The 56582-nt window shown below is 64.0% G+C and carries 57 protein-coding genes and 3 tRNA genes (2 of these 60 running past the window's edge); 42 read left to right on the forward strand and 18 right to left on the reverse strand.

All coding sequences use genetic code 11. The annotated features are described in order from the left end of the window. Positions 1 to 259, reverse strand: the 5' portion of a protein-coding gene (locus BM357_RS01805; RefSeq protein ID WP_245783794.1) for a deoxyribonuclease IV. The gene continues 593 nt to the left of window position 1, outside the view; only the first 259 of its 852 coding nucleotides appear in the window; its start codon is at positions 257 to 259; its stop codon lies beyond the left edge, outside the window. 167 nt (positions 260 to 426) lie between these two features. Here BM357_RS01805 and BM357_RS01810 point away from each other — a divergent pair, with 167 nt between their 5' ends. The 3 genes from BM357_RS01810 to BM357_RS01820 all read left to right on the forward strand — a co-directional run bounded on the left by BM357_RS01810 (position 427) and on the right by BM357_RS01820 (position 4543). Next, positions 427 to 1365 carry a M23 family metallopeptidase gene (locus BM357_RS01810; protein ID WP_139234509.1) on the forward strand — a complete coding sequence of 313 codons (939 nt, stop codon included), beginning with the start codon at positions 427 to 429 and terminating at the stop codon, positions 1363 to 1365. A gap of 84 nt (positions 1366 to 1449) precedes the next feature. Continuing rightward, entirely contained in the window at positions 1450 to 3984 is a 2535-nt protein-coding gene (locus BM357_RS01815) for a penicillin acylase family protein (RefSeq protein WP_175511404.1), read from the forward strand. 127 nt (positions 3985 to 4111) lie between these two features. Beyond that, positions 4112 to 4543, forward strand: a complete 432-nt coding sequence (locus BM357_RS01820; protein ID WP_074948966.1) for a hypothetical protein — start codon at positions 4112 to 4114, stop codon at positions 4541 to 4543. 295 nt (positions 4544 to 4838) lie between these two features. Here the strand turns inward: BM357_RS01820 and BM357_RS01825 are convergent, their stop codons facing one another. After that, a complete protein-coding gene (locus BM357_RS01825; RefSeq protein WP_139234510.1) occupies positions 4839 to 5780 on the reverse strand; it encodes a hypothetical protein in 942 nt (313 codons plus the stop codon). 237 nt (positions 5781 to 6017) lie between these two features. Between BM357_RS01825 and BM357_RS01830 the strand changes: the two genes are divergently transcribed. Both BM357_RS01830 and icmF read left to right on the forward strand, forming a co-directional pair. After that, entirely contained in the window at positions 6018 to 6644 is a 627-nt protein-coding gene (locus tag BM357_RS01830; RefSeq protein ID WP_074948970.1) for a TetR/AcrR family transcriptional regulator, read from the forward strand. Between the two features lie 51 nt (positions 6645 to 6695). Further along, positions 6696 to 10112, forward strand: a complete 3417-nt coding sequence (gene icmF, locus BM357_RS01835; RefSeq protein ID WP_083430077.1) for a fused isobutyryl-CoA mutase/GTPase IcmF — start codon at positions 6696 to 6698, stop codon at positions 10110 to 10112. A gap of 301 nt (positions 10113 to 10413) precedes the next feature. Here the strand turns inward: icmF and BM357_RS19150 are convergent, their stop codons facing one another. Further along, a complete protein-coding gene (locus BM357_RS19150; protein ID WP_139234511.1) occupies positions 10414 to 10920 on the reverse strand; it encodes a hypothetical protein in 507 nt (168 codons plus the stop codon). 245 nt (positions 10921 to 11165) lie between these two features. On the opposite strand from BM357_RS19150, the gene BM357_RS01840 reads away from it, so the two are divergent. Beyond that, the gene (locus BM357_RS01840; RefSeq protein WP_074948972.1) at positions 11166 to 11636 is read left to right on the forward strand and encodes a hypothetical protein; all 471 of its coding nucleotides are present in this window, start codon (positions 11166 to 11168) and stop codon (positions 11634 to 11636) included. A 24-nt stretch (positions 11637 to 11660) separates the two neighbouring features. After that, positions 11661 to 12956 carry an MFS transporter gene (locus BM357_RS01845; RefSeq protein WP_074948974.1) on the forward strand — a complete coding sequence of 432 codons (1296 nt, stop codon included), beginning with the start codon at positions 11661 to 11663 and terminating at the stop codon, positions 12954 to 12956. An 81-nt stretch (positions 12957 to 13037) separates the two neighbouring features. On the opposite strand, the gene BM357_RS01850 is transcribed toward BM357_RS01845, so the two are convergent. Continuing rightward, complete coding sequence (locus tag BM357_RS01850; protein WP_029423239.1) at positions 13038 to 13274, reverse strand: ferredoxin family protein; 237 nt, start codon at positions 13272 to 13274, stop codon at positions 13038 to 13040. A gap of 294 nt (positions 13275 to 13568) precedes the next feature. On the opposite strand from BM357_RS01850, the gene BM357_RS01855 reads away from it, so the two are divergent. The 4 genes from BM357_RS01855 (at position 13569) to yfmH (ending at position 17938) form a co-directional block, all read left to right on the forward strand. Then, a complete protein-coding gene (locus tag BM357_RS01855; protein WP_074948976.1) occupies positions 13569 to 14747 on the forward strand; it encodes an NAD(P)/FAD-dependent oxidoreductase in 1179 nt (392 codons plus the stop codon). Between the two features lie 259 nt (positions 14748 to 15006). Next, the gene (locus BM357_RS01860) at positions 15007 to 15270 is read left to right on the forward strand and encodes a hypothetical protein (RefSeq protein ID WP_074948978.1); all 264 of its coding nucleotides are present in this window, start codon (positions 15007 to 15009) and stop codon (positions 15268 to 15270) included. An 81-nt stretch (positions 15271 to 15351) separates the two neighbouring features. Then, positions 15352 to 16659 carry an EF-P 5-aminopentanol modification-associated protein YfmF gene (gene yfmF, locus BM357_RS01865; RefSeq protein ID WP_074949286.1) on the forward strand — a complete coding sequence of 436 codons (1308 nt, stop codon included), beginning with the start codon at positions 15352 to 15354 and terminating at the stop codon, positions 16657 to 16659. Beyond that, positions 16652 to 17938 carry an EF-P 5-aminopentanol modification-associated protein YfmH gene (gene yfmH, locus BM357_RS01870; RefSeq protein WP_074948980.1) on the forward strand — a complete coding sequence of 429 codons (1287 nt, stop codon included), beginning with the start codon at positions 16652 to 16654 and terminating at the stop codon, positions 17936 to 17938. Before yfmF ends, yfmH begins: the two co-directional genes overlap by 8 nt. Positions 17939 to 18142: 204 nt before the next feature. On the opposite strand, the gene BM357_RS01875 is transcribed toward yfmH, so the two are convergent. Then, positions 18143 to 18943 (reverse strand): beta propeller repeat protein, encoded by an 801-nt coding sequence (locus BM357_RS01875; protein ID WP_074948982.1) that lies wholly within the window; start codon positions 18941 to 18943, stop codon positions 18143 to 18145. Positions 18944 to 19137: 194 nt separating this feature from the next. Between BM357_RS01875 and BM357_RS01880 the strand changes: the two genes are divergently transcribed. The 3 genes from BM357_RS01880 to BM357_RS01890 all read left to right on the forward strand — a co-directional run bounded on the left by BM357_RS01880 (position 19138) and on the right by BM357_RS01890 (position 21489). Further along, positions 19138 to 19623: a hypothetical protein gene (locus BM357_RS01880; protein WP_074948984.1), complete on the forward strand. Its 486-nt coding sequence runs from the start codon at positions 19138 to 19140 to the stop codon at positions 19621 to 19623. Positions 19624 to 19756: 133 nt separating this feature from the next. Continuing rightward, positions 19757 to 20473, forward strand: coding sequence for a 5-oxoprolinase subunit PxpB (pxpB, locus tag BM357_RS01885; RefSeq protein WP_074948985.1), 717 nt, complete (start codon positions 19757 to 19759; stop codon positions 20471 to 20473). Beyond that, on the forward strand, positions 20473 to 21489 hold the full coding sequence (locus BM357_RS01890) for a 5-oxoprolinase subunit C family protein (RefSeq protein ID WP_083430100.1): 1017 nt from the start codon (positions 20473 to 20475) through the stop codon (positions 21487 to 21489). Before pxpB ends, BM357_RS01890 begins: the two co-directional genes overlap by 1 nt. Here the strand turns inward: BM357_RS01890 and BM357_RS01895 are convergent. After that, entirely contained in the window at positions 21458 to 22384 is a 927-nt protein-coding gene (locus BM357_RS01895) for an AEC family transporter (RefSeq protein WP_175511405.1), read from the reverse strand. The two genes, BM357_RS01890 and BM357_RS01895, sit on opposite strands and share 32 nt — an antisense overlap. A gap of 142 nt (positions 22385 to 22526) precedes the next feature. On the opposite strand from BM357_RS01895, the gene BM357_RS19640 reads away from it, so the two are divergent. The 4 genes from BM357_RS19640 (at position 22527) to BM357_RS01910 (ending at position 26094) form a co-directional block, all read left to right on the forward strand. After that, complete coding sequence (locus BM357_RS19640) at positions 22527 to 22691, forward strand: hypothetical protein (protein WP_175511406.1); 165 nt, start codon at positions 22527 to 22529, stop codon at positions 22689 to 22691. Between the two features lie 200 nt (positions 22692 to 22891). Continuing rightward, positions 22892 to 24847, forward strand: a complete 1956-nt coding sequence (gene acs / locus BM357_RS01900) for an acetate--CoA ligase (RefSeq protein ID WP_074948990.1) — start codon at positions 22892 to 22894, stop codon at positions 24845 to 24847. Positions 24848 to 24928: 81 nt separating this feature from the next. Continuing rightward, positions 24929 to 25723 carry a hydroxypyruvate isomerase family protein gene (locus BM357_RS01905; protein WP_074948992.1) on the forward strand — a complete coding sequence of 265 codons (795 nt, stop codon included), beginning with the start codon at positions 24929 to 24931 and terminating at the stop codon, positions 25721 to 25723. Then, positions 25708 to 26094 (forward strand): hotdog fold thioesterase, encoded by a 387-nt coding sequence (locus BM357_RS01910; protein ID WP_074949288.1) that lies wholly within the window; start codon positions 25708 to 25710, stop codon positions 26092 to 26094. Before BM357_RS01905 ends, BM357_RS01910 begins: the two co-directional genes overlap by 16 nt. Here the strand turns inward: BM357_RS01910 and BM357_RS01915 are convergent. Both BM357_RS01915 and BM357_RS01920 read right to left on the reverse strand, forming a co-directional pair. Continuing rightward, a complete protein-coding gene (locus BM357_RS01915) occupies positions 26039 to 26836 on the reverse strand; it encodes a type 1 glutamine amidotransferase (RefSeq protein WP_074948994.1) in 798 nt (265 codons plus the stop codon). The two genes, BM357_RS01910 and BM357_RS01915, sit on opposite strands and share 56 nt — an antisense overlap. Further along, complete coding sequence (locus tag BM357_RS01920; RefSeq protein ID WP_245783801.1) at positions 26799 to 28160, reverse strand: MurT ligase domain-containing protein; 1362 nt, start codon at positions 28158 to 28160, stop codon at positions 26799 to 26801. The genes BM357_RS01915 and BM357_RS01920 overlap by 38 nt, the downstream gene beginning before the upstream one ends. A gap of 129 nt (positions 28161 to 28289) precedes the next feature. Here BM357_RS01920 and BM357_RS01925 point away from each other — a divergent pair, with 129 nt between their 5' ends. The 3 genes from BM357_RS01925 to thpR are packed head-to-tail and all read left to right on the forward strand — an operon-like array spanning position 28290 to position 29742. Continuing rightward, a complete protein-coding gene (locus BM357_RS01925) occupies positions 28290 to 28793 on the forward strand; it encodes a GAF domain-containing protein (protein WP_074948998.1) in 504 nt (167 codons plus the stop codon). Positions 28794 to 28814: 21 nt separating this feature from the next. After that, positions 28815 to 29165, forward strand: coding sequence for an arsenate reductase family protein (locus BM357_RS01930; RefSeq protein ID WP_425426481.1), 351 nt, complete (start codon positions 28815 to 28817; stop codon positions 29163 to 29165). A 1-nt stretch (position 29166) separates the two neighbouring features. Next, positions 29167 to 29742 (forward strand): RNA 2',3'-cyclic phosphodiesterase, encoded by a 576-nt coding sequence (thpR, locus tag BM357_RS01935; protein ID WP_074949002.1) that lies wholly within the window; start codon positions 29167 to 29169, stop codon positions 29740 to 29742. Here the strand turns inward: thpR and BM357_RS01940 are convergent. Continuing rightward, positions 29739 to 30674: an MBL fold metallo-hydrolase gene (locus tag BM357_RS01940; protein ID WP_074949004.1), complete on the reverse strand. Its 936-nt coding sequence runs from the start codon at positions 30672 to 30674 to the stop codon at positions 29739 to 29741. The genes thpR and BM357_RS01940 overlap by 4 nt on opposite strands. Before the next feature lies 1 nt (position 30675). Then, entirely contained in the window at positions 30676 to 32175 is a 1500-nt protein-coding gene (locus BM357_RS01945; RefSeq protein WP_074949006.1) for an FtsW/RodA/SpoVE family cell cycle protein, read from the reverse strand. A 183-nt stretch (positions 32176 to 32358) separates the two neighbouring features. Here BM357_RS01945 and BM357_RS01950 point away from each other — a divergent pair, with 183 nt between their 5' ends. The 4 genes from BM357_RS01950 to BM357_RS01965 all read left to right on the forward strand — a co-directional run bounded on the left by BM357_RS01950 (position 32359) and on the right by BM357_RS01965 (position 35951). After that, positions 32359 to 33207, forward strand: coding sequence for a glycerophosphodiester phosphodiesterase family protein (locus tag BM357_RS01950; protein WP_245783796.1), 849 nt, complete (start codon positions 32359 to 32361; stop codon positions 33205 to 33207). Continuing rightward, positions 33195 to 34373, forward strand: a complete 1179-nt coding sequence (locus BM357_RS01955) for an FtsW/RodA/SpoVE family cell cycle protein (protein WP_074949008.1) — start codon at positions 33195 to 33197, stop codon at positions 34371 to 34373. The genes BM357_RS01950 and BM357_RS01955 overlap by 13 nt, the downstream gene beginning before the upstream one ends. 90 nt (positions 34374 to 34463) lie before the next feature. Next, entirely contained in the window at positions 34464 to 34724 is a 261-nt protein-coding gene (locus BM357_RS01960; protein ID WP_074949010.1) for a hypothetical protein, read from the forward strand. Between the two features lie 63 nt (positions 34725 to 34787). Continuing rightward, complete coding sequence (locus BM357_RS01965) at positions 34788 to 35951, forward strand: pyridoxal phosphate-dependent aminotransferase (protein WP_074949012.1); 1164 nt, start codon at positions 34788 to 34790, stop codon at positions 35949 to 35951. 125 nt (positions 35952 to 36076) lie between these two features. Here BM357_RS01965 and BM357_RS19645 read toward each other — a convergent pair whose 3' ends face one another. Together BM357_RS19645 and BM357_RS01975 are read right to left on the reverse strand one after the other, a co-directional pair. Continuing rightward, positions 36077 to 36757, reverse strand: a complete 681-nt coding sequence (locus BM357_RS19645; RefSeq protein WP_175511407.1) for a hypothetical protein — start codon at positions 36755 to 36757, stop codon at positions 36077 to 36079. A gap of 18 nt (positions 36758 to 36775) precedes the next feature. Next, positions 36776 to 37402 (reverse strand): SpoIID/LytB domain-containing protein, encoded by a 627-nt coding sequence (locus BM357_RS01975; RefSeq protein ID WP_074949013.1) that lies wholly within the window; start codon positions 37400 to 37402, stop codon positions 36776 to 36778. A 184-nt stretch (positions 37403 to 37586) separates the two neighbouring features. Here BM357_RS01975 and BM357_RS01980 point away from each other — a divergent pair, with 184 nt between their 5' ends. The 5 genes from BM357_RS01980 to BM357_RS02005 all read left to right on the forward strand — a co-directional run bounded on the left by BM357_RS01980 (position 37587) and on the right by BM357_RS02005 (position 41882). After that, positions 37587 to 38066, forward strand: coding sequence for a YwhD family protein (locus BM357_RS01980; RefSeq protein WP_074949014.1), 480 nt, complete (start codon positions 37587 to 37589; stop codon positions 38064 to 38066). Positions 38067 to 38118: 52 nt separating this feature from the next. Next, positions 38119 to 39573 carry an aminotransferase class I/II-fold pyridoxal phosphate-dependent enzyme gene (locus BM357_RS01985; protein ID WP_074949015.1) on the forward strand — a complete coding sequence of 485 codons (1455 nt, stop codon included), beginning with the start codon at positions 38119 to 38121 and terminating at the stop codon, positions 39571 to 39573. A 58-nt stretch (positions 39574 to 39631) separates the two neighbouring features. Then, on the forward strand, positions 39632 to 40171 hold the full coding sequence (locus BM357_RS01995; protein WP_083430082.1) for a redoxin domain-containing protein: 540 nt from the start codon (positions 39632 to 39634) through the stop codon (positions 40169 to 40171). Between the two features lie 34 nt (positions 40172 to 40205). Continuing rightward, positions 40206 to 40559 carry a HesB/IscA family protein gene (locus BM357_RS02000; RefSeq protein WP_029423268.1) on the forward strand — a complete coding sequence of 118 codons (354 nt, stop codon included), beginning with the start codon at positions 40206 to 40208 and terminating at the stop codon, positions 40557 to 40559. A 72-nt stretch (positions 40560 to 40631) separates the two neighbouring features. Next, the gene (locus BM357_RS02005; protein ID WP_074949018.1) at positions 40632 to 41882 is read left to right on the forward strand and encodes an HD domain-containing protein; all 1251 of its coding nucleotides are present in this window, start codon (positions 40632 to 40634) and stop codon (positions 41880 to 41882) included. A 2-nt stretch (positions 41883 to 41884) separates the two neighbouring features. Here BM357_RS02005 and BM357_RS02010 read toward each other — a convergent pair whose 3' ends face one another. Then, complete coding sequence (locus BM357_RS02010) at positions 41885 to 42481, reverse strand: DedA family protein (RefSeq protein ID WP_245783797.1); 597 nt, start codon at positions 42479 to 42481, stop codon at positions 41885 to 41887. Between the two features lie 225 nt (positions 42482 to 42706). On the opposite strand from BM357_RS02010, the gene BM357_RS02015 reads away from it, so the two are divergent. After that, positions 42707 to 43954 (forward strand): glycosyltransferase family 2 protein, encoded by a 1248-nt coding sequence (locus BM357_RS02015; RefSeq protein ID WP_074949019.1) that lies wholly within the window; start codon positions 42707 to 42709, stop codon positions 43952 to 43954. 27 nt (positions 43955 to 43981) lie between these two features. Here the strand turns inward: BM357_RS02015 and BM357_RS02020 are convergent, their stop codons facing one another. Next, entirely contained in the window at positions 43982 to 44293 is a 312-nt protein-coding gene (locus BM357_RS02020) for a YunC family protein (protein ID WP_074949021.1), read from the reverse strand. Positions 44294 to 44459: 166 nt separating this feature from the next. On the opposite strand from BM357_RS02020, the gene BM357_RS02025 reads away from it, so the two are divergent. Beyond that, positions 44460 to 44951 carry a divergent PAP2 family protein gene (locus BM357_RS02025; protein WP_029423273.1) on the forward strand — a complete coding sequence of 164 codons (492 nt, stop codon included), beginning with the start codon at positions 44460 to 44462 and terminating at the stop codon, positions 44949 to 44951. Positions 44952 to 45001: 50 nt separating this feature from the next. On the opposite strand, the gene BM357_RS02030 is transcribed toward BM357_RS02025, so the two are convergent. After that, the gene (locus BM357_RS02030) at positions 45002 to 45364 is read right to left on the reverse strand and encodes a hypothetical protein (RefSeq protein ID WP_074949023.1); all 363 of its coding nucleotides are present in this window, start codon (positions 45362 to 45364) and stop codon (positions 45002 to 45004) included. A gap of 93 nt (positions 45365 to 45457) precedes the next feature. Between BM357_RS02030 and BM357_RS02035 the strand changes: the two genes are divergently transcribed. Next, complete coding sequence (locus tag BM357_RS02035) at positions 45458 to 45916, forward strand: NUDIX domain-containing protein (protein ID WP_074949025.1); 459 nt, start codon at positions 45458 to 45460, stop codon at positions 45914 to 45916. A 152-nt stretch (positions 45917 to 46068) separates the two neighbouring features. Here the strand turns inward: BM357_RS02035 and BM357_RS02040 are convergent, their stop codons facing one another. Together BM357_RS02040 and BM357_RS02045 are read right to left on the reverse strand one after the other, a co-directional pair. Continuing rightward, a complete protein-coding gene (locus BM357_RS02040) occupies positions 46069 to 46935 on the reverse strand; it encodes a 2-oxoacid:ferredoxin oxidoreductase subunit beta (RefSeq protein WP_074949028.1) in 867 nt (288 codons plus the stop codon). A gap of 3 nt (positions 46936 to 46938) precedes the next feature. Beyond that, positions 46939 to 48666, reverse strand: coding sequence for a 2-oxoacid:acceptor oxidoreductase subunit alpha (locus BM357_RS02045; protein WP_074949030.1), 1728 nt, complete (start codon positions 48664 to 48666; stop codon positions 46939 to 46941). Positions 48667 to 48870: 204 nt separating this feature from the next. On the opposite strand from BM357_RS02045, the gene BM357_RS02050 reads away from it, so the two are divergent. Then, positions 48871 to 49317 (forward strand): DUF86 domain-containing protein, encoded by a 447-nt coding sequence (locus tag BM357_RS02050; RefSeq protein ID WP_074949033.1) that lies wholly within the window; start codon positions 48871 to 48873, stop codon positions 49315 to 49317. On the opposite strand, the gene BM357_RS20145 is transcribed toward BM357_RS02050, so the two are convergent. Further along, positions 49289 to 49597 (reverse strand): 3D domain-containing protein, encoded by a 309-nt coding sequence (locus BM357_RS20145; protein WP_425426487.1) that lies wholly within the window; start codon positions 49595 to 49597, stop codon positions 49289 to 49291. The two genes, BM357_RS02050 and BM357_RS20145, sit on opposite strands and share 29 nt — an antisense overlap. Before the next feature lie 465 nt (positions 49598 to 50062). Here BM357_RS20145 and BM357_RS02060 point away from each other — a divergent pair, with 465 nt between their 5' ends. The 8 genes from BM357_RS02060 to BM357_RS02095 form a co-directional block, all read left to right on the forward strand. Next, the gene (locus BM357_RS02060; RefSeq protein WP_074949037.1) at positions 50063 to 51820 is read left to right on the forward strand and encodes a 2-oxoacid:acceptor oxidoreductase subunit alpha; all 1758 of its coding nucleotides are present in this window, start codon (positions 50063 to 50065) and stop codon (positions 51818 to 51820) included. Continuing rightward, complete coding sequence (locus BM357_RS02065) at positions 51820 to 52683, forward strand: 2-oxoacid:ferredoxin oxidoreductase subunit beta (protein ID WP_074949040.1); 864 nt, start codon at positions 51820 to 51822, stop codon at positions 52681 to 52683. Before BM357_RS02060 ends, BM357_RS02065 begins: the two co-directional genes overlap by 1 nt. 178 nt (positions 52684 to 52861) lie before the next feature. Further along, positions 52862 to 52937, forward strand: a tRNA-Lys gene (locus BM357_RS02070). A 414-nt stretch (positions 52938 to 53351) separates the two neighbouring features. Continuing rightward, a complete protein-coding gene (gene ssuC, locus BM357_RS02075) occupies positions 53352 to 54137 on the forward strand; it encodes an aliphatic sulfonate ABC transporter permease SsuC (protein ID WP_074949042.1) in 786 nt (261 codons plus the stop codon). Between the two features lie 21 nt (positions 54138 to 54158). After that, positions 54159 to 54995, forward strand: coding sequence for an ATP-binding cassette domain-containing protein (locus tag BM357_RS02080; RefSeq protein WP_074949044.1), 837 nt, complete (start codon positions 54159 to 54161; stop codon positions 54993 to 54995). A gap of 55 nt (positions 54996 to 55050) precedes the next feature. Further along, positions 55051 to 56073 (forward strand): aliphatic sulfonate ABC transporter substrate-binding protein, encoded by a 1023-nt coding sequence (locus BM357_RS02085; RefSeq protein WP_083430101.1) that lies wholly within the window; start codon positions 55051 to 55053, stop codon positions 56071 to 56073. A gap of 280 nt (positions 56074 to 56353) precedes the next feature. Beyond that, a tRNA-Gly gene (locus tag BM357_RS02090) sits at positions 56354 to 56428 on the forward strand. 74 nt (positions 56429 to 56502) lie between these two features. Then, a tRNA-Ser gene (locus BM357_RS02095) sits at positions 56503 to 56582 on the forward strand; it runs 10 nt beyond the window's last position.

The raw sequence follows: 56582 nt of genomic DNA on the forward strand, positions 1-56582 counted from the left end.
CCGGCTTCGGGCTCGCCAGGTTGACCAGGTAGGACAGGTGCACGACCGGATCGACGATGTCGTGCTCGGCCATCAGGGCGAGCGCTTCATCGCGGTGGAATTCGGTGATGGGCCGTGCCTTGCCGCCGCGGTTGCTGCGCGTGTAGATCATGTAGGTGTTGGCTTCGTAGGAAAGGGTCTCCTCGACGGCGGCCAACAACCCTGTCTTGGCGACAGACACGTTGGCGCCGAGCAGAATTCGGTCTTCAGTGGATGGCACGTCGCAAGCCTCCTCGCAATGGTTCGGACTCAGCATACCAACTTTGTTGAGAAAAGGGAACGCCGCCTCCTGCGCCGCAAGTGCCCTGTCCGCAGGGGAGACCGGCACGCCCGTTCCATCATGCGTTTCATCCGCCGATCCGGCGGCGGGTGTACTATAATGGGAACATGCGGTGGGCAAAATCTTTCACGGTGGCCGCGGTTGCGGTAAAGCTCGCGCTGCCCGCGTACGGGGCGAGCGCGTTGTGGATCCTTCCGCCAACCGGTTGGTTGGATTGGGGATTGCGCTGGCTCGGGACGATGGCCCTCATATTGTGGTGCGGCCTTGGTTGTGCATGGCACGACGTGGGCTGGATATGGCGCAAACCGTGGTTGAGTCTGTGCGCTGTGGCCGGGACGCTGTCGATCACGAAGTTGCCAGCCCGCCCGGTCACAGGCGGCGTTTCTGCGGATGCCATCCTCTGGGCTCTGCTCGGGCTTTGGTTCGGCCGCATGGCCTTGGCCGCTTGGCGCGGACGGCGCTGCCCGAACGGGGCGGTTGACCTGGCGTTTCCCCTGCGCCACGGAACGTATGTGGTCGTGCAAGGGGGGAGCACGAAGGCGGTAAATTATCACCACCCGCATCCGCTTCAAACGTACGCGCTGGACGTGGTCAAGGTGAACCGGTGGGGCGTGCGGTGCAGAGGTTTCCTTCCTGCTCCGCTCGAGCGCTATTTCATCTTCGGCGATCCGGTCTACAGCCCGTGTGCCGGACAGGTGGTGCAGGCGGAAGGGAATGCGGAGGACACGCCGCTCCCGCATTCGGACCCCGTGCAACCGGCGGGCAACCACCTGGTGATCCGGGCGGACGGAGTCCGCGTGTGGTTGGCCCATCTGAAACGGGGAAGCCTCCGCGTGCAAGTGGGCGATTGGGTCGAGCCGGGACAACTCGTGGGGGAGGTCGGACATACGGGAAACTCCACAGAGCCTCACCTGCATGTGCACGCAGAGGTGTATCGAGACGACCTGCAACGGCACGTCGGCGTGCCGGTACGCTTTGATGGGGAATTTTTGGTGAGAAATGCTGTCGTGCACAGGGCTCCTTGCGACGCCTCTATCTTTTTCTGAATCCATTCATTATACTGAACCATACCAACCGTTTGGTATGGAGGCGGTGCTCCGGTGCGGCGACGGCGGAGAATCGGAAGATGGGTGAACGGATTGTGCGCGGCAGGGGCGACCTTGGTTCTTGGCGATCTCGCCGCGTTCGGGGGAGGTCCGCTCCCGCCCTTGGGGTCAGCGTTCAATCCCGGCACGGGGGTGTGGACGGCGGCGAAGGACGCGGAGTTGCCGCGGGACACGTCCCTGCGCGTCCCCGGGCTGCAGCAGCCCGTGCAAGTGAAGTTTGATGCGAACGGCACGGCGTACATCGACGCGAAGACCGACCACGACCTGTTTCTCGCCCTCGGGTATCTGCACGCCAAGAACCGCCTGTTCCAGATGGACCTGATGCGCCGCCAGGGAGAAGGACGGCTGGCGGAGATCGTCGGTGCGAAGGCGTTGCCGTCCGACGAGCTGGAGCTGCAGTTGGGCCTGTTGCGGACGGCCCAGCAGGAGTGGAATCAGATGGGGCCAGGGAGTCCCGCACGGCAAGCGCTCCTGGCGTACACCGATGGCGTCAACGCCTGCATCGGCGAGGAGAAGCGAAACGGCACCCTGCCCATGATGTTCAAGCTCCTCGGGTATGAACCGAAGCCCTGGACGCCGGTGGATACGCTCGTGATCCAGGGGGACATGACGCAGACCCTCGATTTCACCACGACGCCGCTGGACTACGCGCTCCTGGTGCAGTCGCTGGGGTACGACCGCACGATGGCCTGGTTCCCGGTGCAGCCGCCGAACGCGCAGAACCCGTACGACCCCGGTCCCTACCGCAAGGACCCGCCAGCCCCGATGGAGCAGCCGGTGCCGGCGGTGCTCCCCGCGACCATGCAGGGGACATCCTTCAAGGCTGCGTCTCGGCAGATCGGGCCTTCACAAGGTCGATGGGCTCCCCCGGCGGCGGACACGGCCGCCGTCCTCGACGTGCTGGAACGTCTGCGAAATCTGCCTCCGGCGGCGATTCACCGCGGATCGAACAGCAACAACTGGGCGGTGGACGGGACGAAGACGGCGTCGGGAAAGCCGATGCTGGCGGGCGATCCGCACCTCAACCAGACCTTGCCGGCCATCTGGTATCAGGTGGCGGCGAGATCGCCCTCCTACGACTTCAGCGGCGTCAGCATCCCGGGGACGCCGGTGGTGTTGATTGGCAAGAACCAGCACATCGCGTGGAGCCTGACCAACGTCCAGAACCAGGCCACGTTCTTCTACCAGGAGAAGACGGATCCCTCGCGTCCCAACCAGTATTTTTGGAACGGGGCGTGGCGCGACATGCAGGCGTTGGAATACGATATCCCTGTCAAAGGGGGAAAACCGGAGCATCTGACCGTTCCGTTGACGGTGCATGGTCCGGTGCTGACGACCAAAGGGCAGACGCTGTCGGTGGAGTGGATCGGCGCCTTGCCGTCGCCGGACATGGAGGTCCTGTTGGGGATCCTCCGCGCGCAGAATTTCACCGAGTTCCGCGACGCCCTGAAAGACTGGCACGCTCCGTCGCAGAACTTCGTGTACGCGGACGACCAGGGCAACATCGGCCTCATCTCGGCCGGTTACTATCCCATCATCCCCAAGGGCGATCCGTGGCTGCCGCTGCCGGGCACGGGAGAGTCGGACATCGCCGGGACCATCCCCTTCGACGACATTCCGCAGGTGTACAATCCGCCGACACACGTGGTCTTCTCGGCGAACCAGCGGGAGGTCGGGCCGGGCTACCCGTACTACATCGGCACCACCCTCGACTTTTTCGACGCCGGGTACCGGGCGTCGCGGATTGCTGACACGCTGGCCAAAGGCAACCGCATGACGATGAAGGATTTTGAGGCGCTCCAGAACGACACGCACGACGTATTGGCGATGCGCATCGTGCCGAAACTGCTGGCGGCCTTGACGGGGCAGAAACTGTCCGCGGAGGAGCAGGGGGCCCAGCGGCTGCTGGCGGCGTGGGACGGGAACATGGCCGTCGATTCGGCCGCCGCGAGCGTGTGGTGGACGTTCTGGAACCACTATCTGTCCGACACCTTCCAGCCCTGGTGGGACGCGGCCCATGTGCCGGTCGACCAAGACCCGGACCTGGCGGTCGGCCCGGAGCTCACCTCGCTCAACCAGGACCTGGAGGCGTGGACCTTGAATGACCCGGACAACCCGGCCTTTACCGCGCCCGGGCGCGCGCACCGGACGGCCCAGGACGTGATGCGCCAGGCGTTCAGCGAGGCGGTGGCGGATCTGTCAAAACAGTTGGGCGGCGAACCGGCGAGCTGGACGTGGGGCAAGCTCCACGCGCGGCAGTTCCCGTCGCTGGCCCAGATCCCGGAGCTGGGGTATGGGCCGCGCCCAAGTGGCGGCGACCGCTGGACCGTCGACGCGGCGAGCGGCGGCTTGGTGTCGACCGCCGGCCCGAGCTGGCGGTTCATCGTCGACTGGGGCACCGGCGTCGAAGGAGTATACCCGGGAGGCCAGAGCGAGAACCCCGCCTCGCCGTGGTATGACAACGAGATCCCGCTCTGGTGGGACGGGCGGTATTTGCCCGTGTGGCATGTGGCGGACGCGGGGCCGGGGATCCAGGCGACGTGGCGGCTCAGCCCGTGATGCGCATGAGCAGGCGTCTGCGGCTGAGCCCGGTGCGAATGGCGGGTCATCGGGCGGACGCCTGGGCGTGGGCATGGGACGATGCCATGGGATGTGCGGGCCGATGAGCGAATGAGGGGGTGGCCATGTGGATACGGGGCAATCGTTCGCCGTGTACCAGGATCGGTACGAGGTACGGCGGGTGCGGAAGACGAGCAGGGGGATCACGGTGGTGTCGGCCGCGGCCGGCGCGGCGGTGGTGTGGACGGCGAACCACTGGGGATGGTGGTACGTGAGCGTGGCCGCCGGTGTGGTGCTTGGCCTCGTCCTGCGGGGGGTGTCCCGGGTGGTGTGGGCGGCGGGGCTCGCCGGTATTTTGGGGTGGCTGCTGCCGCTGGGTCTCCGTGCCGTGGAAGGCCAACCGGTGGGGCGGTTGGCGGAGCGCGTCGCGGGCGTGCTCGGCGTCGGCAGCGGGGCCGGGGCAGCCACCGCCGCCCTGGCGGTGACGGGACTCCTCGGCGCGCTGCTCTGCCTGTGCGGGGCCTGGCTGGGGGCCGCGTTGAGGCGGATGCGGGGATGACCCTTGGAGATGGACAGTCCCGTTGTCCGATTTTGCGGCTTAACCTCCCGCTTTGTGGAGTTTCTGCGGCCTCGATCCCACGGTGAAGCAGGGTTTTCGTATGAAATCGGGCGACCGGGCGGGCAAGAGCCCCGATTTTGCACGAGAATCCGGCTTATTCCTCCGTCCCGGTGCCGACGGACGCCGCCGATACCCGAGTTTTTGTACGAAAACCTCGCTTGCGGTGCGATCCTTTGGAGGCGAATGCGGTAATGACTTCAGCCGCTCTGAAGAATTCCACGGAAAATCAACCGTGTCACGGCGTGATCACGGACTGAATGGCTTTGGTGAGTTCGGCCGTACCACTCAGGGATACATCGCCAATGCGGACGCCGGCCGGGAAGGTGAACGTCACCGTCGTGACGGACCCGTCTTGTGCGTAGAACTTCGCTTCAACCGGTTTGGGCGGGCCGCCTGCCGCCATCGCTCCTCCAGCGGAGATGCCCGGCGTCGAGACCTGAAGCGCGTTGAACAGCGTGACAATGCGCTGAATCCATGTCTTGTCCGTCACGGTTCGAGTCGTGGAACCGTAGGTTAAGACCACGCGCACGATATCATCTGGCAGATAGGTGTCCCGTGGCCGCTCGGGCGTGACGATGAATAGGACCTTGAGTTTAAACCGAGTGATGCCTTGCCCTTCATCCGGCGCGAAGCCGAGCTGGATGTCGGGGGCTTGTGTGGGATTGCCGGGAGCGGCGTTTACATCGGTGAAGTCGTAAAAATACGACAGCGGCTTGCCGTTCTGCCCCGTTTCACCGCGACCATCCTGATGGTACCCGAGCTGCTCCAGTTGTTGCGTGTACCAGCCCAATATCTCGTCTTCCGAATCTTGAGATTGAAAGTACAGGACGCCGTCCACCAGATCCGCGTCGAGCGGCGTCCCGTCGTCTCCGATGCCTGGTACCGGGTTCACAGGTTGCGCATGCGGATACACGGGGAGGTACACCGTGACCACATCCTTCGGGGGTTGGATGTGATCGCTTGGCGGGAAGTGCTGAAGCACGTCCGGATCCGGTTTGAGTACCAACGGCACGCTGTGCACAGCCGGATTTTGTGAGAGATGCGACAAGAACGTGAAGTGCCTGGCGTCCGGTGGCGGTGTTGTTGCACCGGGTTCGGGCGACTGAGGTGACAGCCCACAGCCGTTGACGAGCAGCGTTAGGGCGGTGAAAGCGACGCTCACATGCGCAGTGTTCATGCCAAATCCCCCTTCCATCTACAGAGACGTGTGACACGCCAGAGTCGTGACGCACCCTACTGCCAAAAGGGGCAGGCGCAGAACCCGCTGTACGTGGGGCGAGGATGCACGACCGCTGTTCCATCAAACCTGCATTTCAGTCACAGGGAAGCACGCGGCCTTTACCCCTTGACGCCCGTGCTTCCCGTACCCTACACTGAAACTGAACGAGCGCTCAGTCGGAAACGGGGTGACGGGGTGTCCATCACGATTGAGAGTAACGTCAAAGATCCCGAACGAATCCGCGAGCGGCGGGCGCAGATTGTCGCGGCGGCCGTGAAACTGTTCACCGAGAAGGGTTTTCACCGTACGACGACGCGCGAGATCGCACGCGAGAGCGGCTTGTCCAACGGCGCCGTGTACGAGTATGTCAAGAGCAAGGAAGACATTCTGTTTCTCGTCTGCCAGCACATCCACCGGGAGATGAGAGCGCAGTTGGAGGCGAGTCTCTCTCCCGCGGAGTCCGGGGCAGCGCAGTTGCGGCAGGCCATTCGGGCGTTTTACGGCGTGATTGACCGGATGCAGACGGACATCCTGCTCATCTACCAGGAGAGCAAATCCCTGCCGTCCCCGTTCCTGCGCGAGGTTCTTCGCGAGGAGCAGGCCATCACCGACATTTTCGAGAGGCTGCTGCGGGCCGGGGTAGCGGATGGGTCCATCGTCGTGGCGGAGCGGGAGATCCCGCTCTTGGCGCACGACATCGTGGTCATGGGCCAGATGTGGGCGTTCCGGCGCTGGGGGCTGCGTGATGTACCGTTCACGGACTTCGTGGAGCAGCAGGTGGCGATTCTCATGCAGGCGTGCAGGGCCCGGTTGGAGGGATAACCTCCCGGGCATACGTGGAGATTTTGAACATCAGCGAGGAGGGTGGCGGAGATGTCCATCAACTTGACCGACCGGTCGGCCCAAACCCGTTTTGAAAGCGCTTCACCGACACGTCCCGGCGTGAATCCGTGGGCCGCGACACAGGAAACGGAGCCCCACCGGCCGCATCGGGCCGTGCGGTTCGTCACCGCGTCGAGCCTGTTCGACGGGCACGACGCGGCCATCAACATCATGCGCCGTATCCTGCAGTCGTCCGGTGCGGAGGTGATCCACCTCGGGCACAACCGGAGCGTCGACGAGATTGTCACGGCGGCCATTCAGGAGGACGCCCACGGGATCGCGGTCAGCTCCTACCAGGGCGGCCACATGGAATTTTTCAAATATATGGTCGATCTCCTCCGTGAACGCGGGGCGGGGCACATCCGCGTCTTCGGCGGAGGCGGCGGTGTGATTGTCCCCGATGAGATCCGGGAGCTGGAGGCGTACGGGGTGGACAAGATCTTCTCCCCGGACGACGGCCGGCGGTTGGGATTGCAGGGGATGATCAACCACATGATCCGCGTCTGCGAAGGGACGGAGAACCCCATGCCGGTCGAGGCGGCGCTCGCGGGGCTGGAGAACGGCGACGCGCGGGCCGTCGCCCGGTTGGTCACGTACGCGGAACAGCGTGATCTCGCCGATGCCGCGGCGTACGAGCGGGTGATGGGGGCGGTGAACGAACGAGCGGCCGCCCGGACGGACAGCCGCGCCGTGCCGGTGGTGGGCATCACGGGCACCGGCGGGGCTGGGAAGTCGTCGTTGACCGACGAGATCGTCCGCCGCTTCCTCGAAGATTTCCCGGAAAAACGCGTGGCCATATTCTCCATCGACCCTTCCCGGCAGAAGACGGGCGGGGCGTTGCTGGGCGATCGCATCCGCATGAACGCCATCCACAACCCGCGCGTGTACATGCGCAGCCTCGCCACCCGGCGGTCGCGCAGCGAGCTCTCGGACGCCATCCACGAGGCCATCGCCATTGCCAAGGCGGCCGGGTTCGACCTGGTGCTGGTGGAGACGAGCGGCATCGGGCAGGGGGATGCGGACGTGGTGTCCGTGGCCGACGTCTCTCTGTACGTGATGACGGCGGAGTTTGGGGCGCCGTCGCAGTTGGAGAAGATTGACATGCTGGACTACGCGGACGTGGTCGCCATCAACAAGTTCGATCGCCGGGGGTCGGAGGACGCCCTGCGCCACGTGCGCAAGCAGGTGCAGCGCAACCGCGGCTGGTTCGACCGGCCGCTGGAGGAGATACCGGTGTACGGGACCATCGCCAGCCAGTTCGGCGACCCGGGCACGGACGTGTTGTACCGGGCGTTGATCCGGACGGTGAACGACCGCTGCGGAACGAATTGGGAGAGCCGCTATCCGGTGGCGGATGCCTCCGAACGGAAACCTGCCATCATCCCCGGGGACCGCGCCCAGTACCTGCTCGACGTCGTGCGCACGGTTCGGGCCTACCGGGCGCGGGTGGAGGAACAGACGGAGAAGGCCCGGCGAGCGTATCAACTCCATGGGGCGCTGGAGCAGTTGCAGGGCGCGGGCGATGCCCCGGATGCGGCGGATGCCGGGGCTGCGGCGGGAGCGACGGGGCCCGCCTGCGATCCGGTGCGCGACCGGCTGGAGGCGATGTACCGCCAGGCGTGGGATGCGCTCGACGCGGAGACCAGGCGGATTCTCGAGGCGTGGCCGGAGAAGGTGCGCCGGTATCAGGCGGATGAGCTGGTGATGAAGGTCAGGGACAAGGAGATCCGCCAGCCGCTGTATACCGTGTCGTTGTCGGGCACGCGCATCCCGCGCGTCGTGCTGCCCAAGTTCCAGGACTGGGGCGAAATCGTCCGCTGGTCGATGAAGGAGAACGTGCCAGGCGAGTTTCCGTACACGGCGGGGGTGTTCCCGCTCAAGCGCACGGAGGAGGAGCCGCGCCGCCAGTTCGCAGGCGAGGGGACGCCGGAGCGGACCAACCGACGCTTCCACTTTCTGTCGCAGAACGATCCCGCCAAACGCCTGTCCACCGCGTTTGACAGCGTCACCCTGTACGGCGAGGACCCCGACGAGCGGCCGGACATCTACGGCAAGGTCGGCGAGAGCGGCGTATCGGTGTGCACGCTCGACGACATGAAGAAGCTGTACGCCGGGTTTGACCTGTGTGCGCCGAACACCAGTGTCTCGATGACCATCAACGGCCCGGCGCCCATCATCCTGGCGATGTACTTGAACACCGCGATCGACCAACAGGTGGAGAAATTCGAACAGGAGCACGGGCGCAAGCCGACGGAGGCGGAATACCGGGAGATCCGCGAGCGCACCCTGCGGACCGTGCGCGGCACGGTGCAGGCGGACATCCTCAAGGAGGACCAGGGCCAGAACACGTGCATCTTCTCGACCGAGTTCGCCCTGCGGATGATGGGGGACATCCAGCAATACTTCATCGATCACCAGGTGCGCAACTACTATTCGGTCAGCATCAGCGGCTACCATATCGCCGAGGCGGGGGCGAACCCCATCACGCAGCTGGCGTTCACCCTGGCCAACGCGTTCACGTACGTGGAGTACTACCTCAGCCGCGGCATGAAGGTGGACGATTTCGCGCCGAATCTGTCGTTTTTCTTCAGCAACGGGATGGACCCGGAGTACAGCGTGATTGGGCGCGTCGCGCGGCGCATCTGGGCGGTGGCGATGAAGTACCTGTACGGGGGCAACGAGCGCAGCCAGAAATTGAAGTACCACATCCAGACCTCGGGCCGCTCCTTGCACGCCCAGGAGATCGACTTCAACGACATCCGCACGACGCTGCAGGCGCTCATCGCCATCTATGACAACTGCAACTCGCTGCACACGAACGCCTATGACGAGGCCATCACCACGCCGACGGAAGAGTCGGTGCGGCGGGCGATGGCGATTCAGATGATCATCAACCGCGAGTTCGGCCTGGCGAAGAACGAGAACCCCTTGCAAGGGTCGTTCATCATCGAGGAACTGACGGACCTGGTGGAGGAGGCGGTGCTGGAGGAATTCCTGCGCTTGAATGATCGCGGCGGCGTCCTCGGCGCGATGGAGACCCAGTACCAGCGCAGCAAGATCCAGGAGGAGTCGCTGTACTACGAGCACCTGAAGCACTCCGGCCAACTACCGATCATCGGAGTGAACATGTTCATCAACCCGAAGACGCTCGATCCGGATTACGTGCCGCCGAAGGTGGAGCTGGCCCGGGCGACCAAGGAGGAAAAAGAGCTGCAGCTCCATAACCTGCGCGCCTTCCAGGCGGCGCATGCGACGGAGGCGCCGGCGGCCTTGGCCCGCCTGAAGCAGGTGGCGCGCAGCGGCGGCAACATCTTCGCCGAGCTGATGGAGACGGTGAGGGTGGCGAGCCTTGGGGAGATCACCCACGCCCTGTACGAGGTCGGGGGGCAGTACCGGAGGAATATGTAGGCCAGAGGGGGCGTGTCGCTCCGCTCCTGCGCTCACGCGAGCCGCTCCGCGGCATACCCCACCCGCTAACTGCTGAAAAGGTTGATCCCCAAGCGAACAGCCGCTTCGCGACACGCCCCCTCTTTCAAGAGATGCGCATCCGGAGTCACCCCGGCGTTGCGTGCGACTTGCCTCAGAGGGGATATGCCTCCTGATGGTGCAGGGAGATAGAATTTTGAAGTTTAAATTATTCATTGTCGCCATCAGCTGTGCCGTCATGCTGAACAGTGTGGTGCACGAAAAAAAGGATCCAAGCGGTAATCTACTGTGATAAAAAGGTCCATTGGCCAGAGGCTAGGTCAAGTGTTCCGGTAATGTTTTTCGTGGAAACAAATTTTATGAGTGTACCGTTCTTCGTGATATCCGTAATCGTCAAATGGCCAATTTTTCGAGGACAAAGATATTGAACACGTTCGTCGATATTGGGAGCCGCGTTGAGGTGATAGACAGTTATATAGGGTTGATCAGGGTCCGTCACCTGGCCATTTAACATGACTCCCATAAATGACATAACATAACGTTCTCCAGCCTGTCCCGACTTGGGATCTGCCCATGAGCCATCACGCCAAATACTGTCTGCATGATCGAATGCGTGATTACCCCCAACTCGCTTTGGATCGATACTTGCGATCGTATTGTCCATACTGGCACCGGGCTTACTTGTGGTTGGCAACCCATGCACACTAATGCAGTCGTTTACAGTACCACAACCTGCAATGACCAATGATCCAAATACCGATAATGCGTACAGGATCCACTTTCTCTTCAAGATGGATACCCCCTGTAGAGTAAGACGATACATCATTGCACTACGTTGCCGGTAGCCGCGAGCCGCCGTGTCACGCATCCCTGAGAAGAGGGGGCATGGCGCGAAGCGGTTCGCTTCAGCGCAGGAACGGAGCGCCATGCCCCCTCCGATTGTGTTGGGCTCCGGCTGTTCGGGTACACTACGCGCGGACGGCAACCGGGGACAGGTTGCCCAGTGTCCCGACGGCAAGGGGGTGAGGTGAGGCGATGCGGTACCTGGATCGCATGCGGACGGGCGTGGCGTTGGGCGCGCTGTTGTTGTGTCTCACCGGCACGACCGCCACCTTGACGTCCGGACCCCGTGAAAGCGTATCGGCCGCAGTGCCCGCGCCGACGCTCGCCGCGGTGTGCCACACGAACCCGGAGGCGGACGGATCCGCTGAGTTGTGTCGACAGCTCGGGGACCGCCGACCTTTGGCGGTGCTCCGCCGCCGGGATGGAGCGGCGTTCCAGTCACTCATGCGCGCGTTGGCGTCCTCGCCGCAGGTGCCAACGGGGGGCGGCGAGATTTCGGGCGTCCTTGTGCTCTATGGACGCGCGGGCCGTGTGGATCACGTGCTCCAAGTGACCCGGGACGGCCTTCTGTACGATCCCGCCGTCAAACAGTATTTCCGCGCCGGAGACGAGGTCCTCCGGTTTGCCGCACAGGTGCTTGGGAGCACCGGACCTTCGGCCTGACCAGGGCCTCAAGGAGGGGATGGAATGCGCCCGGCACGCGCACGCCTGTCCACGCAAGCGCGGTGGCTGCTCGTCATCAGTTGCACGTTCGCGCTGTCCGTGGCCTTGTCCAACACGTTCGTCAACGTGTATCTTTGGAAGGTCGATCACCGCTACGGCGCCATCGGCTGGTACAATCTCGCGATATACAGTTTGATGCCCGTCGCCTTCGTGGGGGCGGGACTGGCGGCCAAGCGCCTCGGTGGGGTGTTCACGCTTCGGGCGGGCGTCGTCATGCACGTCCTGTTCTACCTGTTGACCCTGGCCGGCGAGGAGCGCGTGGCCCGACTGCCCGTGGTGCTCGGAGTGGTCATGGGCACCGCCGCCGGCTTTTACTGGTTTTCCTTCAATTGGCTCAGCGAACGGCTCACGGAAGCCGGGTCGCGTGAACGGTTCTACGGGCTCAACGGCGTGATGGGGGCGTTGGCGAGCATTGTCGCGCCACCCGTGGCCGGTTACCTCATCTCCGTGGAAGACCAACTTGGGGGACTCACCGGCTATCATGTGATCTTCGCGCTCTCCCTCGCCCTGTTCGTCCTGGCGACCGTGTTCAGCGGGTTTTTGCGGGCCCGCTTCGAGCCGGGTACCCTGCGACTCGGGCGGGCGTGGGCGGAGGCGATGCGAACCCGGTTCTGGCGGCTGACTCTATTCGCCTGCACCCTCTACGGGTTGCGCGAGGGCGTGTTTCTCTTTCTCATCGGTCTGTTGATGTACCTCGCCACCGGGAGCGAGATGCGGCTCGGCGAATTTCTGCTCCTGCAGGGGGCACTGTCCTCCCTCTCGTTCTTCCTGGTCAGCCGGTGGGTTCACCCGAGGAACCGCTTGTGGGTCTGCGGCATTGGCGCCCTGTGCATGGCCGGGGCCGCGATGCTGTTCCTGCGGCCGCTGACCGCAGGGCTCATCGTGATGTACGGATCGGCCATTGCCGTCTGCCTGCCGATGTTCTTGGTTCCGCTGCAGGGGACCGTCTTCGACGGCGTCAGCCGGGTGGCGCGTGAGGCCGGAACCCAGGCCGAACACGTGATCCTCCGCGAGGTGTTCGAAAATCTCGGGCGGGTGGCTGGCATTGCGGCGTTCATCGCCTTGGTGTCGACGAATCCGTCACCGAGGCACATCGGTGGATTTGCGTGCGGGCTGGGTTTTGTGCAGTTGGGGACGTGGACGCTGCTGTGGCGGAGCCACCGGCACACGCCTTTCGCGAGGAGGCTCCAGCCCGCCCGTCCGGCGGTCCGGGATCTCAAAGGGCGCGGGTGGAGGCGGGTGGCCAAGACCCGCCCGTAGAGGATGGGTGACCAAAAAACACACGACCCGCGGCGTGCCGCGGGTCACTTATTGGCCAGCAGGGAAGATCCCCAGCGTGGGTCACTTGCGGAAGAAGTTCCGGTTCTTCTCAATGAACGACTTCTCTTCTTCAGGCACGAAATCCTCTTGATAGATGGCCGATACCGGGCACACCGGCTCGCAGGCGCCGCAGTCGATGCAGGTGTCCGGATCAATGTAGTACTGATCTTCCCCTTCGTGAATCGCGTCCACCGGGCAGGTTTCCACACAGTCAGCGGCCTTTTCGCCGATGCACGGCGAGGTGATGACGAATGCCACGCGGGTCTCCTCCTCACACAGGATGAAGTACGATACTAGACTCATGATATACCAGTCTTCGCCGGTTTTTCAACCGGTGTCCGCGCGGCGTGCGGCACATGTCCGGAGTCTGCCGAGGAATGTTGGGAAACCGTTTCCATCAAACATTTGCTGTACGTTTTGTCATTGACTTGACACAGGTCCTTGGTAAGATGAGAAAGGATGTCTGCGGCTGAAATCCTTCAACCGGGACTCAATCGGACCGTGGAGCGGGCGGTCTGGGAAGTGGCACAACAGAGAGAGGGAGTGCGAGAGATGAGCAAGCACGTGGTGGTGCTTGGTGCGGGGTACGCCGGCCTTCAGGCCGCACTGGAGACGCGGCGGATGCTGACGGCGGAGGCGGTGCGGATCACCGTGGTCAACCGCGTTCCGTATCATCAATTGATCACGGAGCTGCACCTGCCGGCCGCGGGGGCGGTTTCCGACAATCACGTCCGGTTGCCGTTGGACAAATTGCTCGCCGGGAAGAACATTGATCTTTGGATCGGTGAGGTCACCGCCATTCGTCCGGACGATCACGCGGTCGATCTCGCCGGAGGCCGCACGCTGCAGTACGACTTCCTGGTCGTGGCGCTGGGGAGTGAGACGGAGTATTTCGGCATCCCGGGCTTGAAGGAGCACAGCTTCACGCTGAAGTCGGTGGAGGATGCGAACCGCATTCGGGAGCACGTGCACCGCTGCCTGGAGACCTACCGGCAGACGAAGGACCGTTCGTATGCCACCTTTGTCGTGGGCGGGGGCGGGTTGACCGGGATTGAACTGGTCGGCGAGTTGGCCGATGCCCTGCCAGGTCTGTGCCGGCAGCTCGGCATTGACCGCGGCGATGTCCGCCTGTACTGCGTCGAGGCGATGCCCACCATCCTGCCCGGATTTCCGGAGGATCTGGTGGCGCGCGCTCGCCAGAGCCTGGAGGCCCGCGGCGTGACCTTCCTCACGGGCCAACCGGTTGTCCAGATGGATCCGGATGCTGTCCACCTGAAGAACGGCGACAAGATTGAGACGAAGACCATGGTGTGGACCGGCGGGGTGCGCGGGCACTCCATCGTGGCGGCTTCGGGCATCGAGGTGGAGCGCCGCGGCCGGGCGCTGGTCAACGAGTATCTGCAGTCCACCAGCCATCCGGACATCTTCGTCGTGGGGGACAGCGCGGTCTGGATGGGGCCGGACGGGCGTCCGTTCCCGCCGACGGCTCAGCTCGCGGGGCAGATGGGGGCTCATGTCGCCCAACAGTTGTACGCCCTGGTCAAAGGCGGCACGATGGAACCCTTCCAGCCGCACCTGGCCGGGACGCTGGCTTCCTTGGGACGCAAGGACGCCATCGGCATGGTGGGCGAGAAGAAGCGGCGGGTGACCGGGAAGATTGCCGCGTGGCTGAAGACCGGCAGCAAGCTGCGTTGGCTGGCGGACATCGGGGGTCTGTTCGTACGAGCGTAATGCGCAGGAGAGGGTGGGGGTGCATACGATGCCGTGTGCGGCTCGAATCCGCACCACCCGCCCGAGAGGGTGTTGACATATCCGCCACGGGGAGGGACCGGCTGCCATTCTCGGGCCGCGGCCGGTTCGCTCCCAAGGCGGAGATTTCGATTCCCCTCTCCGCAACTTTCCGCTAAAATATCTGTAAACTCGATCTTTTCATACCGGACGGTTCCGGGCGGCATACCGCCCGAATGTGGCCCATATGGATGCAAAAAAAGTGAAGGAAGGGATCTCATTGTTCCAGTGTCCGGTCTGCGGAGAGTTGCTGGAGGCACTCACGAATGTCCACTGCATGACCCGCCACCACATCACGAAGCAGGAATTGATTGCGCGTCACGGAACCCCGAAATACGTTGCGCCGAAGATTGACCGAGAGGTGCAGCGGTGGATCCGTGACGCGCAGATCATTTCACGGACCGATTTCGATATGGCCCAAGCGGCCGCACGCAACCAGCTCGGCCGAAGGGCCGGCCTGTATTGACGCGGTGCGCGGGCTGTCTCTTGATAAGTCCTTTCCGATTCGCCCATACTGGATGACGAAACGCGGAAAGGGGTGTCCGAATTGACCACCTTTCACACGGTCGACGAAGGAAGATTCCATATCCACACCCTGCAGACGGATCAATTTCGGACACGCCATTTGGTCGCGAAATTGGCTGTCCCTCTCCACCGGGAACGGATCACCGAGACGGCCATGCTGCCCTATCTGTGGCTGGAGGGTACGCGGTCCCATCCGACCGCCTTGGCCATCACCCGCTGCGCAGATGACCTGTTCGGCGCCATGTTGCGCAGCGGCATCGGCAAACGGGGGAACCGGCACGTGGCGGAGGTGTACCTCAGCGTTCCGGACGAAGGCCGCCTGCGCGGGGCGGATGGCATCTTCGAACAGGGCTTGGGCCTCCTGCTCGAAGTGGTGACAGATCCCCTCCTGGAGGGCGGCGGGTTCTCGAACGGCAATGTCGAGCGGGAGCGGGGCTTGCACCGGAAACGGATTGAGAGTGTGTTGGATGACAAGATCGCATGGGCGATGGAACGTGCGCTGGCGGAGTCGTTGGCCGGTCTGCCGGAAGGGCTGCCGCGCTTGGGCTTCGCGGAAGACCTGGAGGCCGTCACGCCGGAGGGCCTGTACGCGGCGCATCAGGCCTTGCTGCAGGAAGCGGAGGTCCACGTGTACGCCATCGGGGCGTTTGACGATTCGCCGGCGCTCGCGAGCCGGGTCCTGACGGCATTGCGCGAGGCCTTCCCGGACCCGCGCCACGGGACTCCGTCTCCGGGCGTACCCGCCGTGGCACCTGTGCCTGCCCGGTCCGGAGAACCGCACCGAGTGACGGACGACCAACCCGTGCAGCAGGGAAAATTGAACCTGGTGTACCGGACGGGGGTCGCCTACGCGTCGGACGACTATCCGGCGCTGTTGGTGGCCAACGGCGTGCTCGGCGGGTTCCCGCACTCGAAGCTCTTCCGCAACGTGCGCGAAAAGGCCAGTTTGGCGTACTACGCATCCAGCCGCGTCGACGCGCTGTCCGGATTGGTGATAATCCAGACGGGGATCGATCCGGCGAACCGAGACCGGGCCGAGGCCATCATCCTCGAACAGGTGGACGCCCTGCGGCGCGGCGACGTGGCCGACGAGGAGTTGGCCTTCACCAAGCGGGGGCTGGCCAACCAGTACCGGCAGTCCCTCGACGTGCCCGCCGCCATGGCGGACATTCACTTCGGAGGCGTGCTCGCTGGCCACACGCGCACCGTCGACGAACTGTTGGACGCAATTGCGGATGTGACACGGGATCAGGTCGTCGCCGCAGCGAACCGCCTGCAGCTGGACACGGTGTACTTTTTGCGCGGCGAAGGAGGGGCGGAGCATGCGTGAGTCCATCGATGATCGCCTGGGACATGTGCTGTACCATGAGACCTTGCCCAACGGTTTGAACGTGTATCTGTTGCCGAAACCCGGATTCCAGCAGACGTACGCGACCTTTACCACCCACTACGGGTCGGTGGACAGCACGTTCCGCCTCACCGGGGAGCCCGAGTTCACCACGGTCCCGGACGGCATCGCCCATTTTTTGGAGCACAAGATGTTCGAGTCCGAGCACGGGGACGTGTTCCGGGACTTCGCCCGGCACGGCGCGTCCGCCAACGCGTACACGACGTTTGACATCACCTCGTACCTGTTCTCGAGCACCCAGGATATTCAGGAGAACCTCGAGGTGCTGCTCGACTTCGTTCAGGACCCCTACTTCACGGATGAGAACGTGGCCAAGGAGAAGGGCATCATCGCACAGGAGATCCGGATGTACGAGGACAACCCGGACACCCGGGTGTTCTATGGCCTTCTGCGCGCCCTCTACGCGGTGCACCCGGTGCGCATCGACATCGCGGGGACGGTGGACAGCATCCAGCGGATCGACAAAGAGACGCTGTACCGTTGCTACCGGACGTTTTACCACCCGGCGAACATGGTGTTTTTCGCCGTCGGCGGGTTCGATCCCGAGGCCGCGATGGCGGTCATCCGGGAGAACCAGGCGCGCAAGTCGTTCCCGGAGGCCCCGCGCATCGAGCGCAAGACCCCGTCGGAACCTCCCGGGGTGCATCAGGCGCGGGCGGAGGTGCGCCTCGCCGTCAGCCAGCCGCGCTGCCTCATCGGGTGGAAAGACCCCGACCCGCTGCCCCCGGGCCCTGGCATCCTGGAGCGGGAGCTGTTGACGGGCGTGGTCCTCGACGTCTTGTTCGGGCGCAGCAGCGATCTGTTCGATGAACTCATCGGTGAGGGGCTCATCGACCAGCAGTTCTCCTGGGAGTACGAGCGGACACCCGAGTACGGCTATTCCCTCATCGGCGGCAACACGCCGGACCCGGACCGGTTGGCGGCACGGGTCGAGGCCAAGCTGGACGAGGTGCGGGAGCGCGGGCTCCCGGAGGCGGAGTTCGAACGGTGCCGGCGCAAGTCCATCGGCCGCTTCATGGCGGCGCTGGATTCACCCAGCTACATCGCGCGCCATTTCGCCAGCTACCGTTTCCGGGGGGCGGATCTGTTCCAGACCGTCGAGATCCTGGACCGCCTGACGCTGGAGGACGCCAACCGGCGGATGCGCGAGCATTTTGTCTCCGGGCAACGGTCCATCTCGGTGGTCCTCCCGAAGGCCTGAACCCGCCGTTGTGCCGGGCGTGGTTGTCCACAACTCGGAGGGTTCGCCGCATTCGGGCGAACGGTGCCTGTCATCCACCGTCGTCCGCGGCGAGCAGAGCGCGTATGTTGAACTAAGCCGACATACCGTATCGCGACACCCTCCTGTGGGTCGCACCCGCCGCTGGCGGGTGTTTTTTTGGTCGCGTACGCGATCCGGAGGGCGTTAGGGCTTCGGGCACCGTTGCCAGGAGCCGGTGGGATCCCAGCGGTACCACACCCCCTCCACTTGTGCGCACAACCAGCTGCCGCCCGGTCCCGCCGCCCACTGCAAGGCGCTGACCGGCGCATCCGGGAGATTTGCGGTGATGTCCCGCCAGGTGGCGCCCCCGTTCGTGGTCTCGTACACGTGTCCGGGATGGTCCGGTGTGGCCGTGCCATAGCCGGAAAACCCGACGACCGCAACCTGTCCGTCTGCGCCGGCGGGCGGGATGCAGAGGGCACTGACCGTCCGGTCTGGCAGGCCGGCTTCCACCCGGCGCCAGACGCCGCCCATTCGGCCCACCGCCACGGCGCCGGCCAGCGTTCCGGTCCAGACGACGTCCCCCTGCTGCGCGGCCGCCGTGACCCCGTCGATGCCGAATCCGTCCGCCTCCGGTTGCCAGGCCTGCGTCACATCCGGCGACACGGCCACCCAGCGGGCAGCGGCGGCGTCCCATCGCGCCACGTGGTGCACCGCCCGGTACCGGACCCCGCCGGATGTCCAAGTCAGGGCAGGAGGCCCGTTCGGCAGCGGATCGTCCGCATCCCCCTCCGGGCTGGGAAAGGCCGGAAGACTGGTGCGCATCCGAAACGGCCCGCTGTCCGCCACCGGTCCGACCGCTGCGCCGGGCGCGGCATGCGCGGCGGAAGCGGGCGGGGTTCCACCCCGCCATACCTGCGCCACCGTCCACCATCCGCTCCACCATCCCGCCACCAGCGCCGCGGCTGTGAAGCCCTGCGCGTACAGGCGAACTCTCCAGGACACGGCCATCCCTCCGCACGTCTGTTTGTTCCCAGCGTATACCCGGTGCGGAGAAAAATTTGTCAATGAGCGTTGTCGAAACGAGGGAGATTTCGACAAATCCATGTGCATAATGGCACAGCCGGACAGGCATGGTAAGGCTGAATCGGGTTCGACCGCTGCATCGGAGGAGTGTGAGACAGATGGGATGTCGTGCCGTGCCGGCTTGGGTCTTGACCGTCTGCCTGGGGGCTGCCGGGATAGTGGCCGGATGCGATCACCTGGCCCTGCCCCCGGCGAACCACACCACGGGCGGTGCGGGGGCGGTGGCGGCCCACGTACTGCCGAGCGATCTCGCCGGGCCGCCGGAGACGCTGAACCTGCCCCGCCGCAGCCAACCTTCACCCACCATCCTCATCCTTCGCCGCCGGGGAGAGATCCAAATCTACTCGCGCGACGCGCATTGGCGTGGCCGGCGAGTCACCGTGTATTACGTGCCGCCCGAGAACGTGGAGGTGCGGCGGGGGGAACATTATCTGCAGAGTTCGGCGGGGCTGCAGCGCATTGGGAGCGCGCCCGTCGACGCGGCCGGCGGGTGGCGGGTGACCTGGCACACCGGTGCGCACGACCTGCCGGGACCGCGCACGTATCTGCTCGCCCAAACGGATACCGGTCAGATTGGACTGGCGAGTTTCGAGACCTGAGGACCTGTGCCCGGTGGGGCCACTGCATGGCGCCCGCTCCGGGCCGGCCCGTCTCCGCAGGGGTGTGTGAAGGCCCGCGCATCAGGCGCCGGGCCTTCGTCGCATGCGTGTGGTATGCTGTACGGAGAAATCCATGCAAAAAGGAGTTTCGACATTGCAGACCGTACGCATTGAGCCGCTGGGAGACGGCGCGGCGGTGGTCCGGCTCGGGACGCGCATCGACCCGGAGACGCATCGCCAGGTGCGGAGGTTGGTGCTCGCCGTCGATCGGGACGCACCGCCGTGGCTGGTGGAGCTGGTGCCGGCGTTCACCACGGTCACCGTGTTCTATGACGCCGTGCAGGCGGATTTTGCAGAGGTGGAAGATTGGTTGCGAAGCCGGTTGGCGGTGTTGGGCGACGATCCGCTGCCGCCGCCGCGCGAGGTCCGCATCCCCGTGTGTTACGGCGGTGAATTCGGCCCTGACCTCGGTGTGGTGGCCGCCCACAACGGGCTGACGGAGGACGAGGTGATTTCCATTCACAGCCAAGGGGAATATCTGGTGTACATGATCGGCTTCGCGCCGGGATTTCCGTATCTCGGCGGGTTGTCCGAGCGGATCGCAACACCCAGGCGGTCGACGCCGCGGGTCTCCATCCCGGCGGGCACCGTCGGCATCGCCGGGATGCAGACGGGCGTGTACCCCATCTCCACGCCGGGCGGGTGGCAGTTGATTGGCCGGACGCCCGTCCGCCTGTTCCGTCCGGAACAGGACCCGCCGACGCTCTTGCAGGCGGGGGATATCGTGCGCTTTGATCCCATCTCTCCGGAAGAATACCAGGCCCTGTTGGAAGGAGGCGACGTCCAGTGATGCGGGTGCTTCGGCCAGGGCTTCTGACCACGGTGCAGGACCTGGGCCGCGTCGGCCACCAGCGCCACGGGGTCGTCGTCGGGGGCGCCATGGACGAACTGGCGCACCGCGTGGCCAACCTCATGGTCGGCAACGACGAGGCGGCGCCCACGTTGGAGATCACCCTGGTTGGCCCGTCGCTGAAGTTCGAGGCGGACGCGGTCATCGCCATCTGCGGCGGGGATCTCTCCGCGACCGTGGCCGGTTGGAAGCTGCCCCTGTGGCGCCCGCTGCGGGTGCGGGCAGGGACGGTCGTGGATTTCGGCGGGGCGCGTCAGGGGTGCCGCGCTTACCTCGCCGTGGCGGGAGGTTGGGATGTCCCGCAGGTGTTGGGCTCGGCGAGCACCTACCTGCGGGCCGGCATCGGCGGGCACCAAGGGCGGGCCCTGCAGGCGGGGGACACGCTCGCTTGGCGCGCCCCGGGCCCGTTGGCCCAGGCGTGGTTGGCGCAGGCGGCCGAGGATGCGGTCGAAGCGGCGCCTTGGTCCGTGTCGTACCAGATCCGGCCTGATTATCGCCCGCAGGTGCGGGTGCGCGTCATCGCAGGTCCTCAGGCCGATTGGTTCACCGAGGAGAGCCGGGAGGCGTTCCACGCGGCGGTGTTCACCGTCGGCAGCCAGTCGGATCGCATGGGCTACCGGCTGCAGGGTCCGACATTGTCGCTGCGGGAGCCGCGGGAGCTCATCTCGGAGGCGGTGACCATGGGGACGCTGCAGGTGCCGCCCGACGGGAACCCGATCCTCCTCATGGCGGACCGGCAGACCACCGGGGGATACGCGAAAATTGCCCAGGTCGCCCGCGTCGACCTGCCTTTGGTGGCGCAGTTGAAGCCGGGGGATCAAATCGGATTCGATCCGGTGTCGCTCGCGGAGGCGCAGCGGGCGCTGCGCCAGCGCGAACGGGACCTGAACGAACTGGCCGCCGCGGTCCGCGGACTGCCGGGAATCAGCTGGCGATCACGAGCCAGGGCAGGGTGAAAAACGAGATGGCGGTGGTGATGGCCACCGTCATCGCCACCTGGCTGCGTTCGCCGCCGAACTGTTCCACGAACACGGCGGCGTTGACTGCCGCAGGCATCGCGGCCTCGACGAACAGGACGGACGCCAGGGTACCGTGGATGCCGAGCGCCCACAACGCGGCCTTGGCCACCAGGGGCGCCGCGACGAGGCGGAGGGCCACGCCGGTCCACAGCGGCAGGCCGGTCAGGCCCTGCCGCCAATCGGTCTTGGACAACTGCAGCCCGAGCACCATCAGGGCCAAAGCCGGATAGGCGTCGGCGAGCAGGCCGAGCGCACTGTCCAGCCCTCCCGGCCAGTGCCAACCGAGGGCGGCCATGATGGCCGCGGCCAGGGCGGCGTAGATGACCGGTGTGCGCCGCACCTCCGCCAGCGCGGCGGCAGGGCCGCGGGTCCCGGCGGACGCCAGGTAGACGCCGAGGCTGAACAGCAGGAAGGATTGGCCGACGACGTACAGCGCGGCCTGGCGGTAGCCTGTCTGGCCGAAGGCGAGGAGACAGACGGGCAAGCCGTAGTTCACGGCGTTGCTGAACAGGGTCGTGAGGGCGAGCGCTGCCCGTTGGGACCGCGTGAAGCGGAGCAGGCGCCCGGTGACCGCAGAGATGGCCCAGAGGACAGCGAGATTGACCAACGTGAACTCGGCCACGGCGAGCGCCTCTCCGCCCGTATCTCCGCCCACCAGGGCGTGCAGCACCAACCCGGGTGCCAACACGTACATCGCCACGTCGGCGACGCTGCGGGTGTCCGTGCGCCGCCAGCGGCCGATGGCCACCCCGGCCAGCACCGTCAGCAGGATGGGAATCGTCACGTCGAGGACCGTAACCCAGTACGCGCCCATCGCCACCCCCCGTTTCATGCGAGATCGCGCCGGTTGTACGGAGGCGCGCCAAAGTTCAGTATAATGCACTTTGCACACAGGGGACGGGAAAACATTCCGTTGTGGAGGTGAGGGCGTGGAAGGACGCTTTTTCCCGCTGGAGAGCCGGCCGGGTTGAACCGTGACCACGCTTACCGCGGTGCAGTGGTTGATGTTCATGCTCGCGAGCGTGGTGACTGTCCCGGTGGTGCTCGCCTATCTGCTCGACAACGGCCTCATTGTCGGCGTGATTCTGGTCCTGCTGTTGGAACACGTGTTGCTGCGCCGCCGGACGGAGGCCGCATAGCCTGGCATACCAAGGTTGGCCTGTGCTATGCTAGAGAGGATTATACAGAATGTTTTCGTCTTTCCATACGCCGAGGTTCCCCATGCGTTTCAAGGGGATGGGGCGCCGCCGGCTGAACGGATTGAAAGCGGTTGCGCCTGCATGCCCGTCACGGCAGCGCTGGGGCGCGGCGGGGAAGATGGAGGAAGGGAGGAGAACGCGTGTCCGCAGAATCGAATCAGCTCGACGCGCTGCTGAGTGAGTCCCGGGTCTTTCCGCCTTCGGAAGCGTTCCGGGCACAGGCCAATTTCAACGACCCGTCCGTGTATGAACGCGCGGCGGCCGATCCGGAGGCGTATTGGGCAGAACAGGCCCAGCATCTGACCTGGTTTGAGCCGTTCACGAAGGTGCTGGAGTGGGATCCGCCGCACGCGAAATGGTTCATCGGGGGTAAGCTGAATGCCGCGTACAATGCGGTCGACCGGCATCGGGAGGGGCCGCGCAAGAACAAGGCCGCCATCCTGTGGGAAGGGGAGCCCGGCGACAGCCGCGTGTATACGTACGACATGCTGGGGCGCGAGGTCGATCGCGCAGCCCACATGCTGCACCACCTGGGGGTTCGCAAGGGAGACCGGGTGACCATCTATCTGCCGATGATCCCGGAGCTGGCTATCTCCGTTTTGGCGTGTGCCAAGATCGGCGCCATTCACTCCGTGGTGTTCGGCGGGTTCTCGGCCAAGTCCCTGCGCGAGCGGATTCTCGACGCCGATGCGCGCGTGCTGATCACCGCGGACGCCGGTTGGCGGCGCGGCGGCCAGATCCCGCTCAAGGCCAACGCGGACGAGGCCGTCGCCGGGACGGCCGTGGAGAAGGTGTTGGTGGTCCGGCGGGTCGGGGAAGCTTCCGGGGCCAAGATGACGCCCGGCCGCGACGTCTATTGGGATGAACTGGCTGCCCAGATGCCGAAGACGCCGTACCCGGCCGAACCCATGGACGCGGAGGACGTGCTGTTCTTGCTCTACACCTCGGGCACGACCGGCAAGCCGAAGGGCATCGTGCACAGCACCGGCGGATATCTGGTCGGCGCCAACACGTCGCTGCGCAGCGTCTTCGACCTGAAAGATACGGACGTGTTCTTCTGCACGGCCGACATCGGCTGGGTGACCGGCCACACGTATGTCGTATACGGGCCGCTGACAGCCGGCGCCACCGTGGTCATGTACGAAGGCGCACCCGACTGGCCGCACCGCGGGCGGTTCTGGGAAATTGTCGAGAAGTACGGGGTGACCATCTTCTACACGGCGCCGACTTCCATCCGCACCTTCATGAAGTGGGGACCGGAGATCCCCGCGCAGTACGACCTGTCCTCCATCCGCCTGATGGGGTCCGTGGGGGAGCCCATGAATCCGGAGGCGTGGATGTGGTATCACGAGCACATCGGCGGGGGACGGGCGCCAATTGTCGACACCTGGTGGCAGACGGAGACGGGCTGCGCCATGATTGCGCCGCTGCCAGGTCTGGTGGCGGCCAAACCGGGTTCGGTGACGCGTCCGGTGCCCGGCATTTCCGCGGCCGTGCTGGACGAGGAGGGGAATCCGGTCGAACTGGGACACGGCGGATACCTCGTCATCACCAAGCCGTGGCCGTCGATGATGCGCACCATTTGGAGAGACGATGAACGGTTCCGCCGCTCGTACTTCGGGAAGTTTCCGGGGGTGTACCTGGCGGGCGACGGGGCACGCGTCGACGAGGACGGGTACTTCTGGGTGCTCGGCCGCATCGACGACGTCATCAACGTGTCCGGCCACCGGATCGGCACGATGGAGGTGGAGAGCGCCCTGGTGGATCACCCGGCTGTGGCGGAGGCGGCGGTCATCGGCCGCTCGCACGAGGTCAAGGGACAGGCCATCACGGCATTTGTCACCGTCAAGGAGGGGGTGACGGCCGACGAAGCGCTCGCCAAGGAGCTCAAACAGCACGTGGTCGACAAGATTGGGGCCTTGGCCCGGCCGGAGGAGATCATCTTCACGGCGGAACTCCCGAAGACCCGCAGCGCCAAGATCATGCGCCGCCTGTTGCGGGACATCGCCGAGGGGCGGGTCATCGGAGACACGACCACGCTGGCGGATCCCGGCGTGATCGAAGAGCTGAAGAAGTTGTATAAAGAAAACGATTGACGGTCACCGCAATCGGGCAGCCACCCGCGTGGCGGGTGGCTGCCGTAGTTTGACTGGAGGATCCGAAAGGAGGCGGGAGCGGTGCGCGCGGCGCCCAATCTGTCGTTGCTGTTTCTGGAGGTGCCGTTTCTCGAACGGTTCGGGCGCGCACGCGCGGCCGGTTTTTGCGCGGTGGAAGTTCAGTTTCCATACGCGCATCGGCCGGATGAGCTGCGCCACGCCTTGAGGGAAGCGGGCGTGGAGGTCGTCCTCTTCAACCTGCCCGCGGGCGACTGGGCGGCGGGCGACCGGGGGCTCGCGTGCGATCCCGACCGCCGGGAGGCGTTTCGCGACAGCGTCGAGACGGCCATCGAGTATGCGGAGGCGCTCGGTTGCCTGAGGGTTCACTGTATGGCCGGGCGAGTGCCGGACGGGCAAGAGCCGGAGGACGTGTGGCCGATTCTGGTGGAGAATATCCGGTACGCCGCGGAGCGGTTGGGCCGATACGGGCGGACGGTGATGGTCGAGGCGTGCAACGCGCGGGACATGCCGGGGTTTGCCCTGCCGGCCGTGGGGCGGGCGGTGGATCTCCTGCAGGAGGTCGGCCGGGACAACGTCCGGCTGCAGTTCGACTTCTACCATGTCCAGCGCAGTCAAGGGGAGCTTTTGGCCACCTACCGCGCGGTGCGGGACCTGGTGGGACACGTTCAGATTGCCGACAATCCGGGCCGGCACGAACCGGGGACAGGGGAGATTCACTATCGCAACGTCTTGGCGGCGGTGGCCCAATCCGGCTATTCGGGATACGTCGGGTTGGAGTACATCCCTTCCGGGCGCACGGAGGACTCGTTTGCCTGGATGGATGAGGAGGAGATGCGGACATGGCTGACACGCTGATGGAGGCATTGGGCATCGAGACGGTGGAGTTGAATCCGGACCGCGTGGTGATGAGAATGCCTGTGGCAGGGCCCACGCATCAGCCGTTCGGGCTGTTGCACGGCGGTGCTTCGGTGGCGTTGGCCGAGACGGCAGCCAGCCTTGGCACGTGGTTGAACATCGATCAGGAGCGGCAGGCGGCGGTGGGCATCGAGATCAACGCCAACCACGTGCGTTCCAAGAAGGACGGGTTCGTCACGGCCACCGCCACGCCGCTGCACAAGGGCCGCACCACCATGGTGTGGGACATCCGCATCTGCGACGAGGACGGGCGCCTCATCTGCGTTTCCCGGTGTACGGTCGGGGTCGTGGAGCGGCGGAATTCTCCCTGAGGCCGGTCGGCCGGGCGGGTTCGGACGTGATGCGGCGAGCGAGAAACGCCTCGTGCGCCGCTCGCTCCAGCTCGTCCGGCAAGGGGGCCAGATCTGCCGCAATCCCGGCGTAGTCCAGCGCCGTCTGCAGGATCCAGTCGGCCAGCCGCGGGTTTTTCGGCAGCAGGGGTCCGTGGATGTAGGTGCCGAAAACGTTGAGGTGGCGAACCCCTTCCTGGCCGTCCTCGCCGTTGTTGCCATGTCCGGCCAGCACGCGGCCGAGCGGCTCATGCCGGTGGCGGGTGCGTCCCCCGTGGTTCTCAAACCCCACGATGGTCCCGCACACCGGCGACTCGATGGCGATGTTGCCGATGAGCCGCGGTTCCCCCGCGACGGTGTGGAGATCGAGCACCGCCAAGCCCGGCACCTTTTCTCCCCCAGGCAATTCATAGTACTCCCCGAGCAACTGGTACCCGCCGCAGACGGCGAGCACGGGCAGTCCGGCCGCTACGGCGCTGGCCCACTCGGTGCGCCCCGCGACCAGGGTACGCGCGACGATCTCCTGCTCGCGGTCTGAACCGCCGCCGAGGAGCACCAGGTGGTACCGGGACAGGTGAAGCGGTTCCCCCGCCGTGATCTCCTCGACCTCCACCGGGATGCCCCGCCATTCGCAGCGGCGGCGCAGGGTCAGGATGTTGCCGCGGTCGGCGTACAGATTGAGCAGCTCAGGATACAGATGGGCGATGCGCAGTGAGCGGGACAACGGGAGACACGCTCCTCTCGAGCCATTGTGCCGTGGGATAGAGCGCCGTGTACGTGGCCAGGCAGTACAGCGGCAGCCCGCCGAGCTGGCGGCTGACGGTGAAGGCTTCCTCCAGGCCGGCCTCCAGGTCGGGCACCGCCCGCAGCCGGTCCACCGGCACGCCCGCGTACTTCAGGCGCAGTGCCATGTCCTCCGCGCGCATGCCGCTGGTGACGATGAATTGAATCCGGCGGTCTTCGGCCACCTGTTCAAAATCCGTGTCCCACAGCCAGGATACGTCCCTGCCGTCGGCCGCCTGGTCGTTGATGGCGATCCACAGCACCTTGTCGCCCGGTTCTGCCCCCACGGCCTGGAGGACGCTGTCGCACCCGGCGGGGTTTTTGACCAGGTTGAGCACGCTCACGGGGCTGGTCCGAAAGACCTGCATCCGGCCCACGGGCGACTGGTAGGCGGCGAGGCCTTTCGCAATCTGGTCCGCGTTGAAGCCGCAAACGCGGGCGGCGCTGACGGCCGCCAGAACGTTGTACACGTTGTATAGGCCCCGCGTCGGCAGCTGGAAGCGCATGCGCGGCAGGGGGTTCTGCTGAATTTCGATGGTGTCATGTTGAATGCGGCCGAGAAAATCGGGAAGGGGCCGCGTGAAATCGCAGTTTTGGCACTGGTACAGCCCCAGTTGGCCGTAGAAGTAGCCGTCGTAATGCAGAGGTTCGCCGCACGACAGGCAGAAGGCGCCATCGCGCATCTGGCGCCGTTGCGGTTCACCTGCGTGATCGCGCGCGAGGCCGTAGTAGGCGCACCGCCGTCCGCTGGTGATGCCGATGTGATGCGCGAGTGGGTCGTCCGCGTCGAGCACCAGCACGGCCTCGGTCTGTTGGAGGCCCGCGACGAGCTTGGAGACGGTGCCGTCCAGCTCGCCGTAGCGGTCGAGTTGGTCGCGAAAGACGTTGGTCACCACGGCGATCCGCACGGGCAGATGCGGAGCCACCTGAGGCAGGGTGGCCTCGTCGATCTCGAACAGGGCTGTGCGGACCCGCAGTCGCCCGAGCCAGTCGGTGTGCTGCAGCAGAGCCGTGACGATGCCCTGGGTCATGTTGGCCCCTTCGGCGTTGTGCACAATCGGACCTTCCGTGCGCAGGATGGCGGCGAGCAAATTCGCCGTGGTGGTCTTGCCGTTGGTGCCGGTGACGACGATGCACCGCTCCAGTTGCTGCCCGAGCTTTGCGAGAAGCCGCGGGGAGAAGCGGAGCGCCACCCGGCCGGGCAGGCTGGTGGCACGCCGCCCCGCCAAGCGCAGCAAGAACGCCGTGCATTTTCCAATCCACACACCGAACAACCCGCCATCCCTCCCGGTTCCACGCTGCGTGTCGAAAACACCATATGGATTATACTATAAATGCGCATCCGCCAGAGGACGGCCCATGGGTCGTGCGCCGGACACACGAGGAGGGAACTTATGCACACGTTTGCCGCCATCGAAGCCGAGACGCCGCAGGACTTCTACGATGCGTTGGCCAAACAGGTCGAGCATCTGACGGACGGGGAGCGGGACGCCGTCGCCAATCTGGCGAACGTGTCCGCGTTGCTCCACCTGCACCTGACGGACATCAATTGGGTCGGGTTCTATCTGTGGTCGGAACGGGACCAGGAGTTGGTCCTCGGCCCCTTCCAAGGCAAGCCGGCCTGCATCCGCATTCCCATGGGCAAGGGGGTGTGCGGGACGGCCGCCCAACTGCGCGCGCCGGTGGTGGTGCCGGATGTCCTCCAGTTCCCGGGGCACATCGCCTGCGACGCGGCCTCCCGCTCCGAGGTCGTGGTGCCCATGGTGCAGCACGGGCGTCTGGTCGGGGTGCTCGACGTCGACAGCCCGACGCCGGCCCGTTTTCGGGACACGGACGCGGAGGGCCTGGGGAAGGTCGTCGCGGCCATCGTCGCTGGCACCGATTTTCCGGAGCGGTAAACGGCAGAGGAGGGGATGGGGATGGAATTTTACGGGTACCGGCGGTGTTCCACGTGCCGCAACGCGTACCGGTTTTTGCAGGAGCGCGGGATAGAGGTCCCGTTTCACGATTTGGTGGAGCAGCCCCCGAGCGTCGAGCAATTGCGGCGCTGGGTGGAGGCGTCGGGACAGGGAGTCGCGGCCTTTATCAACCGCCAAGGCACGCGGTACCGGGAACTCGGCCTGAAGGACAAGACCCTGTCGGACGAGGAGTGGCTTCACCTGCTGTCCCAGGATGGGAAGCTCATCAAGCGGCCCATCCTCGTCGACGGGGACCGCGTCGTCGTCGGATTTGACCGCACGGCGTACGAAGCGGCCGCAGGGGGGCGTTGAGGTGCCGCGCCTGTTCTTCGGCGTCGAGGTGGCGGACGGTGCCCGGCAGCGGCTGGCGGAACTGTGCCGGGACCTGCGCACGCTCGGCGTCCGCGCGGGAAACTGGTCGCCACCTGCCCTGTATCACGTGACGAGCCTGTTCCTCGGCCAATTGGACGAGGCTGTCCTGCCGGAACTCGAGGCCATCGGCCAGGCCGCGGCGTCGCATGTGGCGCCCTGGACGATCACGCTGAACGGCGCGGGCACCTTCCTGCAAAAACGCATCCTCTGGGCCGGTGTCCGCGAGGACGCCGGCCTGGCGGGGCTGGAGGCCCTCCACCGGGCCCTGCGGGCCCAGGTGGCGCCGCGGCCGTGGGCCCGGTTGGAGGAGCGCCCGTACCGGGCGCACCTGACCCTCGCCCGCCAGTTGGACGCAGATACCTGGACGGCGCTCGAGCCCCGCGCCCGCGCCTTGGCCGAACGCGTCACGGCTGGCCTGGCATGGCCGGTCGAGGCGTTTTGCTTGTTCGAGTCCGTGCGGGCGGGGGGCCGCTTGACGTATCCGGTACGGATGCGCTTTCCGCTCTGCGGACGCTAGGCCTGGCGCCGGCGTTGTTCATAGTGAATCAGACCGAGGGCGTCGAGGACCACGTCGATGTCGAGCACGTCGATGTCGTCGCCCGGTCGGTATCCCTGCCGGATGAGGTCGTCCCGGATCCAGGCGCGCAGGGCGTTCATCACCGTCTCCGGATGGATGCCGGGTTGGTACACCCGGGCGATGAGCTCGGCAAACGCGTCCGCACCGCGTACGGTGTCGCGGATGGCTTCTTCCTTCGGGGATCTGCCGAAATGGGTGTGGTACACCCATTGGAACGGTAGCTCGGCGAGCATGGCGGCGGTGCGGTGGACGGCATCGGGATCGAAATCGACCGGCGAGGTGGAGGGCAGCACCCACTCGAAGTCCCAGCCGGTGAAGCAGGTCCGGTAGCGGATGCCGAGGGCGTCTCCGGCGTACAATGCGTCGGAGACCGGGTCCAGGATGGTGAAGTGATGCTTGGCGTGGCCCGGCGAGTCGTAGAAGGTCAGGGTCCGCCGCCCGATGGACAGGGTCTCCTCGTGCTGGCGGATGAGGACGCGCGCCTCAGGCACGGGAAGAATGGACCCGAAATACGCTTCGAGCTGGCTCCCGTACACGGCGCGGGCGCCTTCCCACAGGCGGGTGGGATTGATCATGTGGCGCGCCCCCCGCGGATGGACCACCAGCTGGGCGTTTGTTGCCGCCTGCATCATGTGGCCGGCGCCGCCCGCGTGATCGAGGTGGACGTGCGTGACAATGACGTAGGCCAAATCCGCAGGGGAGAGGCCGAGCTGGCGCAGGCCCTGGATCAAGCGTTCGTGCGACTTGGCGGACCCGGTCTCAATCAACGTCGGCTTTTCGTCGAGGATCATGTAGGCCCCCGACCGGCACGGCTGGTCCCGCTCCATCAGGTCAATCATCCACACATCGTGGCCCATCTCGATTGGCTTCATGTCAGCGCTCCTTTCTGAATCGGTCCCGCCATTTGGTCTTGCCGCGCCCGCCGGGCCCCCCGCGCGGCGCCGGGGGATGGGGCGGGTCCTGCTTGCGGCGCGCCGCCCAGGTGCGCTCGGGAGGGACGGGGCTGCGCGCCGACGGACGGCTCGGGGCCGCCTGTGCGGCGGCCGACTCGCGCCGGCTTCGCCAGACGGGCGAATCGTCGGCGTGCGATGGCGCCCCAGCCTTGGAGCGGCGCGCGGAGGCGAGAGGATGGACCTCCGCCGGGCGGCGGTGTTGCGGCGTGCCGGCGTGTTCGCGCGCTGAGGCGCCGGTGTCCGCCGGGCGGCGCGCGGTCCGGCGGGCTTGCGCTTCCTCCACCGGAATCACGTCCGCCAGCGGATCGACCTCAGGCTCTTCCTCCAATGTATACCTGGAAACGCTCAGCAGCAATCCGACGGCGAACAGGTTCATGACCAGCGAGGTGCCGCCGTAGCTGATGAAGGGAAGTGGAATGCCGGTCACCGGCAGGAGGCCGGTGACCGCTCCCAGGTTGACGAACGTCTTGATGGCGAGCATGCCGGTGATCCCGGCGGCCAGCAGTGCACCGAAGCGGTCCTTGGCGAACCGGGCCGTCATGAAGCCCCGCCAGATGACGAAGCAAAAGGCGCACAACAGGGCGATGGCGCCCACCAGCCCCCACTCCTCGACGAACACGGGGAACACGAAATCGGTGTACGGCGCCGGGAGATAGCCGAGCTTCTCCATGCTCATGTCGTAGCCGCGGCCGAACCACCCGCCCGCCGAGAGGGCGGTCAGTCCCTGCACCAATTGGAGGCCGATGCTGTCCGCGTACTGGAACGGGTGCAGCCAGGCCGCGACACGGGCGGACCGGTAGGACTCCACAAAGGCGAGCACGACGCCGGCCACCCCCAGGCCGCCGACGACGCCCAGCAAGGGGCGGAGGGCGACGCCGGATGCGAACAGCACGACGATGCTGCTGAACGCCAGGGTCATCGCCGTGCCCATGTCCGGTTCGAGGAGGATGAGCGCGAAGGTCAGGCCGGTGACGATGAGGGCGGGCAGGTAGCCCTTTTTGAAGTCGTGGGCGAAGACCGCTTTTTTGGTGAAGAAAAACGCGAGATAGATCACGTTGAAGATGACGGCCAGCTCGGAGGGCTGCATGTGAAGCCCGCCGCGGCCGATCCAACGCCAGCCGCCGCCTTCGTTCATGCCGATGTGCGGGACGAACACCAGGCACAGCAACAGGTATCCCGCCAGCACCAAGAGCGGTGCGCGGCGGTACCAGAAGGTGTATGGGATGTGGGCCACGCCGGCGAGAAAGACGACCCCGAGGATGGCGGCCACCAATTGGCGCACGGCGTAGTACGAGGCCGGCAGATGGTCATGTAGGGCTTTCGCGGAGCTGGCCGAGAACACGGTCAGGACACCGACCGCCACGAGGATCAGCACGGTGAAAAACAGGGGATAGTCCATCGAGTGCGGTTTGACCTGCATGCGCGTCACCTTCCCGTCCAGGATCCACAAGGGTGCTTTGTTCGACGCGCGAAGGCGCGTTCCCTGCAGAGACGGAGAGGTTCGGTCCGGTGACGCGCCCGGGCACCTGCCCACATTGTCCAGTGCACACCGCGAAGGCGGAAGGATATAATGGGGTAGATTGGCTTGGGTGGTGGAGACGGCGTGGGAAAGGCCGCACAGCCCTGTCCGTTTGACGCGTTGCCGCGCCCGTTGATCATGGCGCATCGGGGGGACCCGGCGCACGCACCGGAGAATACCCTGCCCGCATTCGAATCGGCCATCCTGCTCGGCGCGGACGCCCTGGAGGCGGATGTGCACTGGACGCGCGACGGGGAGATTGTCGTCATTCACGACGATGTGGTCGACCGCGTGAGCGACGGCCACGGGCGGGTCCGCGACATGACCTGGTCCGAGCTGAGACGGCTCGACTTCGGCTACCGATTCACCCTGGACGGGCGGACGTTCCCGTATCGCGGCCGAGGCATCCGCATGCTCACGCTCCGTGAACTGTTGACGCGCTTCCCGAAGGCGCGATTCAATATCGAAATCAAGCCGAAAGACCCTCCTTCTCTCGCACAATTCGTGCGGGAAGTGGTGGAGTGCCAGGCCGAGCGCCGCGTGCTCGCGGCTTCGTTTCACCACCGGGTGCTGGACCGACTGCGCAAAATCCACCGTGGGCTCGCCACGGGGGCGTCCCCTTGCGAGGCCATGGCCGCGATACTGCGCCTGCACGCCGGCGCGGGGCTGGGAAGCGTGAGGTACCGAGTCCTGCAGGTGCCGTCCAGGATGCGGGGGATTCCGTGGCTGACGAGATGGTGGGTGGAGCGGGCGCACCGGGCTGGCTTACCGGTGCACGTGTGGACGGTCAACGAGCCGGCTGAAATGGAACGGCTGTTCAATCTGGGCGTGGATGGCATTGTCACGGACGATCCCGGACAAGGGGTGGCCGTTCGTGCCCAGTGGGCGGCGCGCCCACGCCGGCAAGGCGGGAGGACGAAGTGGATATCCTGAAGCGGAATCTCAAGGAATTGGATTTCACGTTGATTGGCACGGTGCTGGCGCTCGGCGCCTTCGGGTGCCTCGCCGTGCTGGCGGCGACGTACGGCAAATCGGGCGCCAACATGCCGAGCCATCCGGTGGCCAAGCAGATCCTGTGGCAGACCGTGGGATTTGTGGTCATGTGGTTCGTGGTCGCGTACGATTACCGGTCCTTGCGCAAGTGGCGGTGGTGGTTGTACGGGTTCTCCATCCTCCTGTTGCTCGCCGTGTTCGCCCGGCCCGCCATTCAGGGGGCGCACGCTTGGCTCGATTTCGGACCGGTCAGCCTGCAGCCTTCCGAGTTCGCCAAGCTGACGATGATCATCGCCATCGCGGGCCACATGGCGAACGTGGATGAGCAGGAGTTTCCCGACTACGGCCTGCGCAACACCTGGCAGGTGTTCGTCTTGTTCGCCATTCCGTTCGTGCTGACGCTGAAGGAGCCGGCTCTGGGACAGGCCCTGGTGATGTTCGCCATCGCGGGGACGATGTACACGGTCTTCGCGCGACGCTCACACTTCGTGGTGATCATCGCGACCATCGTCGTGGTCGTTGCAGGACTGGTGGTGGTCGCCACCCAGTTTCCCGACAAGGCCCAGCAGTTCGTGAACGGGGTGCTGGTCAAGCATCACCTGCTCAAACCGTTCCAGGCGGACCGCATCGTCACCTGGCTGGATCCGCAGTACGATCCGCTGAACACCGGCTACAACGTCCGCCAGGCGCAGATCGCTGTGGGCTCCGGCCAGATCTTCGGCGAGGGCCTGTTCAACGGCATCGAGACGCGCGGCGGCTGGGTGCCGAACCAGTGGAACGACTACATCTTCACGGCCATCGCCGAGGAGTTCGGGTTCGTGGGCTCGAGCCTGCTCATCTTCCTGTTCCTCGTCTTCCTGCACCGGTTGGTGCGCATCGCCCGGACGGCACAGGATACGTTCGGCACCTACCTGGTGATGGGCATGGTCGGCATGTTCGCCTTCCAGGTGTTTGAGAACATCGGGATGGACATGTATCTCAGCCCGTCCACCGGCATCACGTTGCCGTTCATCAGCTACGGCGGCAGTTCCGTCGTGGCGAACTACGTGATGGTCGGGCTCGCGCTGAGCGTGTCGCTGCGCCGCAGGAAACTTCGGTTTGACTGAGCTTTCCGTGGCCAAGGCGGCGCATGGCCGGCGTGCGGGTGGGCACGCTGATCCCAAAACCACGTCCGACGGGACAGGGGAGGGATTCGCATGCTGCACGTCCGCGGTGTACCGGTCCGGGAGATCGGCGGTTTGCCCTACGCCGTGCATCAGGTGGGCGATCACGCGTGGCAGATTGTGATTGAGAATTGCGCGCGGCACCCGGCCGGGTACACGTTCGCGCCGGTCTATGGATCGAAGGAGGAAGCCATGGCGGCCCTCGAGGCTTGGCCCGACGCCCATGCGCGGTTTCGCGCGTACGCGGGGGACGACACGGGGGCTTCCTGGCTCGTCGGTGACGAGGACTCCTGATGGATTGCATGTCCCTCTCCGGAATGAGAGAATGGGACAGCAGCGATGAGGGGGTCGAGTGTCATGCGTGTACCGATGGCCGACCGAATGGAGCGGTTGCCGAAACAATTTTTTGCCGATTTGGTGGCGCGGGTCAATGAACGGATACGGGCGGGGCGAGACGTCATCAACCTCGGGCAAGGCAACCCGGATCTGCCGACGCCATCCCATGTGGTCGAGGCGCTGCGCGACGCGGCGCGCGATCCCAAAACCCATCGGTACCCGCCGTTCTCGGGACTGCCCACATTGAAGCGCGCGGTGTCCCAATTTTACGAGCGGGAGTACGGGGTACAGGTCGATCCCGAGCGGGAGGTCGCCATCCTCTTCGGGGGCAAGACCGGGCTCGTGGAGCTGAGCGAAATCTACCTCAATCCGGGCGATGCCGCGCTCGTGCCCGACCCCGGGTATCCGGATTACCTCTCCGGCATCGCATTGGCGGGCGGTGAGGCCATCCCGTATCCCATCACCGCCGAAACCGGGTATCTTCCGGATCTTCGCGCCGTCACGGACGCAGCGTGGCGGCGGACAAAGCTGTGGTTCCTCAACTATCCCAACAATCCGACGGGCGCCGTCGCGCCGGCATCCTTTTTCGCCGAAGCGGTCGCGCTCGCGGAAGAGCGAGACGTCATCGTGGTGCACGATTTCGCCTACGGTGCCATCGGATACGACGGCGTCCGCCCGCCGTCCTTCCTCGCGACGCCGGGGGCCAAACAGGTGGGCATCGAGATCTACACCATGAGCAAGACGTACAACATGGCGGGCTGGCGCCTCGCCTTCGCCGTCGGCAATTCCGATGTCATATCGGCCATCAACCTGATGCAGGACCACTATTACGTGTCTGTCTTTGCCGCCGTCCAACTGGCGGGGGTCGCGGCCCTGACGGGTTCGCAGGACTGCGTACGGGCATTGGTGGAGACGTATCAGTCCCGGCGGGACGCGTTTATCGGGGAACTGGCGCGGCACGGTGTTCAGGTGCCGGCGCCGAAGGGGTCGTTTTTCGTGTGGATGCCGGTGCCGCGAGGGTACACCTCGGCCGGGTTCGCCGACCATCTGCTCGATCACGCCGACGTCATGGTCGCCCCGGGCATCGGCTTTGGCACCCACGGCGAAGGGTTTGTCCGGATTGGGCTGTTGGATGAGGAGGCGAGACTCCGGGAGGCGGCGCGGCGAATCGCCGCGGCCCTCTGATGCCCCGGGCCTGCGCGCGATCCGCGCCCGGGCGAGCTTCGGATCGGACTCGCATCCTCAGGCGGATCTCCCAGAGACCGCGGCCGGCTGTGCCCGGCCGGCCGCCGGCGAGGCCGGGCTTCGCGTCACGGCCGCTCCGGCCCCTCGCCGGGTTGCGTCTTGCTGCGGAACCTGTCCGCCAACTCCACCAGCCACACGTGGTGGTAAGGCACCTGGTACAGCACCGGTTCCACGCGCGTGTCTCCAGGTCCCAGCTTGTACATCCACACCGTCGTCTCGCTCGGAACGCCCTCGTGCATCCGGATGCCGAGGTGAATGGAGTCCCGGTAGCCGTTTTTGTACGCGATGACGCCCAGTTGGCCGTGCAGCTCCGCCACCAACGGCCGGTAGCGGGGATTGCGGATGATGGGGGCGTCCATCCACTGGGTGTAGCCGTCCGGCCCCGTGGTGGCTCGCTGTTCGGTTTCAATCAGCACCACCTCCGCCCCTTGCAGGGGCTGCTGCGTCCGGCCGTCCATCACCCGCACGCGCAGCTTCGAAGTGGGCCAGGGGACGTAGGGGCTGAACGGGGTCTCGGCGGATCCAGGGGTTGGCGGCGGCAACGGGGCAGGCATGGATGGCCGCTGGATCTCCGGGGCGGCTGAATCGCTCTCTGGGACGGCCGGGGCTGCCGGCGCCTGTTGCACTTGCCCGGATCCGGGGCCGGGGAGGGGTTGTGCTGTCACGGCAGGGACAGGCCACGCGGTCCACGACGCAATCCCGGTGCACAGCGTCAGGGCGAGAATCCACCTGTGTCGGATGGTCACACGCATTCCTCCTTCACCTCAACGAATCCAGCGCAGCGTCCGATCCATATAGTAGAACTGCAGGATCTGGACCCAGTTGCGGCCTCGCTCCGCCCAGTACTGGCTGCCCCACTGCGCCATCTTCTGCGCGTTGCGGTATTGCCAGTTGGGGCTGTTGCGATAACCTGCGCGGTAGTTCAATTCGATGATCTCCCCGTTTGGCTTGACGTAGGCCGCGTTCCGCACCGCCTGCACCGCCGCGTTGGTCTCGGGCTGCCGGGACCAGTAGCGGAAGCTCTGGAAGTTGACCGTATTGTCGACGTCGAATGTGAAGCCGTCAATCGTCACGGGGTGCAGGTGATGGTACCAGGCGAACATCTTGACCGCCATCGCACCCGCCTTCAATGCCTCCACGTGCCACGAGGGCACCCATTCGTTGGGCAGGACGTCCTGGCAGTACTCCTCGAACGGGACGGTCTGCACCCACACGATGCGGCCCCGCGGATCCGATTCCCCGCTCGGGTTCTCTGACCGGATGGCCACCCGGATGGTGGATGGCAGCGGGGTGTTGTCGACGGTGTGCTCTGCCCGCGCCTCGGGCGCGTGGAGCGCGGTGAACCCCAGGAACACCAACGCGGACAGGCCGCCGAGGATGAACTTGTTCATCGGCTTCCCCCTACCCTGTGCATCTCTATCTGTCCTGTACGTTCCCCACTTCCGGGCAAGTCATGCGCCCCGGGGGCAGGAAGTGGGCGTCTCGGTGTGACATCCCAAAGGCATCACGCTAAAATAATGAAGATGTGTTGCGCCGGTCTTCCGGCGTCTGGGCCACCGAAGGGAGGTCTGCGGCTTGGAGAAGCTCAATCTCACCGGCAAGTCGAAGCACAGCTCCGACGATGCGCTGCGGGGCTTGTCCGCGGTATTTGTGGACGGGGAACGGGTGTTCATCGACAATGGCGCCATCCATGCCAAAAGCAATTTGGAACGGGGCCTGACATTCGTAAAGAACCGTGAGGAGGTACCGAATCCGCGCGATGTGTGGGTGTTTTGGATCACGCTGCGGCGCGGCCCGGACGGTCAGGGGTATCACGGAGCGATGCCGTTTCGCCTGTGGGTGGACGAAGCGGCGGGTGTCGGCTTCAAGTCGCTCGCGGAGCAGGTCAACAAGATGGAGAAGGCCGTCAAGGGCCAGGTCGATCTCACCGGCGTGCCCGACGAAGTGGTGGCGCGTGTGGGCGGGTTTTTGAAGCAGCTTCGCCCCGACCTGTGGGATCATGCGGGCGAGGCGTTCCGGACAGCGTTTGCGGCACCAAGCCAACCGGAATCGTGAGCGCAGGACCTTGACGGGAGACATCCAGGGGGAGCAGGAGGAGACGAGCGGGTTGAACCAACACGACACACCGCTGTTCAGCGCCCTGTTGGCGCACGCCAAGCGCAATCCGATTCAATTTCACATCCCTTCGCACAAACGCGGGCGCGGCATGCACTCGGCGTTTCAGGCGTTCATCGGCCAGAACGCGCTGTCCATCGATCTGATCAACATCGCGCCGCTGGACGACCTGCACAATCCGACAGGCATCATCAAAGAGGCCCAGGCGTTGGCTGCGGAAGCGTTCGGGGCGGACGAGACATTCTTCTCCGTGCAGGGGACGAGCACAGCCATCATGGCCATGGTGCTCGCCACGGTTGGGCCCGATGAGAAGATCCTCGTGCCACGCAACGTGCACAAGTCCGTGCTGGCGGCCATCATGCTCTCCGGTGCCCGTCCCGTGTTCTTGCATCCCGAGGTGGATACGGAACTCGGCATCATGCACGGATTGTCCGTGGAGACCGTGGAGCAAGCGCTGTTCCAAAACCCCGATGCAAAGGCGCTGGTGGTCATCAACCCGACGTACTTCGGCATCGCCGCGGATCTGAGGCGAATCGTGGAGATCGCACACCGGTACGACGTTCCGGTCCTGGTCGACGAGGCGCACGGAATTCACACGGCCTTTCACGAGGACCTGCCTGTATCGGCCATGCAGGCGGGTGCCGACATGGCGGCGACGAGCGTACACAAACTCGGCGGATCGATGACCCAATCCAGCGTCCTCAACGTCCGTCGGGGGCTCGTGGACCCGCGCCACGTCCAGGTGGTATTGAGCATGCTCACCACGACCTCTACGTCGTATCTGTTGCTCGCTTCCCTGGACGCGGCTCGTAAGGAATTGGCGCTATACGGCCGGGAGCGGATGGAAAAAGCCATCGCGCTGGCGAACGAAGCGCGCCGCCTGGTCAACCAAATCCCGGGGCTGTACTGTCCGGGCCGGGAGATCCTGCGCAGCAGCGCGACCTATGCTCTCGATCCGACCAAGCTGATCATCTCTGTCAAAGACCTGGGGCTGCGTGGATACGATGTGGAGGTCATGCTGCGGGAGGAGTTCAATATCGAAGTCGAGTTGAGCGACCTGTACAACGTATTGTGCGTCATCTCTTGGGGGGATGAGCGGGAGGACATCCTGCGCTTGGTGGACGCGCTGGCGCACATCTCCGCCGCGTATCGCGACCGGATTGGGAAACGGCCGGTCCAGGTCAAGGTGCCGTCGATGCCGGAATTGAGGATGTCGCCGCGGGACGCGTTCTACGCGAAGACCGAGGTGGTTCCGTTCCACGAGTCCGTCGGCCGGACCATCGCCGAGATGATCATGGTGTATCCCCCGGGAATCCCCATCCTCTTGCCGGGTGAGGTGGTGTCCCGGGATAATTTGGATTATATTGAAGAAAACCTGCGTGCCGGACTGCCGGTGCAAGGGCCGGACGACCCGGAGATTCGCACCATCAAGGTGGTGCGGGCGTAAGGCGTCGCTGGGCCGCGGCCTGAGACCGGCGGCGGGATGGCCGACAGGAGGGATGAGGATGCCGCTTGAGGTGGGACAAGCCGCGCCGGATTTCGCTGTACCGTCGAACACAGGAGACGTCGTGACCAAAGCGGACCTCGCGGGCAAGATCGCTGTGCTGTTCTTCTATCCAAAGGATAGCACCCCAGGGTGAACGAACGAGGCGAGGGACTTCCGCGATCACATGGCGGAGTTCGCGGAAGCCGGCGCCGTCGTGTACGGCGTGTCACGGGATTCGGTCGAGTCACACAGGAAGTTCGCCGCAAAGAATGACTTGAACATGCCGCTGTTGGCAGATGTCGACGGGGCGATGTGTGCGGCGTTTGGTGTTTTGAAGGAGAAATCCATGTTCGGGAAGACCAGCATCGGGATTGAGCGGACGACATTTGTGCTGGCACCCGACGGAACGGTGGCGTACGTCTTTCCAAAGGTGAAGGTCGAAGGCCACGCCAGGGCGGTGCTCGATGTCGTACGGGCACTGGCGAGCGGTGCGTCTGGCGGTGAGGCGGGCAGCGGGGGCAACGGAAACGGAGCGCAGGGTCCTGAACGTGGCGTTTAGGAGTATAATGGAATCGGAAAGGAGGGGAGACCCGATGGTGACGCTGACCGACAGCGCCGCCGCCAAACTGCGCGAGATGATAGAAGGGCGCGGCGAGGATGAGCGGGCGCTTCGCCTCTATGTAAAGCCGGGTGGCTGTTCTGGATTCAGCTACGGTATGGCGCTCGACGCGCCGAAGGATTCCGACCATCAGTACGAGATCAAGGGTGTGTTGGTGGTGGTGGACCCGGACACGCTGGCATTGATCGACGGATCTGAGGTGGATTACGTGGACGACATCACCGGGCAGGGATTTCGCATCCTCAACCCCAATGCGTCCACCACATGCGGCTGCGGGTCGAGCTTCCGCACGCCGACGCATGCCGGGCAGCCGGGTTCGTGTGAGTAAAGCCGGACGGTAAAGCCTACCGGGGGAGACCCCGTAGGCTTTTTCTGTCTCCACGCAAGGGGGACAAGCAGGGTGTGGACGCACAAGGTGCTCAAAGACCCGGTCCACGACGAGGTATTGGTGGAGGATCCCTGGATCTGGCGCTTGATCAACACCGCGGCGGTTCAGCGGCTGCGCCGGATTCACCAACTGGGCACGTCCTATCTGACGTTTCACGGCGCGGAACACAGCCGGTTCACGCACTCCCTCGGGGCGTATGAGACGATGCGGCGGGTGTTGCGCCACCTGGAGCAGGAGTGCGGTTGGCCCAGGGATGAGCGGGATAAAAAGTTGGCGTTGGCGGCGGCGTTGTTGCACGACGTGGGGCACGGGCCGTTCTCGCACACGTTTGAGAGCGTGTACGATGTACATCACGAGCAGTGGACGCGCCGGATTCTGCTTGAGGACGAAGAGATTCGAGGCCTGCTCGACGAGGTCGATTCGAACTTTGCAGACGATCTCGTGGCGCTGTTGCAGAAGCAGTCGGATTCCGTGATTCAGCAGCTGATCACCAGCCAGCTGGACGTGGATCGAATGGACTACCTGCTCCGGGACGCACTGCACACCGGGGTGTCGTACGGCCGATTCGAGTTGGCACGGTTGGTCCGTTCCCTCACCCTGGCCGACGGGCAGGTGGTGCTCAAGGCGAACGCGATCCATACCGTCGAACAGTACATCCTCGCACGCTATTTCATGTACACGCAGGTCTATCTGCACCCGGTGACCATCGGCAGTGATGTGTTGGTCGGCCAGATCCTGCGCCGGGCGGGGGAGCTGTGGAACCAGGGCGCCGGTTTGGAGATGCCCGAGCCGCTCGCCGCGCTGTTTGGAGAGAGCCAGGGCGTGTCTGTGGCCGATTACTTGGAGATGGACGAGTCGACGCTCCTGTACGCATTTCGGCGCTGGACGAAAGGACCAGACCCGGTACTCTCGGATCTGTCGCGGCGGTTTTTGAACCGCAAACTGTTTGCGGCTGTCGAAAGGGTGGAGCCGGACAGCGGGGAGTGGGCCGCGTTGCGGACGGCCGCCCGGGCGCTTGGATTCCACCCGGACTACTACGTGTGCGGCCGTTCTTCCGCCATCGCGGCCTATGTGTACCGGGGCGAGGGGATCCCCATCCTGAAAGCGGACGGGACGGTGAGCGAGCTCAGCCGCGAATCGCGCATCGTGCGGTCGCTCATCCCCGACTCGGAATACCGGCTGTTCTTGCCAAAGGAGATGTTGGAAGGCGACGGACCGGTGGTGGAGCGGGTTCGGTCCCTGGTGTACGGGCGCGCCAAGTGAGGTCAGCCGGCGCGCCGGGCATTTTTTGGCCCGAACCAGAACCACAGGACGGCCAGAACCAATACCGCGACTCCGAACACTGTAAGGGGCTTTAGGTATGTCCCGACGGCTTCCCAATGCTTACCAAGTTGGAATCCACCCCAGGCGAGGGCGAAGTTCCAAGGGAGGGAACCGAGGGCGGAGTAGACGACAAAGCGAGGCAGGCTCATCTTGCCGATGCCAGCGGGCAGGGAGATGAACGTCCTGAGGCCGGGCAGCAGGCGGCCGAAGAACACCGTCCACTCCCCGTACCGGTCAAACCATCGTTCGGCGCTGTCCAGGTGACGCGGGCTGAGCAGAATGTAGCGTCCGTACCGGAGGATGAGCGGACGGCCGCCGCGCCAGCCGATCCAGTAGGCAATCAAGCCGCCGGCCACGTTGGCAACGGTGGCGGCGATGACGGCTGCCGCAAAGGACAACTGGTGATTGTACGCCAGGTACCCGGCGTACGGCACCACGGCCTCGCTTGGAATGGGGATACATGCGCTTTCCAGTGTCATCAAGACGAAGATGGCCACAATACCGTACTGAGACACCCAAAGGCTCAAGTGTTCCGCCAATCGGTCGTCCTCCTTCACAAACAGGCACCCAGGCACTCGTGCGTCACGTCCATCGTACAGGATCCATGAAAAAATGTGAATGGAAGCGGGCCCCGTGTCAGGCTTCGCCACAATTCCCGTTGACAGATGGAGCGGCAGTCCTACAATGGGATTCGTGGGTTGGCGCGATCTGGACCGGCAACGCCGTGGAGCCCACCATGACGGAATCACGAGAGGGGATGTTGAATGTCCCTGTTCAGTGTCTTTTTGAATACGCTGTACGCCGCCATGCAGTTGTTCACCGGTGCAATCGGCGTGTATCAGATCGTGTTGTCCCTGTTCGGGGTGTGGTACCGGCGAAAGCCGTTGCGCCATCCGCCGCAAAAGCGATTCGCCGTCATCATTCCGGCGCACAACGAGGAGCAGGTCATCGGGCCGTTGGTCGACAGCCTGATGGCGCAGGAATACCCGCGTGACCTGTACGACGTCCACGTGATCGCCGACAATTGCACCGATCACACGCGCGAGGTCGCGCTCAAGCACGGCGCGGCGGTCCACGTCCGCAACAGCGAAGACAAGCGCGGCAAAGGATACGCCATCGAGTGGATGTTGGAGCGGTTGTGGAAATCCGGCGTCCGGTACGACGCCATCGTGATGTTCGATGCGGACAATCTGGTCGCGCCAGATTTCCTGCGCATCATGAACGACCGCCTGTGCGACGGGCACAAGGTGATTCAGGGGTATCTGGGGGTCAAGAATCCGTTCGACACCTGGGTCAGCGTGTCGATGGCGATCTCGTATTGGTACAGCAACCGGATGTGGCAGAATGCCCGGCAGAACCTGGGGTTGTCCTGTTCCCTCGGGGGGACCGGGCTGTGTATCGACATGGCGCTGTTGCGCGAGATGGGCTGGGGAGCCACGGGCCTCACAGAGGACCTGGAGTTCGGGGTGCGCTGCGTCGAACGCGGCATTTATCCAATCTGGGCGCACGACGCCAAGGTGTACGACGAAAAGCCGACGACCTTGATGGCGTCCATGCGCCAGCGGCTGCGCTGGATGCAGGGGCACTTCCACTGTGCTGGGCGGCACATGATCCCGCTCATCAAGGCCGGATTCGCCGAACGCAATCTGGCCAAACTGGACGCGGGCATCTACCTGTTCCAGCCGATGCGGTTCCTCATCCTGTTTTTGACGTCGTTGATGATGCTGCTGCAGATCTCGACGCCGCAGACCACGTGGATGTCTCACGTCACGTCGCTGTTGCCGACCAGCTTCTGGGTGGTCGTCAACGTGGTGCTGTATCTGCAGATGCCGTTGGCGTTGTTCCTGGAACGGGTGAACTGGCGCGCCTACGTGGGGCTCATCATCCTGCCCTTCTTCCTGTGGACGTGGGGGCCGGTGGTGTTGCAGGCGTATTTCACCAAGTCCAACCGGAAATGGGCGCACACCGTGCACAAGCGCGCCATTCGTCTGGATCAACTGCGCAGCCGTTGAGTCCCCGCCTCGGCCGGGACGGGGACGTCAAGGCGCGTCCAGCATCCGGAGCAGCGCGTCGCGAACGGACATGCCTGGCCGGATGCCCAGGTTTTCGGCGGCCTGCGTGCAGGATTCCACGGTGCCGTCCGCGAGTTCGTCGAGGTTTCGCACGCCGACGGCCCGGGCGGCCACAATCCCTCTGTCCGCGAGGCGTTCGCGCAGCAGTTGAATGTCGAGCGCGCCGCACATGACGTAGCCGTGCCCGGCGGTGATTGCGAGCAGATTGGTCTTGGGCAGGTTCACCTCAATCGCCACGGCGGCGTGATCGCCAATCCAGACCGGTTGCACCTTCACCATGGCAGATTCCCCTTTCTCGTATCCTCCACAATCTATGGGGTGAGAACCCGTTTCGTGCAGGCCACTCCTGCCTTCGCTGACGTTTGTGGTACCATGGACATGGACAGGAACGCCTGAAACGAGAGGTGTCGTGCTGACGGCGCTCATGCTGGGAGGAACTGTGGAAATGCAGACGGACCTGGTGCAGTTCTTGCTTGGCTTGTGGAAAAATGCCCCCCTGATGGCGGCGGTGACCGCCATCTGCGTCGGCCAGCTGGCCAAAATTCCGCTGCATTACTTGTTGTACCGGGAGTGGGACCTGCACAAGGTGATTGACGCCGGCGGCATGCCGAGTTCCCATGCGGCCGGGGCAGCGGCGTTGACGGTGGCCCTGGCGTATGTCGTGGGCCCGGAATCACCGGTGTTTGCAACGGCCGTCGTGTTCGCCGTGATCGTCATGTATGATGCCGGCGGTATCCGGCGCCACGCCGGCGAGCATGCGGTCTTGTTGAATCGATTGGCGATGGAATTGGCGGAGTCGGGGATCGCCGTCCAGGCCGCGAGCACGGTGCGCGAAGGAGAGCGCCTGAAGGAAATCCTCGGCCATGAACCGCGCGAGGTGGTCGTCGGCGCCATCCTCGGCGCCGTGGTCGGTGCGGTGTTCGGGAAGTGGTGGTGAGGCCGGGCGGCTGAGGCGGGGCGGGCGGTGTGGGACCCGCCCGCTCCGCCTCAGCGGGTGCACAGGTCATCGGCGTCTGGGCCTTCGGACCCCGTCGTTTCGGATTCGGAATCCGAAGCGGCGGCATCTTGCTCCGTGCCGGCGGAGGCGTGAAAGATTCCGCTCTCCCGCCGGATTTTGTCGATGAGGATGCGCAAGGCGAGTTCAGGGGAATCCACCACGTTGGATCCGTAGACAATGAGGCGTTCGCTGTCTTCGGGAACGCCGATGGCATAGCACGTGCCGTCGGGGTTCTCGAACAACTCCACCCGGTACGTCTGTTCCGGGGTGGTGTATTCAAACACCTGTTTTCGGCGCAGCGTACATCCGTTCGGAACAGGCACGCTGTACCACCAGGGCGGGGATGGAGGCATGTCTCGGTTCACTCCTTGCCGGGATTCAAAATGAAGACAACAAAGGCCTCGGAATCATTGTAGCACAGGCCGCCTGGCGGAGGAGGATATGCCATGCAGCAGGCGACAGCCCTGAACTTAGACCCTTTGCGGCGGCATCCGCCGCGGGCGGTCCTGGTGTTTCCGGTGTTGTGCGGCCGCATGCTGTGGGTTTGCCATCCGGTCCGCGGATGGGAGGTCCCCGGCGGCAAGCTGGAACCCGGGGAGACTCCGGAGGCGGCCGCACGCCGCGAAGTGTGGGAGGAAACCGGGGCCACGCTGCGTGATCTGTCGTGGATCGCGGAGTACTGGGTTCCCGATACGGCGTCGTACAAATGGGTCTACGTCGGCATCGTCGACGACTGGCACGCCCGGCCGCCGGACAGCGAGATCCTGGATGTGGCGTGCCGGCCGGGGCTCCCGCCGCCGGAGCGGCTGCAAACGGCATCCGGCGTCAGCTTCGTCCTGAAAGACGAGGTCTACAGGACGGTTTATCCCATCCTGCAGCGCATTCTGCAATCGCATGACGGCTGATGGGTTTCAAATCGACGGCCAAGAGGGATTGCCAAGAAGGGACTGCCAAGAGGAAAGAAGGCCGCCCCCCGGCTCACAGGGGACGGCCTTATCTGTCGGTTCCACCCCGCCGGAGCGGGGAAGCGGCCCTCCAGGGACAGAACGCGTGGCGCTCAAGCGAATTCTTTCACGAAGCTGTCGAACACCGCGGGATCGAGGCGCAGGTCGGCCTCCAGTATCGGCGTCTCGCGATACCCGGGAATCTGGTCCTCGTAGGCCACGCGCGACTCGTCCTTGTAGATCAGTCCGGTGCACAGGCCGCCCGTCTCTATCACGGTCTTCATCGCCATCGCGCGATCCGTCGGATCGTATCCTTCCACCTGGTCCAGGTTGGTGATGTGTTCCCGGAAGAAGTCGTATGTGTTGATCTTGTTGTACGTCACGCACGGGCTGAACACGTTGATGAGCGCGAAACCTTTGTACTCCACGGCTTGCTGGATCAGAGACACCAATTGGTTCACATCGCTGGAGAAGCCCTGCGCCAAAAAGCCAATGCCCGCGGCCAGAGCAATTTGGGACGGCACCAAGGCGTGTTCGATGTTGCCTTCCGGCGTCGTCTTGGCTGTGAAGCCTTTGGCGCTGGTCGGGGAGTGCTGGCCCTTGGTCAGACCGTAGATCTGGTTGTCCATGACGATGTACGTAATGTCCATATTCCGGCGTACCGCGTGCATGAAGTGGTTGAGGCCGATGCCGAACCCGTCGCCGTCGCCGCCCGCCGCGATGACGGTGAGGTTACGGTTGGCGAGCTTGAGCCCTTGCGCGGCCGGCAATGCGCGACCGTGGACTCCGTGGAAGCCGTATGTGTTGATATATCCCGAAATGCGGCCCGAGCACCCGATGCCGGAGACGATGGCCACCTCATGCGGCTCCTTGCCCATGGCGGCCAACGCTCGTTGGATGGACGCCTGCACCGCGAAATCCCCGCATCCGGGACACCAGTTCGGCCGGACGTCGTTACGGAAATCTTTTACCGTCGCCATGACTCAGAACATCCCCTTGACGTGTTGATAGATTTCACTCGGCAGGAACGGCCCGCCGTCGTACTTCAGCAGGCTGTCGACAGACTCGTGTTGGACGCCGAAGAACGACATCAGGTGGCGGAGTTGACCGGTCGCGTTGTTTTCCACGACCAGCACTTTCTTCGCCGAGCCGATGGCCGCCTCCAGTTGATGCTTCGGGAAAGGCAGGATGGCGTGTACGTGCGCGTGACCGACCTTCAGACCTTCGGATCGCAGCCGTTCGGCGGCCTCCGCGATGGCGCCCACGTTGGAGCCGATGCCGATGATCACCACATCCGCATCCGCATCACCGGTGCGCACCACACTGTTCGGAATCTCCACGCCGCGAAGCTTGCGCATGCGTTTCTCCATCTGGATTTTGCGGTTGCGCGACGTTTCGTTCGGGCGGCCGCTCTCCAGGTGTTCGACGCCCGTGACTTTGTGGATGCCGCCCTTCGTGCCCGGGAACACGCGCGGCGAGATGCCGCTCTCGGTCACTTTGTATCGCTTGAACTCTTCCGTCTGGGGGGCGGGCAGGAGATCCGCTTCGCTCGCCAAGTAGCCGCGGTCAATCTGCACCTTGCTGAGGTCGAGTGGCTCTGTCGTCTGCTTGCTCAACGACAGCTGCAAATCGGTCATCACAATGACCGGGCACTGGTACTTCTCCGCCAGGTTGAACGCGTCACCCATCATGTAGAAGCATTCCTCTGTCGTCGCCGGATTCAGCACAATCTTCGGGATCTCGCCGTGCGTGCCGAACAAGGCGGCCAACAGGTCGGATTGTTCCTGCTTCGTCGGCAGGCCGGTGGACGGGCCGCCACGCTGGGTGTCGACGATGACCACCGGAGTCTCCGTCATCCCCGCGAGGCCGATGGCTTCCATCATCAGCGACAATCCCGGGCCGGACGTGGCGGTCATGGCCCGGGCACCGCCGTAGGCCGCACCGATGGCCATATTGATGGCGGCGATTTCATCCTCCGTCTGGACGACCACGCCGCCCACTTTCGGGAACTTGCGGATCAGCGATTCCATGACGTCGGACGCCGGAGTGATGGGGTAGGCCGGCATCACGCGGGCGCCCGCAGCCACGGCACCCAGGGCGATGGCATCGTTGCCCATCATGAACAGGCGGCGCGTGCCATCCGCCGGCTTGAGCGCAAACTCCGGCAACGCCCCTCCGAGTTCCTTGACATACTCGAAGCCGCGCTGAATCGCGAGCATATTCTGGTCCACAATCTTCTGGCCCTTGCGCCGGAACCGTTCCTCTACGACTTCCGCGAAAATGTTGATGGGCAGGCCCAGCACGCACGCCGAGGCGCCGAGAGACACCATGTTTTTCATGATGGCCGACCCGCACTCTTCGGCAATCTTGGTTAACGGCACAACAAAAAGGCGAACGTGATCCGGCGCCTTCGGGTTGAACTTCTCATCGGCGATCACGATGCCGCCTTCGCGCACTTCTCCGACATTGAGGTCGATGGATTCCTGATCGAATGCCAACAGCACATCCGTGTGATCCGTGATGGCCCGGTACTGCTTCAGGCTGACCCGCACCTTGTCGTTGGAATGTCCGCCCTTGATGCGGGAGGAGAAGTGCCGAAAGGAATAGACGTAGTAGCCTTGGCGGTTGAGCGCGACTGCGAATGTTTCGCCGGTGCTTTCGACGCCCTCCCCTTGTTGACCGCCAACTTTCCACGAAAGTTGCTCCAGCATGATTGTTCTTTCACTCCTCTGTTCAAGCTCTGCCCATCTCGCTGACAGACCAACCCCGTGGAGCGCGAGGGGTTGCGGGCTGTATCAGGAACCTTTGTACACCCACCAGCGACCATTATACTGTACGTTGGAGGATGTGAAAACTTTTTCGACACTGTGTGAAATCGTTTGTCTGAAATTCCTTCCGAATGGGTGGGATGCGGATTGTTCATCACGGATTCTTTACGGACGCAGGTGGATCGGTATCTGCAGGCCATCGAGATGCGATCCCGCTGGTTGGCAGGCCTGACCACGTCTTCCGGGTCGGATGACCCTGGCCGCGTGTGGGCGGCGGAGCGGGCCCTTCACGTGGCCGTGGAGTGCGTGACGGACGCGGCCAACCTGGTGATTGACGCCCTCGTCATGCGCGATCCGGGCGGATACGTGGACATTGTGCGCGTGCTGATGGAGGAGGGGGTTGTCTCCCGGGATTGGTTCCAACGGTTTGAACCGATGCTCCGTCTGCGGGAGCGATTGGTCCACGGGTATGTGGACTTGCAACCGGACGAGGTCATGGAGGCAGCCGTTCAATTCGGTCCGCTGTTCAATGAGTACGTCGCGGCCCTTCGGCAGTATCTCGGCATCAAGGACGCGAGGCCTCCGCAGGACTGAGCGCGTACACCGCGACGTGGCGTTTGACGCCGAAGCGGAACGCGATGTCGTCGCTGGGCACGAGGACGTCGATGTGCCGGCCTTTGATGGCGCCGCCGATGTCCTCGGCCAGCCGGATCCCAATGCCTTCAATATATAATGGGGTGCCGATGGGGATGACGTGCGGATCGACCGCGACGGTGCGACCGACCTGCGCCCGCGTGCCGCTGAAGGTGATCCCGTAGTCGGGTGAGGACGGACGCTTCCCCGTCGAGCGCTCGCTGACCGCATATGCCGTCAAGGTGAACTCCCCCAGGGGCCGGCGCATCATGCGGCCCGGAGACTTCTGAACCTCCTGAAATGCCGCGACGACCGCCTCGGTTCGCCTCAGGGGCCGTAGATGTGGCCGAGAATGCACGGGCGCGCGGTCTGTAACGGTATGAATGGCGTGGCTGTGATACTGGGTGTTCACGACCCTCCTGCCGCATTCACCGCTTCCCAGACTGAATTGGGCGGAATCGTCCCGCGAATCCGGAAAACTGTTATATGCATGGTGTTCAAACTGTGGTAATATACAGGTAAGAATTTTGGCGCTTCCTGCGCCGCCCGGGTTCAGTTGGATCCAGGCGGCCGTAGCGGCGGCCAGGTACACCATCGCTCCTGGCACACCACCAGGTCTCCGTCGATTCAGCATGGCGTTAGTTTGCCGGTCCGCGCCCGCAGGTATACAGCCGGTGCCAACGGTGAGGGAGAGGGAGGTATCGCGATGATCCAAGACGTGGGTTGGAAGGTCGGCGGGAAACAGGGAGAAGGCATCGACAGCACGGGCGAGATTTACGCCATCGCGCTGCACCGGATGGGGTACTACGTGTTCACGTACCGCCACTTCATGTCGCTGATTAAAGGAGGGCACACGAACTACAAGATCCGCGCGTCCAACCGGCAACTCCGCCATCACGGAGACGATTTGCACGTGTTGGTCGCGTTTGATCAGACGACCATCGACTTCAATTGGAATGAAATGGTTGACGGCGGGATCGTCATCTATGATGCAAGCGCTTTCGAGGCGGTGAAACCGAGCCATCGCGATGTCAACCTGTTCGGCGTGCCGCTCACCGAGATCGCCAAGCAGGCCGGGAACGCCATCATGAAGAACATGGTCGCCATCGGTGTAAGCGCTGCCATCAGCAAACTGGATCCGGAGGAGTTCCGCCCGGTGGTCCAGGACAAGTTCGGCAAGAAGGGCCAGGCGGTCGTCGAGAGCAATATGGAAGCCCTCTTGCGCGGCTATGCGTATTTCCAAGAACACTACCATGTGCATTTCCCGCTGCCCGATAAGCCTGACCTGCGGGACGTAGATCACCTGTTCGCATCGGGCAACCAGGCCACCGCCTTCGGCGCGCTGGCCGGCGGCTGCCGGTTCCTCGCGGCCTATCCCATCACGCCGGCGACGGAGATCATGTACTGGGTCCTGGAGCAGTTCCCCAAGTACGGCGGCGTGGTAGTGCAGGCGGAGGACGAGATCGCGGCCATCAACATGGCCATCGGCGCCAACTTCGCCGGCGTGCGCGGGATGACCTCCACCTCGGGCCCCGGCTTCTCTCTCATGATGGAAGCGTTGGGCCTGGCAGGGATGTCGGAGACGCCGGTCGTCATTGTGGACGTGCAGCGCAGCGGCCCTTCCACCGGCCTGCCGACCAAGACGGAGCAGAGTGACCTCAGCGAGGCGGTCAACGGGACGCACGGCGAAATCCCGCGGATCGTGCTGACCCCTCGGACGGTGGAGGAGTGCTTCCTGTACACCGCAGAAGCGTTCAACCTGGCGGACCGGTACCAGTGCCCGGTCATCGTCATGACCGACCTGTACATGGGTATGTCGTTCCAGTCCGTCGACGGTTTCCCTGTGCACCGGGTACGCCAGGATCGCGGCAAGCTGATCTCCGACGAGGAGCTGGCGAAACTCGGCCGGTTCGCGTACCAGCGGTACGACGCGTCGGTACCGGACGGTATCTCGCCGAGGGCCCTGCCGGGGCAGAAAAACGCGCGTTACGTCGCCCTCGGGAACGAGCACAACGGCGTCGGTCTGGAGGTTGAAGATCAGGAGACGCGTGTGACGCAGATGCGAAAGCGCCAACGGAAGCTGGAAGGTTTCCGGCATGAGAGCGGCGTCACCGTGGACGGCCGCCAGGACGCGCCGTACGCGCTCATTGGCTTCGGGAGCACGTACGGCGTGCTCGAGGAAGCGCGCGAGGTCTTGGAGTCGCAGGGATTGCCGGTGAAGCACATCCACTTCTCGCGGGTGTGGCCGTTCCCTGCGGACGCCTTCCACGACGCCATGGACGGCGTGCGCTTGGCGCTCGTCACGGAGCAGAACGCCACAGGCCAACTGAAGCGGCTCATCCGCGAGCAGGCGGGCTATCACGACGTGCTGCAGAGTTGCCTCAAGTATGACGGGGATCCCATGTCGCTCAAGGAGATCGTCCATACCGCATACCAGACCTTCCCGATGGGGGTGTTGAACTGATGGCCACCATGCTCGATTATCAGACGGAACGCGCCACCTGGTGTCCCGGGTGCGGGGACTTCGGCGTGCTGAATGCCATGCAGAAGGCGTGCGTCAACCTCGGCCTCGAGCCGGAGCAGGTGGTGGTGGTCTCCGGCATCGGGTGCTCAGGGAAGATGTCGCAGCACTTCGGCGGGTACGGCCTGCACTCCCTGCACGGGCGATCCATCCCGACCGCTCAGGCGGTCAAACTTGCGAACAAGGACCTGGTGGTGTTCGCCGCGGGCGGCGACGGTGACGGCTTCGGCATCGGCATGGGGCATTTCATCCATGCCATGCGGCGCAACGTGGACATCACGTACATCGTGATGGACAACCACATTTACGGGCTGACGACGGGGCAGGCGTCCCCGACGAGCGACGTGGGATCGAAGACCAAGACGTCCCCGCAGGGGACGGTGGAGCAGCCCATCTTGCCCTTGCAGCTCGCGTTGGCGCAGAACTGCGGCTTCGTCGCCCAAGGGTTTTCCGGGAACGTCAAGCAGCTCGTGAACCTGATTGAGAAGGCCATTCAGCACAAAGGGTTTTCGTTTGTGAACGTGTTCAGCCCCTGCGTCACGTTCAACAAGGTCAATACGTATGACTTTTACAAAGCACATTTGGTGGACCTGGACCAAGACCCGGATTACGATCCGCATGATCGCGTCGCCGCCCTACGCCGCGTGGCGGAAGCGAACAACCTGGTGACTGGCCTCATCTATGAAGATCCGGACCGACCGAGCTTCGAAGAGAGCCTGCCGGGGTATCCGGACGACGCCATCGTCAGTCGGGATTGGACGCTTCGCCAGGAGGACTACGACGCCATTCTGGCGACGTTCCGCTAAACACTGTGGCCGGAGGCCTTCCGTCGCGCGGATCTTCAGGGCCGTGGATCATGTCGGAATCCAACGTGGACGGGGAATACTGAGGACAGAGCCGCAAGCAAACTGGCCTTGTCAAACGTCCGGTTGTGTGGTATAGTCTCGGATGTTGTCACTGGTCTGGACCACACACCGGACACGCGAGCCATTAGCTCAGTCGGTAGAGCACCTGACTTTTAATCAGGGTGTCCCCGGTTCGAGTCCGGGATGGCTCACCAACAGACATCCACTCAGCACGCGGGTTCTTGGAGAGGGGCTGTCCTTTCGACAGCCCCTCGATCTGTCTTCTGCGCCTCACGTGCGCCGGTTTGCCGTTGTGTGTGTCGTTCGCCGTTGTGCGCATCTGTGCGATCGCGCCGGCAAAGTCGCATCGCAGTCGCATCACCGCAGACGGTGCGCATGATGTGGCGACCGGTCGTGCATGCCGGGGGAATACCAGGTGGAGAGTTGACGACAGGAAACAACGTGTGATAAAAACCTTAGTAAGGACATTCGAATACCCAAATTTGTCGACCAGACCACTGGAGGCGCTTAAGGGCCATCTGCCCGAACGAGGTGCCTCCATTTTTGTTTGTCTGGGTGGACGGTCGTGGCTGCTCGCAGCGCGATGTTCGTACAAGGAGGTCATCCGCATGAAAGTACCCAGAGCGGCCCATAGCTTCTTCAACCGAGGTCTTCCGTGGCTGTTGCCGATCCTTGCCATTGGGGCTTGGCAAATCCTGTCGGATGTCGGTGTGTTGTCCAGCAAGATCCTGCCGGCGCCAACGGATGTCCTGAAAGCGGCGTGGCATTTGACACAGACCGGAGAATTGATCCAAAACATCCTCATCAGTTTTCGGCGGGCGGTGATGGGACTGCTGATCGGGGGATCCGTCGGGTTCATGCTGGGATTGCTGAACGGAATGTCCCTGTTGGCGGAAAAATTCTTCGATACGTCGGTGCAGATGATCCGGAACATTCCCCACCTGGCCATGATCCCGCTGGTGATTCTGTGGTTCGGGATCGGCGAGGAAGCGAAGGTCTTCCTGGTCGCCCTTGGCGTCTTGTTTCCGGTATACGTCAATACCTTGCATGGCCTGCGCTCTGTGGACGCGGGGTTGATTGAAATGGGTCGGGTGTACGGTCTCCGTTCATGGTCATTGTTTTGGACGGTGATCCTACCCGGCGCGCTGCCTTCCATCTTGGTCGGTATTCGATTCGCACTGGGAATTATGTGGTTGTCCTTGATTGTGGCGGAAACGATTGCGTCGGATTCCGGGATTGGCTACATGGCCATGAATGCACGCGAATTCATGCAGACCGATGTGGTGGTGTTGAGCATTCTCCTGTACGCCTTGCTTGGAAAGTTGGCGGATGTCATCGCGCGTTGGCTGGAAAGGCTCAGCCTTCAGTGGCATCCGAATTACCAGAATGTGTAGGTTGAAAAGGGGGGTGGTGGGATGCGTGTGTCCGCGACGAGGAACGACGATCGAGGTGCACATCTGGAAATTCACGGACTGCGTAAGGATTTCGGCAGTCAACGTGTTCTGCGCGGGGTGGACTTGAAGGTTTCGCCTGGCGAGTTCCTCGTGGTGATTGGACGAAGCGGCTGCGGCAAGAGTACGTTGTTGCGGCTGATTGCCGGACTGGAAGTTCCCACGGCCGGCGAACTGTTCATCAATGGGAGGCCTGTTCGCGGCTTGAACCCGGAAACCCGCATTGTGTTCCAAGACGCCCGGCTATTGCCGTGGAAAAGGGTGATCGACAATGTCGGGATTGGGTTGCAGGGGAAATGGCGGTCAAGAGCGGAACAAGCCCTCGCCCAGGTCGGGCTGGTTGGCAGGGAAAGAGACTGGCCCGGGGTTCTCTCAGGAGGACAAAGGCAGCGGGTCGCCTTGGCCAGGGCTCTCGCCAGTGAACCCCGTCTTCTGTTGCTGGATGAACCTCTCGGGGCATTGGACGCGCTCACCAGGATTGAGATGCAGCGATTGATTGAAGGGATTTGGCAGGAGCAGCAGTTCACAGCACTGCTGATTACCCATGATGTCGAAGAGGCTGTCGCCCTGGCCGACCGGGTAGTCTTGATTGAGGACGGGGTGATCTCCATGGACGTCGACGTCCCGCTTGCCCGGCCGCGCAAGCGCGGGGATCCCGCCTTTGCCGCACTGGTGGACGAGATCTTGTCCCGCGTCCTCGGCGAGGAGAGGACAGGAAACGTCACGGTGTTCGCGGTGCCAGAGCGCCATGAGTCTCCTCCTCACAACGAACAGCGGAGGAACAGAGGGCTTAGTTTGTAAGTCCGACGGGTCTTGAAGAATCGAATCCCAATATTTGGTGAAAGGGGACATGTTCATGAGACGCCTGCGCCTGCCGAATCTCTTGCGCTGGCTAGGTCTGTTTGCCTTTGTCTTCTTCCTCGTCCTCGGGTGCGGTAACGGAAGCACGAATGCGGGTGGAGCGTCGGGAAACGGTACGGGGAATAATGGTACGACGGCTTCCAATCCACAAGGACAGTCATGGCCAAAAGAGTTGCGAGTGGGCTATCAGAAATCGTCATTCTTACTGTTCTTGAAAGAGAAAGGCACGTTGGAGCAACAACTGGCTCCCTACGGGGTGAAGGTCAGTTGGTATGAATTCACGTCCGGGCCGCCGCTTCTGGAGGCGCTCAACAGCGGGAGTATCGACGTCGGGGAGACGGGAGGGGCTCCAGCTGCATTGGCTCAGGCGTCACCTCAAGCTCAGTTTGTGTATTTGGCCTATGAACCGGAGGTGGCTCGGGCGATTGTCGTACCTAAAAACTCCCCGATTCACTCCATTGCCGATTTGAAGGGGAAAAAAATGGCCTTCGCTCAAGGGTCCAGCGCCCATTATACGGTGCTCACCGCACTTCAAAAGGCTGGACTCAAGATCAGTGACATCCAACCGGTAAATCTTCAACCGCCGGACGCCCGCAGCGCATTTGAGCGAGGGAATGTGGACGCGTGGGGAATCTGGGATCCGTATCTGGCGGACGCGGAGATGAACGCAGGCGCCCGGATCTTGGTGAACGCGAAAGATCTTCCGAAACAGTACAGTTTCATCGTGGGAAGGCGGGACTACGCGCAGCAGTATCCTCAAGTGACAAAAATCCTGCTGGACAATCTTCAAAAGGTGACCGACGAGATTCACGCCGACACGAAGAGTGCGGCCCAGGAGCTCTCCGCCGTGACGAAGATTCCAGTGGCGACTTGGCAGCGCACACTGGACAGGCGCGATTATGGTGTGTATCCGCTCACCGATCAGGTCATCGCCGCGCAGCAGAAGATTGCAGACACGTTCTTTGAAGCAGGTTTGATCCGTCAGAAAGTCCGCGTGCAGGACGCGGTTCAGCCATGAGGCGGTCGACCATGCGTTCCGCATGTCAAGCACCGCCAGGTGCCGACGGAACCGGAAGCGATCCGAGCGTGTAAAGTCGCAGTGAGGGTTTTTCCCCGATAGAAAGCAGGAAGGCAAAATACAAGAGACCTCACTCCATCCAACACACCGGCCGCGTTGAGCGCGGTAGGAGGAGTGAGGTCTTTGTGTTCCCGCTGACACAGGCCATCAGACGACGTGTTGACAAGACATCCGGCATTCCGTACAATACGGATCTGTAAATGAAGCAGGTTGACTTTATGCGGAAGTGGCTCAGGGGTAGAGCATCGCCTTGCCAAGGCGAGGGTCGCGGGTTCGAATCCCGTCTTCCGCTCCATAACGTGCGCAGGCAGGGGGTTCGACGGTGACCACAGCCGGAGACACCCCTTTGTATACAGCGCGGCCAGACGCGGAGAGGTGGTCGAGTGGTTTAAGGCAGCGGTCTTGAAAACCGCCGTGTCCGCAAGGGCACCGTGGGTTCGAATCCCACC

It is taken from the genome of Paenalicyclobacillus macrosporangiidus (assembly GCF_900116805.1).
Classification (GTDB): Bacteria; Bacillota; Bacilli; order Alicyclobacillales; family Alicyclobacillaceae; genus Alicyclobacillus_H; species Alicyclobacillus_H macrosporangiidus.

Excerpts from the sequence above, each read along its gene's own strand:
- BM357_RS01810 (WP_139234509.1), top strand. The coding sequence starts at position 427 with ATGCGGTGGGCAAAATCTTTCACGGTGGCCGCGGTTGCGGTAAAGCTC.
- BM357_RS01825 (WP_139234510.1), bottom strand. The coding sequence starts at position 5,780 with ATGAACACTGCGCATGTGAGCGTCGCTTTCACCGCCCTAACGCTGCTC.
- icmF (WP_083430077.1), top strand. The coding sequence starts at position 6,696 with ATGTCCATCAACTTGACCGACCGGTCGGCCCAAACCCGTTTTGAAAGC.
- BM357_RS01840 (WP_074948972.1), top strand. The coding sequence starts at position 11,166 with ATGCGGTACCTGGATCGCATGCGGACGGGCGTGGCGTTGGGCGCGCTG.
- BM357_RS01845 (WP_074948974.1), top strand. The coding sequence starts at position 11,661 with ATGCGCCCGGCACGCGCACGCCTGTCCACGCAAGCGCGGTGGCTGCTC.
- BM357_RS01855 (WP_074948976.1), top strand. The coding sequence starts at position 13,569 with ATGAGCAAGCACGTGGTGGTGCTTGGTGCGGGGTACGCCGGCCTTCAG.
- yfmH (WP_074948980.1), top strand. The coding sequence starts at position 16,652 with ATGCGTGAGTCCATCGATGATCGCCTGGGACATGTGCTGTACCATGAG.
- pxpB (WP_074948985.1), top strand. The coding sequence starts at position 19,757 with ATGCAAAAAGGAGTTTCGACATTGCAGACCGTACGCATTGAGCCGCTG.
- BM357_RS01890 (WP_083430100.1), top strand. The coding sequence starts at position 20,473 with ATGCGGGTGCTTCGGCCAGGGCTTCTGACCACGGTGCAGGACCTGGGC.
- BM357_RS01895 (WP_175511405.1), bottom strand. The coding sequence starts at position 22,384 with ATGAAACGGGGGGTGGCGATGGGCGCGTACTGGGTTACGGTCCTCGAC.
- BM357_RS01910 (WP_074949288.1), top strand. The coding sequence starts at position 25,708 with ATGGCTGACACGCTGATGGAGGCATTGGGCATCGAGACGGTGGAGTTG.
- BM357_RS01925 (WP_074948998.1), top strand. The coding sequence starts at position 28,290 with ATGCACACGTTTGCCGCCATCGAAGCCGAGACGCCGCAGGACTTCTAC.
- BM357_RS01930 (WP_425426481.1), top strand. The coding sequence starts at position 28,815 with ATGGAATTTTACGGGTACCGGCGGTGTTCCACGTGCCGCAACGCGTAC.
- BM357_RS01940 (WP_074949004.1), bottom strand. The coding sequence starts at position 30,674 with ATGAAGCCAATCGAGATGGGCCACGATGTGTGGATGATTGACCTGATG.
- BM357_RS01945 (WP_074949006.1), bottom strand. The coding sequence starts at position 32,175 with ATGCAGGTCAAACCGCACTCGATGGACTATCCCCTGTTTTTCACCGTG.
- BM357_RS01960 (WP_074949010.1), top strand. The coding sequence starts at position 34,464 with ATGCTGCACGTCCGCGGTGTACCGGTCCGGGAGATCGGCGGTTTGCCC.
- BM357_RS01965 (WP_074949012.1), top strand. The coding sequence starts at position 34,788 with ATGCGTGTACCGATGGCCGACCGAATGGAGCGGTTGCCGAAACAATTT.
- BM357_RS01975 (WP_074949013.1), bottom strand. The coding sequence starts at position 37,402 with ATGAACAAGTTCATCCTCGGCGGCCTGTCCGCGTTGGTGTTCCTGGGG.
- BM357_RS02000 (WP_029423268.1), top strand. The coding sequence starts at position 40,206 with ATGGTGACGCTGACCGACAGCGCCGCCGCCAAACTGCGCGAGATGATA.
- BM357_RS02015 (WP_074949019.1), top strand. The coding sequence starts at position 42,707 with ATGTCCCTGTTCAGTGTCTTTTTGAATACGCTGTACGCCGCCATGCAG.
- BM357_RS02020 (WP_074949021.1), bottom strand. The coding sequence starts at position 44,293 with ATGGTGAAGGTGCAACCGGTCTGGATTGGCGATCACGCCGCCGTGGCG.
- BM357_RS02025 (WP_029423273.1), top strand. The coding sequence starts at position 44,460 with ATGCAGACGGACCTGGTGCAGTTCTTGCTTGGCTTGTGGAAAAATGCC.
- BM357_RS02030 (WP_074949023.1), bottom strand. The coding sequence starts at position 45,364 with ATGCCTCCATCCCCGCCCTGGTGGTACAGCGTGCCTGTTCCGAACGGA.
- BM357_RS02035 (WP_074949025.1), top strand. The coding sequence starts at position 45,458 with ATGCAGCAGGCGACAGCCCTGAACTTAGACCCTTTGCGGCGGCATCCG.
- BM357_RS02040 (WP_074949028.1), bottom strand. The coding sequence starts at position 46,935 with ATGGCGACGGTAAAAGATTTCCGTAACGACGTCCGGCCGAACTGGTGT.
- BM357_RS02045 (WP_074949030.1), bottom strand. The coding sequence starts at position 48,666 with ATGCTGGAGCAACTTTCGTGGAAAGTTGGCGGTCAACAAGGGGAGGGC.
- BM357_RS02060 (WP_074949037.1), top strand. The coding sequence starts at position 50,063 with ATGATCCAAGACGTGGGTTGGAAGGTCGGCGGGAAACAGGGAGAAGGC.
- BM357_RS02065 (WP_074949040.1), top strand. The coding sequence starts at position 51,820 with ATGGCCACCATGCTCGATTATCAGACGGAACGCGCCACCTGGTGTCCC.
- ssuC (WP_074949042.1), top strand. The coding sequence starts at position 53,352 with ATGAAAGTACCCAGAGCGGCCCATAGCTTCTTCAACCGAGGTCTTCCG.
- BM357_RS02080 (WP_074949044.1), top strand. The coding sequence starts at position 54,159 with ATGCGTGTGTCCGCGACGAGGAACGACGATCGAGGTGCACATCTGGAA.
- BM357_RS02085 (WP_083430101.1), top strand. The coding sequence starts at position 55,051 with ATGAGACGCCTGCGCCTGCCGAATCTCTTGCGCTGGCTAGGTCTGTTT.